Origin of the sequence: Streptomyces sp. NPDC060198 (assembly GCF_042728415.1) — a bacterium.
Classification (GTDB): Bacteria; Actinomycetota; Actinomycetes; order Streptomycetales; family Streptomycetaceae; genus Streptomyces.
This window is the reverse complement of the sequence record NZ_JBHWZJ010000020.1, coordinates 1-41,321: the sequence shown is the minus strand read 5'-3', so window position 1 is coordinate 41,321 and position 41,321 is coordinate 1. Positions and strand designations below refer to the sequence as shown.

The following is a 41,321-nucleotide window of genomic DNA, read 5'->3' as shown; positions in this document are numbered from 1 at the left end:
GGCGACCCCCCGCCCGCCAGCGCCCCCGCATACGCGCCGGGGTGCTTGACGTTCCACCACCGCACGCCGCCGACGTGGCTGTGCGCGCCGGGTCCGGCGCCCCACCAGTCGGCGCCGCGCCAGTACAGCTCGTTGTGCAGACAGCGGCCGCTCTCGGAGGTGGCCCTGTTGTACACCTCCACCGCTCTCCTCGTCGTCTGCCTTCTCTTCCTTGGCCGCCGCGGGCGTGGCGCCCGGCTGCGGCTCCGCGACGGCGACCCGCGCGGGGCGGATGGTGCGCTCGCCGAAGCGGTACCCCGGCTGCAGGATCGCCACGCAGGTCGTCTCCGTGACGTCCGGCGCGTAGCTGTGCATCAGGGCTTCGTGGATCGTCGGGTCGAAGGGCTCGCCCTCCTCGCCGAACTGCTGGAGACCCAGCTTGGTGACGATCGACTCCAGGGAGTCGGCCACCGACTTGAAGCCGCCGACGAGCTCGCCGTGCTCGCGGGCCCGGCCGACGTCGTCGAGGACGGGGAGGAGCTCGGTCAGGAGGTTCGCCGAGGCGATCTCCTTGACCGTGACCCGGTCCCGCTCGACGCGGCGACGGTAGTTCTGGTACTCGGCCTGCAGCCGCTGGAGGTCCGCGGTGCGCTCGGAGAGCGCCGTGCGTACCTGGTCCAGCTGTGCGGTCAGACCTGCGGTCTGGTCAGCGTCCCCGGCCGGGGCCGCCTCCTCGGAGGCGGCCTTCGGCTCGGCGTCGTCGGAGGTGGCGCCGGAAGGGACGTCGGGCTTCTCTTCGAAGTCCGGGGTCTCCTCCGTCACACCGCACCGCCCTTGCTGTCCTTCTCGTCGTCCACGATCTCGGCGTCGACGACGTCGTCGTCGGCCGGACGGGCCTGCTCGGCACCGGGCTCACCGGCGGCCGCACCATCGGCCTGGGCGTTGGCGTACATCGCCTGGCCCAGCTTCTGGGAGACGGCCGCGACCTTCTCGGTGGCCGTACGGATCTCGGCGGTGTCCTCGCCCTTGAGCTTCTCCTTCAGCTCGCCGAGCGCGGTCTCCACCTCCGTCTTGACGTCGCCGGGGACCTTGTCCTCGTTGTCCTTGAGGAACTTCTCCGTCTGGTAGACGAGCTGCTCGCCCTGATTGCGCGTCTCGGCGGCCTCACGGCGACGGTGGTCCTCGTCGGCGTACTGCTCGGCCTCTTCGCGCATCCGGTTGACCTCGTCCTTCGGCAGCGAGGAGCCACCGGTGACGGTCATCTTCTGCTCCTTGCCGGTGCCGAGGTCCTTGGCTCCGACGTGCATGATGCCGTTGGCGTCGATGTCGAAGGTGACCTCGATCTGCGGCACGCCGCGCGGGGCCGGCGGCAGGCCCGTCAGCTCGAACATCCCGAGCTTCTTGTTGTACGCCGCGATCTCGCGCTCGCCCTGGTACACCTGGATCTGCACGGAGGGCTGGTTGTCCTCGGCGGTGGTGAAGATCTCGGACCGCTTGGTCGGGATCGTCGTGTTCCGCTCGATGAGCTTGGTCATGATGCCGCCCTTGGTCTCGATACCGAGGGACAGCGGGGTGACGTCGAGGAGCAGGACGTCCTTGACCTCACCCTTCAGGACACCGGCCTGGAGCGAGGCGCCGATGGCGACGACCTCGTCCGGGTTCACGCCCTTGTTGGCGTCCTGGCCACCGGTCAGCTCCTTGACGAGCTCGGCGACGGCCGGCATACGGGTCGAGCCACCGACGAGAACGACGTGGTCGATCTCGGAGAGCGCGATGCCCGCGTCCTTGATGACGTTGTGGAACGGGCTCTTGCACCGGTCCAGCAGGTCGGCGGTCAGCTGCTGGAACTGGGAGCGCGTGAGCTTCTCGTCCAGGTGCAGCGGGCCCTCGGCGGACGCCGTGATGTAGGGCAGGTTGATCGTGGTCTCGGTCGAGGACGAGAGCTCGATCTTCGCCTTCTCCGCGGCCTCGCGGAGACGCTGGAGAGCCATCTTGTCCTTGGACAGGTCCACACCGTGGCCGTTGGCGAACTGCTTCACCAGGTGGTCGACGACGCGCTGGTCCCAGTCGTCACCACCGAGGTGGTTGTCACCGTTGGTGGCCTTCACCTCGACGACGCCGTCACCGATCTCCAGGAGCGACACGTCGAAGGTGCCGCCACCGAGGTCGAAGACGAGGATCGTCTGGTCGTCCTTGTCGAGGCCGTACGCCAGCGCGGCGGCGGTCGGCTCGTTGACGATGCGCAGGACGTTGAGGCCCGCGATCTCACCGGCCTCCTTCGTCGCCTGACGCTCGGAGTCGTTGAAGTACGCCGGGACGGTGATGACCGCGTCGGTCACCTTCTCGCCCAGGTACGCCTCGGCGTCGCGCTTCAGCTTCTGCAGGATGAAGGCGCTCATCTGCTGCGGGTTGAAGGACTTGCCGTCGAGGTCGATCTTCCAGTCAGTGCCCATGTGGCGCTTGACGGAGCGGATGGTCCTGTCGACGTTGGTGACGGCCTGACGCTTGGCCACCTCGCCGACGAGCACCTCGCCGTTCTTCGCGAAGGCGACGACGGACGGCGTGGTCCTGGCGCCTTCGGCGTTGGTGATGACGGTGGGCTCGCCGCCTTCGAGAACGCTGACGACGGAGTTAGTCGTGCCCAGGTCGATGCCGACCGCACGTGCCATTTCGATTCCTCCTGAAGAACTACTTGAGCGGATCTGACTCAAGGATGCACGACACCCGCCGAAGAGTCAACAGACCTGAGTCATGCAGGCTCAACTTAGGTGCCGATCCCAGGCGCCAGGTAATGAATGCGCAGCTCAGAGCGGTGTTCAGCATTCCGGGCCACCGGTCGACCACCTCGCACACCCCACCCGCCACACGGTCCCGCCCGCCCCCGACCCCGGGCGCGGCTCCGAGAAGCTCTGGCGCGGCGCCTGGCACACCCCGGGCGAGACACGCGGGAAACGGCGCGCGCCACTCCCCCCGTCCCACCATCGCACCGTGGGATCGTTCTGTCACAAAATGCCGAGAGCCGGTCAAAACGCACCGGCCCGGATCCCACCGAACTCCGAAACCCGGGCGGGCGCGATGCGGAACGCGAGGCAGCGGCGCTACAGACAGAGCGGCGGCGCATGGTGGCAGTCCCTCCAGGCGGCCCGGCCGGTCCGGCCCCTGAAACCCTCACCGCACGGAAGGCCCGTACCGCCGCCCGGCGGGGTACGGGCACCGGCGCGGCTCCCCGTACGACCACCGGCACCGCCCCTGCCCCTCGACGGCGGGGCCAAACGACTGCTGGACGTGACCCTCGGCTCGGCCCTGCTGCTGCTGGCGGCTCCCGTACTGCTGGCCGCCGCACTCGCCCTCGCCGTACGGCACGGCCCCGACGCCGTGGTCGACCGGAGCACCCGGGCCGGCCTCGGCGGGCGCACCTTCGTCCTGCGGTCGCTGCGTACCCGACGGCTCCGCCTCGACGTTCTCTCCCGGCTGGTGCACGTCGTCCGCGGGGAGCTGTCACTGGTCGGCCCGGCCCCGCTCGCGCCGGACGACCCCCGACTCCTGGACGGCGGGCCGCGCCACTGGCGGCTGGAGCTGCGCCCCGGGCTGACCGGGCTGGCGCAGGTGCGCGCCCGCTCCCGGATGCCCTGGAACGAGACGGCGCTGCTCGATCTGCACTACGCCCAGGCCCTGGCGCTGAGCCGGACCCAATCCCAGCGAATCGGGCTCGACCTGGCAATTCTGGCCGAATCCGTGCACACTCCTGTGCGCGCGACCCTCCGCGGAACGGCCCGGCGGGCCAAGGGCAGCCTGAGCGACACAGATCACCGGCTACCCGGCTACAGCCCGCTGGAATAAGTGGATAGGGTCAGCACAGACTGATTAAGTTACTGCTTAGTAGTGTCAAAATCCCACCCTCGCAGGCCCGAGGAGCCCTTACATGCAACTCGCCGCGATCATCGTGTCGCTGGTGCTGACCGTGGTCGGCGTTGCGCTCATTTCCCGAGCCGTCGCGCAGATCTACCGGTTCGTCCGCCTCGGACAGCCGGTCCCCGCGGGCAGCCGCACCGACGACCCCAAGAACCGCACGATCACTCTGGCCAAGGAGTTCGTCGGCCACACCCGGATGAACCGGTGGGGCATCGTCGGCGTCGCGCACTGGTTCGTCGCCGTCGGCTTCCTGACGCTGGGTCTGACCATCGTCACGGCCTACGGACAGCTGTTCAAGGCCGACTGGGTGCTCCCGGTCCTCGGCGGCTGGCTGCCGTACGAGGCGTACACGGAGTTCATCGCACTCGCGACGACGGTGGGCATCCTCGTCCTCATCGCGATCCGCCAGCTGAACCTGCCGACCCGTCCGGGCCGCAAGTCCCGGTTCGCGGGCTCCAAGATGGGCCAGGCGTACTTCGTCGAGGCGGTCATCCTCGTCATCGGCCTCGCGATCATGACCCTGCGCGGGCTGGAAGGCGCGCTGCACCACGTGGACGGCTACGAGGCCGCGTACTTCGCCTCGTACCCGCTGGTCGCCGCGTTCAAGGGCCTGAGCCTGGGCACGCTGCAGAACCTCGTCTACCTCACCGCGATGATCAAGCTCGGCGTCACCATGGGCTGGGCGATCACCGTCGGCCTGAACACCAACATGGGTGTCGCCTGGCACCGCTTCCTCGCCTTCCCGAACATCTGGTTCAAGCGGAACGCGGACGGAGCCGTCGCGCTCGGCGAGCTCAAGCCGATGACCAGCGGCGGCAAGGAGATCGACTTCGAGGACCCGGGCGAGGACGACGTCTTCGGCGTCTCCCAGGTCGAGCAGTTCTCCTGGAAGGGCATCCTCGACTTCTCCACCTGCACCGAGTGCGGCCGCTGCCAGTCGCAGTGCCCCGCCTGGAACACCGGCAAGCCGCTCTCCCCGAAGCTGCTGATCATGTCCCTGCGCGACCACGCGCACGCCAAGGCGCCGTACCTGCTGGCCGGCGGCGGCAAGGACATGGAAGGGAAGGCGACCGAGGAGCAGCTCAAGGACGTCCCGGCCGCCGCTCTCGCCGAGGCCGAGCGCCCGCTGATCGGCACCGCCGAGGAGAACGGCGTCATCGACCCGGACGTCCTCTGGTCCTGCACCACCTGCGGTGCCTGCGTCGAGCAGTGCCCGGTCGACATCGAGCACATCGACCACATCGTCGACATGCGCCGCTACCAGGTGATGATCGAGTCCGCGTTCCCGTCCGAGGCGGGCACGATGCTCAAGAACCTGGAGAAGAAGGGCAACCCCTGGGGGCTCGCCAAGAAGCAGCGCGTCGAGTGGACCAAGGAGGTCGACTTCGAGGTCCCGATCGTCGGCAAGGACGTCGAGGACCTCACCGAGGTCGACTACCTCTACTGGGTCGGCTGCGCCGGCGCCCTGGAGGACCGGGCGAAGAAGACCACCAAGGCCTTCGCCGAGCTGCTCCACATCGCGGGCGTCAAGTTCGCGATCATGGGCGGCGACGAGAAGTGCACCGGTGACTCCGCCCGCCGCCTGGGCAACGAGCCGCTCTTCCAGCAGCTCGGCCAGGAGAACGTCGCGATGCTGAACATGGCGTTCGGCGAGGACGACGACGACGACTCGACCAAGAAGGCGAAGGCGACGAAGAAGATCGTCGCCACCTGCCCGCACTGCTTCAACACCATCGCCAACGAGTACCCGCAGCTCGGCGGCGAGTACGAGGTCATCCACCACACCCAGCTGCTCCAGCACCTGGTGGACGAGGGCAAGCTCGTCCCGGTGACCCCGGTCGAGGGCCTGATCACCTACCACGACCCCTGCTACCTGGGCCGTCACAACAAGGTCTACACACCGCCGCGCGAGATCATCCGAAGCGTTCCGGGCCTGCGGAACGAGGAGATGCACCGCCACAAGGAGCGCGGCTTCTGCTGCGGCGCCGGCGGCGCGCGGATGTGGATGGAGGAGCGGATCGGCAAGCGCATCAACAACGAGCGTGTCGACGAGGCCCTCTCCCTCAACCCGGACATCGTCTCCACCGCCTGCCCGTTCTGCCTCGTCATGCTGACCGACTCGGTCAACGGCAAGAAGAACGACGGCAAGGCCAAGGAGTCGATCCAGGTCGTAGACGTCTCCCAGCTCCTGCTGGAGTCCGTGAAGAAGCCCGTCGAGCCGGAGCCCGAGCCCCAGCCGGAGCCCGAGCCGGAACCGGCCGCGTAACGCACCACCACCCGCACAGCGAGAAGCGGTCGGACCTGCCTCGGGGGCAGGACCGGCCGCTTCTCGCGTACCGCACGCACCTCAGGCACTTCCCACACCTCTGCCACCTCAGGTACTTCACACACCTCACGCACCGGCACCCGGAATTCACCCGTACGGGGACGGCCCGTATACCCGTACGGGATGTCACAGCTCAGCCGCAAAGCCGTCCCGGTCCCCCCGCTCCCGCACCCGGCGGCCCGGGGACCAGGTACGTTCGATCACGTGGCTGGATTCAGGATCGGACGCGGCCGGGACAACCGCACCCCGCAACAACCGCAGCAAGCGCGGCAACCGCAGCAGCGGCAGCCGTACGGAGGGCAGGCACCACAGCCCCCGTACGGCGCTCAGCAGTGGCCGCAGGCAGGCGGCACCCCCGCCCCGCCGCAGTACGGCACGCCCCGCGCGGACCCGTACGGCAACGGCGGCGGCTACACCAGAGCGCCCCGCGGCAACGAGGGACGCGGACCGCAGCAGCCGGGCGGGCAGCAGCAGCCCGGCGGGCACGGTGAGCCGGAGTACTTCGGCGACCCGTACCAGGAGGCGCCGCGCCACGACCCGTACGCGAACAACCCGGGGCACACGCAGGCATTCAGCGTCGGCGAGGACCCGTACACCGCCGGCGGCACCTACCAGGCGGGCGACGCCCCGGCCCAGCCGGCCGGACCGCGCCTGGGCTGGAAGGACCTGCTGTCGGGCATCGTGCTGCGGCCGGGCGCGACGTTCTGGCAGATGCGGGACTACCCCGTCTGGGGCCCCGCCCTGATCGTCACGTTCGTCTACGGGCTGCTGGCGCTGTTCGGCTTCGACCAGGCCCGCGAAGAGGCCATCAACGCCACCATCTCCACGGCCGTCCCGTACGTCCTCTTCACCGGACTCGGTTTCGTCGTCGGCGGCCTGGTCCTCGGCGCGGTGACCCACACTCTGGCCCGCCAGCTCGGCGGCGACGGAGCATGGCAGCCCACCGTGGGCCTCTCCATGCTGATCATGTCGATCACCGACGCCCCCCGGCTGCTCTTCGCCCTCTTCCTGGGCGGCGAGAACTCGTTCGTCCAGATCGTCGGCTGGATCACCCTGCTGGCCGCCGGAGCGCTCTTCACCTCGATGGTGAGCAAGTCCCACGACCTGCCGTGGCCCAAGGCCCTGGGCGCCTCGGCGATCCAGCTGATCGGCCTGCTCTCCATCCTCAAGCTCGGCACGATCTGAGCGGCCCGGCGCCGCGTACGACTTCGTACGACCTCGTACGACGAAGGGCCCGGACGGGGGGAAACGGTCCGGGCCCTTCGTCACGCGTGGCGGCTCTTCAGGAGTCGAGAACCTGCCCCGTGCGCCGCACGACGGGCTTCTCGACGCTCCACGGGAAGTTGATCCAGCGGTCGGTCTTCTTCCACACGTACTCGCACTTCACGAGTGACTGCGGCTTCTCGTAGATCACCGCGCTGCGGACCTCGGCGACGTGGTCCAGGCAGAAGTCGCGGACCAGCTTCAGCGTTTTGCCGGTGTCGGCGACGTCGTCGGCGATCAGGACCTTCTTGCGCGTGAAGTCCACGACGTTCGGGACCGGCGCCAGCATGACCGGCATCTCCAGGGTGGTGCCCACGCCGGTGTAGAACTCCACGTTCACCAGGTGGATGTTCTTGCAGTCCAGCGCGTACGCCAGACCACCGGCCACGAACACGCCGCCCCGCGCGATGCTCAGCACCACGTCGGGCTCGAACCCGTCGTCGGCGACCGCCTGGGCGAGCTCGCGCACGGCGAGCCCGAATCCCTCGTAGGTCAGGTTCTCCCGGTCCTCCGCGGCTGCCATGCCCGTCATCTCGGCGTCCTTCGTGTCAGACCTGTCAGACCTGTCAGACCTGGGTCCGGTGGAAGTTCAGGTACGAACGCGAGGCCGTCGGGCCCCGCTGCCCCTGGTAACGGGAGCCGTACCGCTCCGAACCGTAGGGGAACTCCGACGGCGAGGTCAGCCGGAACATGCACAACTGCCCGATCTTCATCCCCGGCCACAGCTTTATCGGCAGCGTCGCCAGGTTCGACAGCTCCAGCGTCACGTGCCCCGAGAACCCGGGGTCGATGAACCCGGCCGTGGAGTGCGTCACGAGCCCGAGCCGCCCGAGCGAGCTCTTGCCCTCCAGCCGCGAGGCCAGGTCGTCCGGCAGCGTGATGACCTCGTACGTCGACGCGAGCACGAACTCACCGGGGTGCAGGATGAACGGCTCGTCCCCCTCCGGCTCGACCGTCCGGGTCAGGTCGGGCTGCTCGACCGCGGGGTCGATGTGGGGGTAGCGGTGGTTCTCGAACACCCGGAAGTAGCGGTCCAGCCGCACATCGATGCTCGAAGGCTGAACCATCGACGGATCGAACGGGTCGATGACGACCCGCCCGCTGTCGATCTCGTTCCGGAGGTCTTTGTCAGAGAGAAGCACGATCCGAGGATACGCAGAACGCGCGAGCCCGCCCCAACCGGACCACACCCGCGCGCCTGCCCCCACCACCGACGACAGCCCCCGCCCGCCCCGGGTCTCTTCCCGGATCCCTTCCCGGGTACCCCCGGGTACCGCCTCACCGGCTACCGCTTTTGCCGGCTGGCGCTCCCGGGGACCGGTACGCCTTGCGGGCTACCGCTTCGCCGGCACCACCGGAACCGAGCTGCGCAGCCGCGCGCACCGCGGGCACCGGATCAGCCGCCCGGGACCGATCCGGTCCGACCCGAGCTGCTGCATCGGGAACGTCGACGTGGCGAACACGTGCCCCTCCGCGCAACGGACGACCGTGCGCTCCACCGACTCCGCAACCTTGAGCGACTCCACTGCCTTCAACGACTCCATCAAGTCCCTTCCCCAACCAGCTGGCCTCGAACGAGAAAGCCACACATTAGGGGATGAACAGGACCCACTCCACACGCCGCTCCGCTCCAACCTACGCCCCAACTCCCGCCCACCGCACACCCGTCAACCCCACGCCCCCGCCCCACCCACCCCACACCCCGACAAGCCCCCCGAAACACCGAAAGGACCCGCGACGGATTCGTCGGGGCCCTGCCATGAGGTACAGTGTGCGAGCATGCACAGCCGATCATCGGCGCGCATTGCGGGTGTAGTTTAATGGTAGAACATGAGCTTCCCAAGCTCAGAGCGCGAGTTCGATTCTCGTCACCCGCTCCACGAAGAAGGCCCAGGTCAATGACCGGGGCCTTTCTTGTTGTCTAGACCACTTGGTGGGTGACGTGCCCTCCGCGTGCCCCACCTTGCGCGGGTGCGCAGCCCAGAGGGCGCGCGACGCACTACGTGGGTCGACTCCCCACACTCCCATCCCAAAGCACGAGACGCACGCCGGGTGATCCGCGACACACATAAGCGTGGGGCGACAAGTTCACATCCACCAAGGACGGGTCGGGCTCACCTGTAGACCTACCGCCTGGGCAGCCCGCCAGTGGCGCAAATTAAACACTTACGGCAATCGTTGCGTGACGCATTGTCAGTGTCGAGTGTTTTCATGGGGCCGTCGTGCAAGGAGACATGGCTCAACTGGATGGGATACGGCCGTGCCCGTGATTGAGCAGTACGTGAAGCCGGACAGAACCCTGGTGAGGAGGCGTGCCCATCTTCCAGTCGGCGCCCGCCGGAAGACTCCCATCCTGGGAGCGGTCGCATCCGAGGTGTCCGTTCTTGGCGACGGCAGCACCGTCACTGCAGTCGCCGATACGCATTCGAGGCAGTTCCGGTTACCGCGGCAGCAATCACAGCAGCAACCGACGGGGGTCTACATGAGCAAGCCGCCCGAATGGGACAAGTCTGCCGTGCGGCCAACACCAACTGTCTCGTGTCCGATCGTCCTTCCCAGCCCAGGGAGTGGGCGATGATCCGCCGTCCGGTCCGGCGTCGCCGGAGCAGTCGCCCCCGCAAACAGAAGGGATCCGATCTTCATTTTCTGCTGATGATCGGCCTGGTCGGTGCGGTGACGTCCAGCCTCATCGCGTCGGTGGCGTCTTGGGTGGCCGAGCACCCATGGGTCTTCGCACTTCCGGTCATCGTGGCAGCGGGTATGGGTACCGTCGCTGTGTACCTGCATAGGAAAGAGGCCCGCCGAGATGCCATCCGAGCACAGGAGCTCCGATACTCGGCAGAGCATTTGGATGGCCTGCACTACACCCAGTTCGAATACGCCGTAAGAGACTTGATGTACCGAGATGGCTGTCGAGACGCACAGCAAGTTGGTAGGGGCGGCGACCAGGGAGCTGACGTAAAGGCCACCGATCCTCACGGCCGCCGCTGGGTGATCCAGTGCAAGCATCGCAAAGACGGCGTGCGGGGATCAGCGGTCGGCTCGCCCGACCTTTTCGCCCTCAACGGCACAGGCCGCCAAGTACACGGCGGTGACGTCGTGGTCATGCTCACCAACGGCCGCTTCTCCAAGCCTGCTCTGGAGTTCGCCGACTCCCAGGGCCTCCACCTCGTGGACTGCCATCTCCTCGCCCAGTGGGCCACCGGTTCTCGTCCGCTGTGGGAGCTACTCGGATCTGTACCGCCTCCCCGCAAGTCCCCCTTGCTCTCTTGGCGCCTGCGTACGAGGAACACCCGGAGCGTAGGCAGCGTCAGGGTTACGCGTACGGGCGCGCAGTAGATCACCAAGCGGGCCCGCCGGGTGAGCGGGGGAAGCTGGCCACTCTGCATTCGACAAGCCTGCCCGCAAGGCGGAACGTCGTCGAGCGGTGCTTCACTCGGCTGAGACGATTCTTAGACGTGAACCGCAACTGGCAGTACTCGGCGAAGCGCACTCCCCACGGCAGGGCCGGCCTCTGATACCTGCAGTAGGTCAGCGCTGCTCAGATAGCGGTAGCTCTGCGGCGGGTGAAAAGTTCCCGCCGCCCGCAGCGCGCTGAGCGGCACCGGATCGTCGAAGGAAACGGGGTCCTCCAAGGTCAGCCCACTCGCCTGGACGGCCCCGTCCATGTAGACGTCGTACTCGCGTCGGGTGATTCCCGTCTGGGCGCGATGCGCCGACCAGACCTCCTTGGGCGAGGCCACATGAATCGAAGAGATACGCGCCATGCCCACCAGGGCCATGGTGGGCGCGGTCGCGTAGAGCAGGACTGGCGTTCCGGGAGGCGCGGCAACGCGTTGGCGGCGGACCTCCACCGTCTTGCTGCCCGCCAGAATCGCGTTGGCGAAGCGCGGGTGGACGGACAGCAGCATCGCGCGTTCCGGATCGCTCACGTCGTTCGGTGCCCCTCTTGGTAAACAGCCTGGAACAGCTCGCCGCTGATCTTGGACAGCGAGATCAACGAGCCGGGCGACCACGGTATCCCTCGCCCCCTGGCCAGCGAGGTCAATCGTCGCAGCGTCACCGGCTTCGGGAAGATCTCGGTATCTGAGAACCGCAGCGCCATGGCGCGGCCGGAGGCGTCAGCAGCCTCTCGGACCTCCGCCTGACCATATACGCCCAGGTGTTCGAATTTCGAGAAGAGGGTGTCAGGTGTGTCGATCAGTACCTCGTCTAGTCGCGAACTGCCCACCACCATCTGGCCTTCGCTTGGCGAGCTGCCCTCGCTGACGTACCAGAGCAGCCGAGCGGGGACACTCTCCCCGCGGCGCCCCGAAGAGCGGTAGTACACATGCTCTCTGCTGATGCCGAGGCTCTCACTCCGCGGAATGAGCATGGCGGGGACGTTGAAGAGCTCGGTCGACCAGCGCGGCTTGATTGGGACCAGGAAGGACGGCAGCTCAGAGTCGATCACCTTCGCCGGCCACCACGCCCGCTCCACCACGGAGGCCAACTCGGCTGGGATGCCGGGCTGGAGTGTGGCGGTGTCCACACCCAGTTCGCGAGCAAGGCCGCCTGCCACCGTCCCTACCTCTGCGGCCGTGCCACAGACATCCACAACGAGAGCGGCGAGTTCACCTCTACGTTCAAAGAATCCATCGTCGCCAGCTGCGGACTTCGCTGCTTCCGACGGATGCGGATCACTGACGCGAACAATCTCGGCCCCGCTGTCTCGACCGAGACGCTTGAGCAGGAAGAGAAGCTGGCGGGCCAGTGTCTCCTCCAGCGGATGAGTGGCCGTGCGGAGTATGGGGACAACGAGGGTCCGTCCGTCCAACGCCCACGCGTACAGGGCTACAGGGTGTCCCTGGCCATCGCGGAGCAGCTCGCGACGCCATGCGACCGTGCCCTGGTCCAAGGCGCGCAGGCGCTCGGCAAAGGCAGAGCCGTCGTCGCCACCTGTCTGATTGAAGAAGGCGACCAGTTCCTCCTCCCCTCCTGGTGCCACCTCGCCGGAACGGAACTCGGTCCCCATCAGGTCGGCCGGACGGTACATCTGGGCCTGCCGCAGCTCGTCCACGTGCAGCGTCACAGTGGAAGGTGAGACGACACGGACGCGAGCAACCTCCCAGGCCACATCGGCCAGGCGGTTCAGCAAAGTGTCTCGGGTTGCGAGAACTTGCAGGCCAGCGCAGGAGGTTTCGGCCACATACCTCAGCCGAAGGCGAACCCCAGAGTCCACGGTCAGTTCGGGGACGGCCTGAGCTGCGGCTTGGAGCAACTCACGGCTTCGTGTATCTACAGCCGCCGATGCTGGAGAGAGCTTGCGAAGGCCGGACAGAGCCGCCTGCTGGTGTTGACGCTCCGCCGTGATCGTGAGGTCCCGGATCTGGTGGACCAGCTGAGGTGTGTAGGCAAGCTCTATGAGGTCCGCCATCCAGCCCGCTTCCAGTGCGCGGGACTCCTCTGCATCAGCTGAGTCCGTAAGACCACGCAGATCAGCGAATACGCCATGGTCAACCGTCACCACCAAGAGCGCGTCGCTCTCCATCTCCGTGAACAGGTCCGGATGGCCGAGGTCCAGCCACCAACCGTCCAAGATCTCGCCGTCACGGCCACGTCCTCGGACCTCGCCGTCCGGTACGAAGCCGAGACTCCGCCACATCCCACTCAGGTTGTAGTCACGTCGGCACTTGGCCTTGATCCCGAGCCGTTGCGGATACCTTCCCCTGATGCCTTCCACCAGCTGCCGGCCTATGCCTCGGCCGCGGTGCTCTTCCGCTACGCATAGGTGCGCGAGTCGAATTCGCGCGCTTCTCTTTGGCAGTCCGAACAGCGCGTAGCCGATGACCTCGACGCCTTCAACGGCGGCCAGAAGGCCGCCGTCCTCCGCCGCTTTGCGGTAGGCAGGGGGCTTGAGAAGCCCCAGTGTCCTGGTATAGCGATCACCCAGGGCAATCGCCCTTTTGATCAGCTCATCCTGCGCGGGCGAAACGGAAACCAACTTAATCGCCACTGCTCCCCCTCCGGCTGGGCCGGGCACGACCGACCGCAACTCCCCTGTCACAACATCCAAGGAAAGGTGATCTCAGCCAGCTCGTGTATTCAAGGGGGCACGAGGGGCGCACGGTGCTGTGGGACCTTCAGCACCCGCGTGGCGATCGACGTCGGCCTGATCAGGAAAGCCGCTGGATGGCCCGGATCCCTAGAAGCGAAAGCCAACGGCAGCCCACCTGCGCTGGTCGAGACCGCGCTCGGTGCGGAAATCCCCGATGGGCCCCGCCCTCCGGGGCGGCACAGGCATTGACCGCAAGTCAGTGGACTACTTCTTGGGACGCCCGCTGCGGGGCATGTAGCGGATGCCACACGCCCCGTCCGTGGCTTTAGGTTTCGCGCGCCCCCGGCTGGGCGACCGCCCTCTGGCGGGCAGCTCGCACCCTGGCGTCGATGCCACCAGCCACCTCCCGCTGCCGCTCCCCATCGGAGTGCTGGTAGATCAGCGCCGCCTTCTCCGAGGACTGTCCGGCGCGGACCATCGTGTCCTTGAGCGTGGCACCCGACTGGGTGGACAGGGTGTGGCCAGTGTGGCGGAGGTCGTAGAAGCGGAAGCCCTCCTCCAGGCCGACCAGGGCGCGGGCCCTGCGCCACTTGCGGCCGAAGGTGGACCGACGGAAAGGGGCGCCCTTCTCCCCGACGAAGAGGAGTCCGCCGGATTCCTTCTGGGCGTACCAGTCGAGGTGGCGCTTCACCTCGACGTACAGGAAGGCTGGAAGGAAGACGGTTCGCCTTCCGGCGGCCGACTTCGTGTCGCCTTCGACGCGGCGGCCGGTGGTCAGTTCGGGAGCGGCGTCACGGATCTTCACCGCGAGCGGTTCGAGGGTGACGTCGGACCGCCGAAGGGCGGCCTGCTCCTCCGGTCGCATCGGCCCGTAGGCACCGAAGTAGACCATCAGCCGCCACCTCGGCCCCATGGCGTCGGCGAGCGCGTCGACCTGTTCGACGGTGGCCGTAGGCCGTTCTCGGGCCCGCTCACTGCCAGCGCCCCTGATCCGGCACGGATTGCGGCGGATCAGCTCGTCGTCGGCCGCCGTCTCCATGATGGCCTTGAGGAGGCGGTAGGACTTGGCGACGGTTGTCGCGCCGGTCGCCTCCAGCCGCTCGGCCCGCCAGGTGCGCACGCGTGGCGGCGTGATGGCATCCAGGTTCACCGTGGCGAACTCGGGCAGCAGGTGCAGCCGCAGGAGCCTTCGGTACAACTCCTCCGTGGTGGCGGAGAGTCCACGCTCCTTGACCCACTTCATCGCGTACGTCTCGAAGTCGACCGCTCCGGCATCGGGGTCCACCCAGTGCTTGCGCTCGATGTCCGCCTGCGTGAGCGTGAGCCAGGTCTGGGCGTCGGTTCGCGTCTCGAAGGTCTCCGGCGCGGTGCGTCGACTCCCGTCCGGAGCCCAGTATCGCGCCTGCCAGCGCCCGGAGGGGAGTTGACGGACGGTGCCGAATTCACGCCGCCGCTGCGGCTTGCGGGCCGCCATCAGACAGCCTTCCCGAAGCGGGAGCGCGCGTTGCTGATGGTCGGAACGGTGCGTTCCTCGATGTACGCGGCGAGGGCGCTCTCGGGTATCCGTACGGGCTTGCCGAGTTTGACGTAGCGAATGCGGCGCTCCTGAATGAGGCGCCGGATGAAGCGCACGCCGGTGCCGAGGCGGTCGGCGGCCTGCTCCACGGTCAGGAGGGCGTCGGTGGTGGTCACCTCCCCCTGCGGTCGCGGGCGCTGAACGGGGGCGTGCGGTATCGCCGAAGGGCGCAAGTGAGTGCTCCGGTTCCGGCCGGCGGATGGGGCGGCAACCCCGCGCCTGGCCTCGTGTCGTTCAGGGATGGGATGGGCGGTACAGCCGCAGTGGGGGTTTGCGTTCCCACTGCGACGGGTGGAGCGGGCCATCTAGGCGTCGAAGGTGGGCCCGTACTCCTCGTTGGCTTTCGCCATCTCGACGGCGATGGCGTTGGAGACCATCACGTCGGCTTCGTTGCGGATGTCCGGGTGCGTGGCCAGGTAGGCGTCGAGTTGGTCCCGGGCCTTCCGGGCCTCGTGGTTGGCACGGTGGGAGGCTCTGTAGGCCGCGACGACGTTATCGATCAGCTCCATGGCCCGGCCCATGGTCGCCAGACTGGGCGGCCCGACGAAGTTGGTGAGCGGGACGCCGAACACTTCGGCGAACCCGATGGCCTCGTCGAGGTTGATGCGACGCTTGCGGTTCTCGATGCGCCAGACCGCGGACGGGTTCATGTCGAAGCCGGCCTCGTTCAAGCGTTCCGACAGTGTGGTCGTGCTCCAGCCGCGCTTCCCGCGTTCGAGCTTGACCCGCACGGCGGCGTTGTTCTCGCTGCTGAGGAGAACCCCCTCGGAGGGTTCCTCGTCATCCGCCATCGTCCCTCCTCCCGTTCACTGCGTGCGCCGCCGGTTGTGCGGCATGGAACAAGATTAGCATCCACTCTGCCGATCGCATAGTGCTATGCGATCGGCAGAGTCCGTGGTACCGTGGAACACCTCAGCGAACCGCACCGATCCGCTGAGGCATGCCTTCAACCAGCCCCAACGCACAAAAAGCCCCCCGGTGAACCAACACCGAGGGGCTCAAAGCGCAAACCTCACGCCGCCCATCCCTGAACGACTGACCTGCGAGGCCGGGATTGCCGTCCCATTGGCCCGCAAGCAGAGGAGCTTCATGTCCAGTATGGACGATCCCGCCTCGGGCACGCCATCCCTTCCGACCAACGCAGTCGCGTGGCCTCCAGTAGCCGTGCCCGGCCGCCCCACCACGCCCGCGCCGCCCGCAGCCGAGCCCGATCCCGCCCCGGCTTCCGAGGGCGAGGCGGTGCTGGTGGACCTGCGGGAGCAGATTCGCCGCTACGTCGTTCTGCCGAGCGAGGAAGCCTTCACGGCTGTGTCGCTGTGGGTCGCGGCGACGCATCTCCAGACCGCGTGGCAGCACGCTCCGCGCCTGGCTGTCGTGGGTCCGGCCAAGCGATGCGGCAAGTCGAGGCTGCTCGACGTGATCACCGAGAGCGTCCACAATCCGCTGATCACGGTGAACGCCTCGGCAGCCGCAGTGTTCCGGTCGATCACCGACACCCCGCCCACCCTGCTGGTCGACGAGGCCGACACGCTCTTCGGGTCCGCGAAGGTCGCGGAGAAGAACGAGGAGATGCGCGGCCTGCTCAACGCGGGGCACCAGCGCAACCGCCCGACCCTCCGGGTCTCCGGGCCCAATCACGAGGTCGCGAAGTTCCCGACCTTCGCCATGGCGGCCCTCGCGGGCATCGGCGACCTGCCCGACACGATCATGGACCGGTCGATCGTCATCCGGATGCGCCGCCGCAGGCCGGGCGAGAAGGTGGCGGAGTTCCGTACCTTCCGCGACACCCCGCCCCTCCACGAGGTACGCGACCGCCTCGCCGCCTGGCTGGCCCCGCTCCACGCGGACGCGATGGAGCTGACACCGGCCATGCCGGTCGAGGACCGCGCCGCCGACACCTGGCAGCCGCTGGTCTCCGTCGCCGACCTCGCGGGCGGCCGGTGGCCTCAGCTCGTCCGTACCGCATGCCAGATCATGGCGAAGCAGGAAGCCGAGCAGGACCAGGACCGCAGCAGCCTGAGCATCCGCCTCCTGGCCGACGTCCGCCGCGCCTTCGCCACCGAAGGCAACCCTCCGGCACTCCGTACCGGCCGTCTCCTCGATGTCCTCAACAGCGACGACGAGACACCCTGGCCGGAGTACACGGCCAACGGCCTGACCCCACGGGGTTTGCAGCTCCTTCTCAAGGAGTACGGCATCAGTTCGGCCACCCGCCGCTTCCACGGCAACGTCCAGGCAAAGGGCTTCGCCCGCCAGCAGTTCGCCGACTCCTGGGCGCGGTACTGCCCCGAGCCCGCGCCGGAAGCCACGGCCGGCGCCTGACCCGGCACGACCCGTCGCGACTCGTCCCCGGGCAGGTCAGCGCGGTGACGAGTCGCGGGCCGACGACGAGTCGACTCGACATCATCGCCCGACCCGTACCAGACCTGAACAGGCACGGGACGAGTTGCGACGGGTCTCCCACCCCCAGAGAGCCACCTCAGCCACACCTTGTACCTGGAGCACCACCTTGTCCTCCCCCACCGCTTCGGCAGCCTCGTCCGCGGCCCCGCCGCCGCTGGCCGCCGCGATCCGCACGGGCGTGGCACTGCTCGCCGTGGCAGCCTTCGCGCTCTCCTACGACGCCCTGCGCCAGATGGCCGCCGCGAGCCACATTCACCGCGCGCTCACCTACGCCTTTCCCCTCGTGATCGACGGGTTCATCGCCATCGGAATCGGCGCCCTGCTCGTCCTGCGGACAGCACCTCTGTCCGCCCGCCTGTACGTCTCCGCGCTGGTCGGTGTCGCCACCGCCACGAGCATCTGGGCCAACGTCCTGCACGCCGTCCGCCTCAACCAGCAGGACCGCACCGCCACGCTCGCCCTCGACGACGTCACCGTCGGGGTGATGTCCGCCATCGCTCCACTCGCCTTGGCCGGAGCCGTTCACTTCTATCTCCTCGTGGCCCGTCGTCCCGCCACCCCCGACCGCCACAACCCCGGCAACCGCCACAACTCCGCCGAGCACCAAGCTCCCAGCAACCCGGCACAGGCACCGACTGCCGAGGACACGCCGAAACCGGTCGCGGAGAAGGCAACAGAGGCCGCCACACCGCGCCCCGGGAAGCCACAAAACAACGGATCGAGCATCTCCCTGGAACAGGCCCTCGCAATCGGCCGCGCCGCTCCCCTCGGACGAGCCGACCGCGTCTCGCGCCGCAACGTTGAAAGGGAGATCCGGGACCAGAACTTCAGCATCTCCCGGAGCCGCCTCGACCAGGTCAAGGACCTCCTCCAGACCGAACGCGACGAGGCCACACCCAAGACCGGCTGAGCCCCGTCACTGCCCGCATCCACCAGCCCGGCCCGCCTCTCCCCTGCCCGCCTCGGGACAGGCGGGCCCCCTCACCAACCCCAGCAGGAGCCACGCATGCACATCCACGACCTCGACCACGAACCTTCGACATCTCAGCAGCAGATGCAGTCCACCCCGGCCACAGGCGCAGCAAGTTGTCGGGTAAGGAGTCCTTACCCGGCCTCCGCCCCAGGGGAGGCGGAGGCATCCGTCGCCGCGAAGGCGCCGGAGGCTGCCGGCCCGGGGGAGCCGACTCGGGAGGTGGCCGCACAGTCTCCGACACCCCGCCGCCGCCTTCGCGAACCCACGCAGCGCGAGAAGCGGACCCACCCCCGCTACAGCGATGACGAGTTCGCTCTCCTCGTGTCAGCCGCCCGCCTCAGCCGTATGGCAGTCGGCGGCTATGTCGCCGAGAGCTCACTCGCCGCTGCCCGCTCCGACGACCCGACCACCGCGGTCGCCGACTACCGCGCCATGGTCAAGGCGCTGATGGCAGCCAACGGGCAGCTTGCCAAGATCGGCAACAACCTCAACCAGCTCACCCGCCACCTCAACCAGGACGCCTCATGGCCCGACGCGGAAATGGTGTGGCGGCTGTTGCGCCACATCGAGGCGTCCATCGCCGACGTGGACATGGCGGTCGCCCAGGTGACCAACGGACGGTGAGCCCATGATCCCAAAGATCATCTTGGGTAAGGGCGACCGCGCCACACGGCGCCTCATCGGCTACCTCTACGGACCGGGCCGCGCCAACGAGCACACGGACCCTCACCTTGTGGCGTCCTGGAACGGCTTTGCCCCCGACCCCGGCCGTAGCCCCCACCGCACCCCGAAGACCGTCGAGGACCAGCTCGCCGCGCAGCTCGATCAGCCCGTGCACATGCTCGGCGACGGGGCGCCGACCACCACGGTGTGGCACTGCCCGGTCCGGGCAGCGCCCGAGGATCCGATCCTGAGCGACGACCAGTGGGCGGACATCGCCCGACGGATCGTGGCAGCTGCCGGCATCGCTCCCGAAGGTGACGAGGAAGCCTGCCGCTGGGTGGCTGTCCGCCACGCCGACGACCACATTCACATCGCCTCGACCCTCGTACGCCAAGACGGCCGCCGCCCCCGCCGCGACCACGACATCCGCGCCGTCCAACGCGAAGCCCGCAAGATCGAAGCCGACCTCGGCCTGCGCCGCCTCAACGCCGGCGACGGCACCGCCGCCAAACGCCCCACCAGCAGGGAACACTTCAAGGCCAAGCGCCAGGGCCAGGACACCACGACCCGCGAGATCCTGCGCATGCGCGTGCGGCAAGCGGTGTCCGCCGCCTCCAGCGAGGCGGAGTTCTTCGCCCTGTTGGACGTGACCGGGGTGAACGTGCGCCCCAAGACCGGGCCCTCCGGCGACATCCTCGGCTACAGCGTTTCCCTGCCCGGCGACCTCAACAAGCACGGCGAGCCGGTCTGGTTCTCCGGCTCCACCCTCGCAGGCGATCTCTCCCTGCCCAAGATCCGCCACCGCATCACCAACACCGGCCCCGAACTGGTCACCGCCCGGCCGGCCGACCACTGGCACCAGGCCGCCGCCGCCACCGAACGCATCCCTCACCACCTCACCCACAGCGGCGACGACACCGCGCAAGGCCAGCTCGTCGCCCTCGGCGGAGCCCTCGACCTGCTGCCACTCATCGCACCGGCCACGGTGAGGACCGAACTCGAACGGGCCGCCGCCCTCTTCGAGCGGGCCACCCGCTCCCGTATCGCTGCCGACCTGGACAGCGCCCGCGTCCTGCGCAACAGCATCCAGACGATCCTGCGCACTCCAGCCGCCGCACGAGATGGGGCAGGGCTGGTGATGCTGCTGGACGCCGCCCTGATCGCGGTGGCGTTCGCGAGGCACTGGCACCGCACGCACCAGCACAGCCAGCAGGAGGCAGCTGCCCAGCAGGCCCTCGTCCAGCTCCAGACCGCGTACGCCCGCGTCGCCGTCCCGGTTCTGGATGATCTTGCTCGCCGCGCCCCCAGCGACCAGACTCAACAGCGTTACGCCCGCCACCTCCGGCAGGTCGCCCCCGATCACGCCGAACTCATCCTCCAGGACCCCGCCTGGGACGCCCTCGCTACGGTGCTCGCCGACGCGGAAGCAGCTGGCCACAACCCGACCATCGTGCTCGACCGGGCCCTCGGCCAACGTGCCCTCGACGACTCCCGCAACCCCGCCCGCACCCTGACCTGGCGCGTTCACCGCCTCGGCCAACGCCACACACCTGGGCTCCGCGCCCAGGCAGCCATGGCCCGCAGCACCACCCGGGTCCCCACCGTCACGAGCCGTCCGGCCGCAGCCACACCGGCCGCCTCGCAGCAACAGCCGCCACACAAGCGACGGCGTTGATCAGCCAGCTTGTTCCGAGACGGAACAAGGCGCATCCCGTTCATTCAGTGAACGGCGGTCGTGTTCACTCGGAGAACGGTCGCTGGTTCACTGAGTGAACACAGCGACCTCCAGGGTTGAGGGACCCAGCCCTGCACCGCCAGCCCGGAAACCCAGCGGGTTAAGCGTGCGCAGCGCACTACGCGGAGAACTCCGGGGCCGACGACACTCCGGTCCATCCAAACACCCATCCCACCCGAGTTCATTTAGGTGAGACGGCACAACCACTGGTCTGTTCCCGGCACCATCTACTTATCCACACCGATGTAGGGGATGCCTTGAGCCTGGCCCGCACGACCGCCCAGCAGTTATTCCCGCGTGTTGCACAGACCCGGTTACGGCTTGAATCCTGGCGCCTCCGCGTCAACCAGCGCGTTATCGGCACCCGTCTCCGCAGCCTCGCCTCGTCACTCCAAGCACTGGAAGTGGCGGAGCGGAGGCTTCCACACACCCGACGGGCGCTGCGGGACACTCGGCCAACGCTCGAAACAGCCTCGTACGGTTCCATAGCCCTCACGCTCCTCGCCCTTTGGCTCGGCGTGAGGCTGATCAAGTTCTCCGCGGAAGTCGTCCACGACCTAGCCTCGGCACTCGGCATCGAGTCAATCTCACGGGCTGCGACGCACTTCCTATGGGTTCTGCGCCCCGAAGCTGCAAATCAGCCATCGCAGGGGTGGGACGCCCTGATCGTCATGATCACTATGTTGGCAGCACTGTTCCCCCCGCTCTGGTGGCTAATCAAGCGACGCCCAGCACGAGGCGCGGTCTTGCGGCACCGGGCGACCATCCAGGCCGTGGAAACGCTAAACCTCTGTGCCAAGGCATACAGACAGCAGCCCGGACAACGCGCGGCACAGCTTCGAGAGCTCGACCTTGGCCTCCGCGCGACCGAAGGCGCCATCCTGCGCGCCTATCGACACACCGGCACCATGCCCCGCCGTTCCGCCAGGAGGCCGGCAGCACGTACGCATGCATCGCAGGTCGCGGGCGCGCTCCGTGCTGAGTCTCTACGGATGGACGTCCAGCCAGAGATGGCGCTGCCCCGTCTGGGTGCCATGCTGGCGGAGATCGGCGAACGGTGTGCGGAGGGCCGCATTGGGTCCATGCTGCCAGCGGAGTCACTGGTGAACATCGAACCCGTTTCCGCTGCACGCACAACAGTCCGGGAGTCAATCCACGTGGCTGTGGCCCTCATTGCCGCCATGGCCTCTGCCGTGGCGGCCTCCGCTGCTCTGCCCAAGCTAGGAGTGAACGACGACCTGCGTCCGGCACTCATCCTGGGCTGCGCCGTGTTGGCTGCAATCCTTGTCGGCGGTTGGCATCGTGTGGGTCGGCTCCTGGAGTTGGTGCCGGGCAGGTGAGCTTCCTGCTTGCGAAGTCACCGCTCCAGACCGTCGGCGCGCGGGCCTCCTTGGACCTGGAGCCCACGCCGTCAACCTATGGCTTATTTGCTGTGCCGACAGCAGCGATCACTGCTTGGCAGCCACTGCAGGGGTGAGCAGGTCGAGTGCTTCCTCCCAGTTGAAGCGGTCCGCGCCGCCACCGGCCTTGGGCCGGTGGGGCTCGTAGGAGCCGATGAGGATGCCCATCGCGCGCAGCTTCCGCAGGCTCTCGGCGTACGCGGGGTGGGCGGCCTGGGCCGAGTTCACGTACGGCAGGGCAGCAGTCGGGGTACCGAGGCCGTACGACTCGCAGAGGATGCCGAGCGCCAGGGTGTCGGAGATGCCGGCCGCCCACTTGTTGATCGTGTTGAACGTCGCCGGGACGACGGCGATCGCGTCCGGGGCCGGGAGTGGCTGGGGAGCGCTGGGGGAGCGCCATGCCGAGCGAATCGGGTACCCGGTCTGCGCCTCGACCGCTTCCGCGTCGATGAAGCTCAGGCCCTGCGGGGTGGCGACGACGCCTACGCCCCAACCGGCTTCCTGGGCCGCACCGATCAGCCGGCCGACACCATCAGCGATGCCCGACCCGCACACGACAATGTAGAGAAAGGGCTTCTTGGCCTGCTGGTCGGGCTGCTCACTCACGCGGGTACTCCCAGTCGACGGCTGAACAAGTGCAGTTCGGGCAGCGTACGGCGACGGTCGCGGGCGGCCATGTCCGCGACCAGCTCCCGGATGGCCGGCCGGCGGACGTCCTGGGCCGCGCAGCTCTCGGCGATGCGAAGCGCCTGGTAGCCCTGGTCGAGCCGGCCCTGCTGGCTGTACGCGCGGGCCGTCTCGACCCAGAGAGCAGCCCGTCGCTCGGGGGCGGGAATGTGCCGTCGCATGAGCGGGCGCGCGGCCTCCAGAGCGAGCCCGGCGTCACCGAAGGCCACCGCGGCGCTCACCCCGTGGAGGCTGACGTTCGTCGGGCTGAAGTTGGCCCAGGCGTCGGAGTGGTCAAGGGTGACGAAACGAGAGACCTCCTTGGCCTCCGTGAGGAAGTCACGGGTGGCCGAGCGGTCGCCCGCGCTGCTCGCGGCGGTGACACCACGCAGCAGAAGCAGGCCGAGCGCGGCCAGGTAGCGCGGGGAGCGCTGGTCGTAGGCGCCGGTGAGTTGGTCGGCAGTGTGCCGGACCAGCGTGATGGCCTGGGACGTGTGCTTCTCGCGGGCGAGTAGGTGTGCGTGGACGCGAACGCTGGAAGCCAGGACGACCGGGTCACCGCTGCGTTCCGCCTCGGCCATAGCGCGGCCCACCGCCAGCCACGCGTTGCCCTGGTCGCCGAGTTTGAGCAGCAGGCTGGCGGAGGTCTGGTAGGCAGTGGCCAGCAGAGCCGTCGCCTCGTCCGAACCAGTCGCAGCGTGACGAAGATCCGCGATCAACGCGGGGAGGGTCCGCTCCAGGTCTGTGTAGTCGCAGGCGTAGAGAAGCCGACGCACGTCCGAGACGCGCTTCCCGAGGTGGGAAAGGTCTTGCTCCTCGTCCCCTGCCGGAGGGAACGGTCCGGGGAGGAGCGCGTGCACAAGGGCACCGTAGCCGTGGGACGGGGAAGGCGGCGACGCGAGCGTGGCCAAGCTGGTGGCAAGGAACGTACGGCGATGCATGTCATCTGTCTCGGCGTGGGAGTCGCTGGCATCGGGAACGTCGGCCAGGCCGACGGAGGATAAGGGGATACCCAACTCCCGTGCGATGGAACGCAATACCTGGGAGTCCTCGGTGCCCTTCCCCTGTTCAAGTCGGCTCACCTTCGACTGGTGATAGCCGAGCGCGGCAGCAACGTCCGTCTGGGACCGCTTGGCGAGCACGCGCGCTCGGCGGAGCACCTCGCCGAGCCGTCTCGCCTCGTCGTGCGCATCGGTCATCTGTGCCACGGCCCCTTTCGCCGCGCCCGATCCTGCCTTCTCAACCGAGCGTAAGTCACCGCGCACTTGGCGGTCATGCAGCTTCTGCATAAGCCATGCGGAGCGGGCAGCCGGGCAATCCCGCTCACCGCCCCGGACGGTTCTCTGGTCAGGCCGCACTCGACCGGGAGGCACTCCTGTGGAACCGCTTCGCTTCAGCTTTTCCGTAGCCGGCACGCCGTACGCCGTCACCGACTCCAGACACCGGGTCGTCGCAGGGGTTCGTGACTGGCGGCTGGATGGCGCCGACGAGGTGCTGGAAGACGTGGCGCTGGTGACCAGCGAGCTGCTGACCAACGCCGTGCGTCATGCCGGATACGGCCCCATCTCGGTGGCCGCGGAGCTGAACGACGGCCGGGTGCGCATCGAGGTCTGCGACTCCAGTCCCGTACTTCCGAAGGCCGGCCTGCCCGGTGCGGATGACGAGAACGGACGCGGCCTGCCCATCGTCGCGGCACTGGCCGCCCGCCACGACGTCGAGGCCACCGCTTCCGGGAAGCGGTGCTGGGCCGAGATCACGGTGCCCACACCGCCCGCATGTCCCGACACGGCCGTACACGCCCTGCTTCCAAGGAGATGACCATGCCCCTCACCCAGATCCCCGCCACCACGGCCGAGGTGATCGCGATCCGTCCCGGCCCGCCGCTCGCCGGGGCCGTGACCGTCGACGGCTCCAAGAACGCCGCTCTGCCGCTCCTCGCGGCGGCTGCGGCCCTGCGCCTGCCGGTACAGCTCAGCAACGTCCCCACCAGCGCCGACGTGCAGGCCATGCTCACGCTGGTGCAGCAGGCCGGGCACCGGCTGGCTCGCACGGTCGGCGACCCGAGCACGGTCCTGTTCATGGGCGGCGGCATCGGAACCATCGCCCCGGAGCTGTTCGAGACCGCAGGCCGCATCCGCGCCTCGTACTACCTGGTGCCCGCACTGCTCGCCACCCACGGAAGGGCCGTTCTGCCGTGGCCGGGCGGGTGCCGGATCGGGGACCGTGGGATGGAGCAGCACTTCCGGATGTACGAGGCGTTCGGCGACAGGTACGCGGTGGACGCCCGCGGCTACAGCGTGGTGGCCGGGAGCGCCCGTACCGACTCCGTCTCGGTGATGCTGCCCTTCCGCTCGCGCGGCGCGACGGTCGCCGCGATCCTGCGAGCCGTGGTCGCGGGCCGACCGTTACGGCTAGGTCTCCCGAACCTGTCTCCGGAGGTCACCAGCGTGCTGCGCGCCGTGCGATCTGCAGGGTGGGGCGCTCAGGCCACCGAGCGCCTGATCGCTCTCACGCCGCCGACTGCGGCCTCCGCGGAGGGCTCCATCACCTGGGCCGTTCCCGGCGACAAGATCGAGGCAGGCACACTCGCCTGCGCACTCGCGGCCACGGGCGGCCACGGCCGCATCGAAGGCGTACGCGGCGAGGACGTCGCGCCCGTCGTGGCCGCTCTGCGCTGGCTCGGCGTGCCGGTGGCCGTGCAGGAGAACGCCCTCACGGTTCACGCCCGGAACATGCAGCCGACCGGCCACTCCCTGCGCGCCGTCGCTTCCCTCTCCCCCGGCGGCCTGGACGCGGACTTCGAGCCCGCGCTCATGGCGCTGGCCCTGGGACTGCCCGGCACGCACCTCTTCGCGGACACGATCAACCCCGGCCGCCACGGCAACCTGGTCCCCCAACTCGCAGCGCTGGGCGCGGACATCGACCAAATCTCCGCCACCCAGTGCCGCCTTACCGGACCGCAGCGCCTGACCGGCGCGGGGGTGGAGTCCACCGACATCCGGACCGGCTCGGCCCTCCTCATCGCCGGCCTCACCGCGCGCGGCGTCACCACCCTCGGAGGGCTCCAGCAGCTCCGCCGGGGGCACGCCGACCTCCCCGCCAAGCTCCGTGTCCTCGGCGCCGACATCTGCGAGGTCACGCCGTGACCCGGACCTTGCAGCGCATCGTGGCCACGACCGATGTCCACTCCGCCTTCGACGGCGTCGCGCCTCTGCTGGCCCACGTGCACGCGGCCCGGTCCGAAGCGCTCGTCGTCGACAGCGGCGACTTCTTCGAGGGCAGCGGGTACTACCGGCTGGGCGGCGGACGGGTCGAGCGCGAGATCCTCACCACCCTGTACGACGCGATCGCCCCCGGGAACCACGGCTGGTCGCACTACTTCGAACCGAGCCTCCACCGGCTCACCGTCTGCGCGAACGTGGTGGACGACGCCAGCGGGAGCGCCCTGTTCCGGCGCATCCACCTGACCACGATCGGCGGCCGGCGGGTCGCGGTGACCGGCGTGATGGGCGTCCAGGCGTTCAACGCCGTCCCGTTCGCCGACCGGGCCGGTCACCGCGTCACCAACCCGGTTCGGGCGCTCAGGGAGTTGATGCTCGCCCACCACCACGAGGTGGACTCCTGGGTCCTGCTCAGCCACTCCGGATTCACCGAAGACCTGAAAGTCGCCGAAGCCTGCCCGTTCCTGGACGTGATCTTCGCGGGACACTGCCACAGCGACCAGTACGGTCCCGTCCGCGTGGGCGACACCCTGGTCCTCAAGGGCCATGAGCTGGCGGTCGGCTTCGCGCTCGCGAGCGTGGAAGAGGGCGGCTGGAGCGGCCGGTCGGTTCGCCTGCCGCCCGCAGCCGCAGCCTCCCCACCCGACTTGGAGCCGATTCTCGACGAGATCGAAAACCTGCGCCGGCGCTTGGCGGCACCCCTCGGTACGGTCGCTCGTGCCTACCGGCACCGCGTCCCCGACCGGGCCGAGCTGGTCGCGGAGATCGTCGAACGACTGCGTACGGGCCTGAGAGCGGAAGCGGTCGTCATCAACGAGACCGCGCTCCGCCCCGTCCCCCTCGGCACCACGCTCACCAGGGGCGACCTGCTCGCCACCGATCCGTTCGACAACCAACTCGTCCTGGTGACGCTGCCCGACGATCAGCACGAGGTCGATGCCCTGCTGGAGCGCCTGTCCACGCAGGCCGGTCCCCTAGCCACCGCACCGGCACCGCTGCCGCCCGGTACCAGGTCCCTCCTGACCACCGGCTACCTCGCCGACGCGTACTTCGGCGGACACCCCAGGCAGGCCGCCGTCCCCCTCGGACAAGCCGTCCAGCACGTCCTGACCGAAGGAGGAAGACCGTGATCCTGACCGGTCCCGAGATCACCACGGCCACGGTCGACGGGCGCTTACGCATCGCCCCGTTCGACCAGAACCAGGTCAACCCCAACAGCTACAACGTCCGGCTCGGCCCGACCCTCCTGACCTACACGACCCCGGTCATCGACAGCCACCGCCCCAATCCCACGGCGGAAGTGCTAATCGACGAGGGCGGCTACGTCCTCCAGCCCGGCGAGCTCTACCTCGGCCACACCCTCGAAGAAGTCGGCTCCGACTCCTTCGTACCACTGCTGTTCGGCCGCTCCTCGGTGGGCCGACTGGGACTGTTCGTCGAGATCACCGCGCCGATAGGCGACATCGGATTCCACGGGCAGTGGACGCTGATGCTGTCCGCCGTCCGTCCCTTGCGCGTGTACCCGGGCATGAAGATCGGGCAGATCATGTTCTTCGTCGCGGCCGGTCCCGTCGACCTCTACACCGGCAAGTACCAGGCCGCGACGGGCCCACAGCCCTCCGCGTACTGGCGCGACCTCCCGCCGGCCAGATCGGCGGAGTCGTGATCCTCACCGGCCCGGCCATCGCCGCGGCACGGGCCGACGGCACCCTCACCATCGAGCCCTACGATCCCGCGCACCTCTCTCCGAACGCCTACGACTGGCGACTCGGCGACACCCTGCGCATCTGCGACGGCGACCTCGACGCGGCCTCCCGCACCCTCAGCCGCGAGATCACCATCCCGCCGGTGGGCTACGTCCTGGTCCCCGGCGTCCTGTACCTCGGCGTCACCCACGAGAGGACCGGATCGGAGACGTACGCGCAGTTCCTCAACGGCAGCCGGAGCATCGGCGCCCTCGGGATATGGGTCCACGTCTCCGCCCCGCTCGGGCACCAGGGCCACGCCATCCGGTGGACCCTGGAGATCCGCGCGGCCCGTCCCGTACGGATCTACCCGCTCATGGTCTTCGGGAAAGTCACCTTCCACCAGACGTTCGGCGCCGCGGCGAGCTACCAGCAGCTCGGCCTCAAGTACCGCTCCAGCGCGGGGATCGAGACCTCCCGTCTCTACGAAGAGATGCAGGGAGGCCAGTCGTGAACCCCATGGTCGCCACAGCCCTCGACCTGCCTGCCGGTAGCCCCGGCGGAAGCGTCGAACTCTTCCTGGACCTCTATACCGGCAACCGCCCCGGCATCCCGGCCCAAGCGTTCATGCTCACCCCCGAAGGCGCCACTCCGCACCGCCGGCCCGGCCTGGAGCTGCTGTCCGTACGAGGAAAGTGCCTGGACGGCCCCGCCTTCGGCAGATACGTGGCCGAACTCCGTACGGCCCTCCGGCAGGCGATCGACCCGTCCAGGATCGACGTCCTGCACCTGCAGCACCTCGCCTTCGGAGCGACCCCAGCCCTGATGCGGGCCCTGCCGGCCCACGCGAGGATCGCCCTGGTCCACGGCACCGACCTGCTCTTCGCCGAAGGCCACCGCGACCAGCTCCGTGTCCTGCGCGAGACGGCGCGGGCATCCGACGCGATCGTGGTCCCCACCCACGCGATGGCCGACCGCCTCCTCGGGCTGGCCCCGAAGATCGACCGCCGGAAGATCGTCCACATCCCCTGGGGAATCCCCGACCACCTCATCACCAGCCCGCCCGCACGAACGACGTGCACCCCGACGAGCCACCTGCGCCTGCTGTACGCCGGTCGGCTCACGCCCGAAAAGGGCGGCGAAGCCCTCATCAAAAGCCTCGCCCCCGCGCAGGGGATCGAGCTGAGCATCGCCGCGCCGCAGAGCGAGTACCAGGCGCTGGCACCCTTGTTCCGGCGAGCCGGCATTCGAGCCCGCTACCTCGGCTGGCTCCGCCGACCGCAGCTGTGGAAAACCTTCGCGGACCACGACCTCCTCGTCATGCCGTCCACCACCCTGGAGGCCATGGGCCTGGTCGCCCTCGAAGCCCAGGCGTGCGGACTCCCCGTCCTCTACCAGCCCGTGCCCGGACTGAACGAGGCACTCGGCGCCTCCGCGGCACCCACCGACTTCGGCCGCCCCGGAGCCGTAGCCCGAGACATCCAGCGCATGCGCACCTCCAGCAACGTCCTCCCCGCACTGCGGGCAGCAGGTCTCGCCAACGCACGCCGGTACCCGCTCTCCGCCACCCAAGCCGCTCTCCACGCGCTCGGCCACCAAGTGCTCAGCTAGGACACCGCGTCGAACCATCGGCTGCTGCGGCGGCGTCCCTACCCTGGGCAACGGAGACCCCACGGCCACTGAAAAGGGAGACCATGATCGACCGCATTCAAGCCTTGCTGGACGAAGGCGTCCGCAACAAGGTCTACCCCGGTGCGGTCTGGGCCGTGGGGGACTCCACCGGCATCCGAGCCAGCGGCGCCACGGGCGTCCTCGACCCGGACGAACCGGAACAACGGATGCGCCTGGACACCGTCTTCGACGCCGCCAGCCTCACCAAGATCCTCGCCGTCTGGTCCTCGATCGGAGCACTGTGGGGGGACGGCCGACTCGACCTGGACGCCCGGCTGGGCTCGTACTGGCCCGACGTCGCGGAGTACGACCTCGGGCAGGTCACCGCACGGCAGTTGCTCACCCACACCGCCGGCGTCCCCCTCCGGGCCCAGCTGAAAAACCAGTACGGCACGAACCACGCCGACATCCGCAGAGGCGTGCTGCACGAGCCGCTGCACCGGCCACCAGGCGAAGCCGTCGAGTACACCGACCGCGCCGCCCTGATCCTCGGCTTCCTCGCCGAACACCTCTCGGGCATGTCCCTGGACCAGCTCGCCACCGAGCGGACCTGGCGCCCCCTGGGCATGAACACCACCCGCTTCGGCCCGCTGCCTGCCGAACTCGTCGCCCGCAGCGCCCCCACCGAACTTGAGCAGGAAACGGGCACGCATCTCAAAGGTCTAGCCCACGACTTCTCCGCCCGGCTCCTCGGGGGAGCATGCGGCATCGCAGGTGCCTTTACCGTCCTCGACGACCTCGCCGTCTTCCTCCGATACATGCTCGACCACACCACAGCCCCGGGCGAGGTGGGCTTCGGCGCCGACTGGAGCGCCAATTCCCTCACAGTGCAGACCGAGAGCTCTCAACCGGAACGCGGCCTGTTCTGGCACCCTGCCCCAGGCACCACGGACGGGCAGGACATCTGGATCCACTACGGCTTCACCGGCACTGGCATGTGGATCGCTCCCACGCAAGACCGGTGGGCAGGGATGCTGACCAACAAGCTCTACTACACCCGCGACCGTCAGCCGCTAACGGACGTGCGCAACACATTCCGCCGACTGGCCTTCGCCTGAGAATCTCGATCCCTGGCAGTCACGAGGCACGTCCGCGCGGGGCCCGCCGACCTGGGCGGCACGGGCAGCCATCCTCAGTGAGAGAACCCAGAGCCGTCACCGCAAGTCACCGGACCTGCATGCTCACCTTAAGTATCCGTTCGGGTGCCCATTGTCAGTGGCAGAGGATAGCGTCCCCCACGACATCGGCGATGGGATATCTGATGACACTTCTGGACTCCAGTGTCCAGCGAGGCAAGCGAACGAAGCAGCCCACATGGGTGTGGCTAATGGTTCTGACGGCACACGCAGGTGCTTGCACGTACTGCGCCGTAAACCGGGCGACCACTCTCGACCACGAGGCCCCCATTGGCGACAACGGCGCGGACGTGTGGTGGAACCTTCTTCCTGCCTGCAAACCGTGCAACGACTGGAAGGGTAAGCGGACAGCCTCAGGGTGGCTCATCGACCAGAAGCTTCACCGAAAGCAACCAGCAGTCGGGTTCGACACCCGTCGCATGCCCCTCAGAATGTTTCACGGCTTCGAGGAACGCATCGGTCGAACGTTGCGGGAACTACGCGAAGTGGGCCGCCGGGACTGGTTTCGGCACCACTATGGCCACGCACGCCACGGGAACAAGGCGGAGATGCAGGCGACCCTGAGCGTGTGCAGGAAGAGCTGGATCGCTACCCCCATCTACCCTGGCGAACCCCCAATGTGTACGAAGCGTCCATCGATCTCTGCACGAGGCACATGTGCTGTGGCCACTGGCATCCATCGGCCCGCACTCTGACCGCCGTAATCCTCACAGAGAGCCAGCACTTGGCGTTCGCCAAGGCTGCTTTCTCAGAAGGCTTGTCAGAAGGCGACCTCGCAGCCCGGCTGATCACCCGGTACCTGACCTCCCGGGACGATAGAACAGCGCCGCCCTTGACAGGCTCAGATGTAACGGTCCCCACCCAGCGTTAACCGCGCCTCGCGAAGGTCCCTCTACGACTCACGTCAGAACCGTGCAGCACGGCTTCCCACTCTCTAGGGTGCCCCGACTGCCCCCAGCGGAGCGGACGACAGCGGTCAGGTACGGCTTCCCCAAAGCACCTCGATTCACGTCACCCCGCATATGAGCGCAGGTTTAGAGCTCATCGCTGGCCCAGAAACCGCTGATTCCGGAGCGTATGGCGCGGATTCGATTCCCGTCATTTGCTCTTGCACGAAGCCCCAGGTCGGAGACCTGGGGCTTCGTCATTGTCGGGGCCTGCTCGCCACCTGCCGAGATTCTGTCGCCCGGTTCAGCCGCTGGCGACAGTGGAACGATGGGCCGTCCGCGGAACGATGGGCCGTCCGCCTCGTGGTCAGATCAACGCGCGGGCCCGGTGCTCCCAGTCCGCAACCTTGGTCATCACGCCGCTGACCTGCTTGATCGCGGCCGTGAGGTCCCGGCCCGGCACTCGCAGCTCTCGGCTCATCTTCACCAGCCACCGCATGCCGACCTCGACCTCGCCGAGCACTCCGACCACTTCGTGGGTGGACTCGGCAGTACTGATCATCTGCTGCAGGAAGTCGGTCGCCGAACCGGCGCGCTGCTCGGGCGGCATCGCCTCGATTACATCGAACGCCGCCTGGGCCGCCGCGTCCATCTCGACCATCTGCCCGGCGAAGCGGGTGCATGCCTCCCGGAGCCCGGAGGCCGGCTCAGCCATCGACCTGGCCAACTCGGTCATCGCCGGCAGCCACGCGCTCATCGGCGTCCCCGGCTGGGCGGCGCGCTCCATCACGGGCCCGATCTGCACGGTGGCTTCGGCGATCGCCGTCATAAACTCGCCGATCGCCTCCATGGTCTCGCCGATCGCCTCCGTCTGCGCCTCCACCCGGGCGAACCGGTCGATCAGTCCGGGGGCCTCCAGATCGTCCAGCTCCGCCTGTACCACAAGTTCCGGCGGCGACGCCGCTGGCAGTCCAAACAGAATCCGGGCCGGGGTCAGCGGCTCAAACCTGTTGTCCAGGGCACCCTTCAGGGCGGTCTCCAGGTCCCGCCGTGCCTTGACTAGACCGCTACGGCTACGCTTAAACATGATCGTCCGGATCAGCGAGAGGTCGAACGGCAGCTCCCCGTGCTCGCCGAGGTGGACGATCGGTTTGCCCGTCAGGTGCCGGATACCGAGCTCGTATGTGACGTTCGCGTTGCCCCCGGTAAGGTCGGCGATCACGATGTCGTCCTGCAGCACGTGGCGGCAGATCTGCTCGGTGATCTCACCCGTGTCGGCGATCCCGTCCGCCCTGACCGGGACGATGCCATGCCTGGCGCAGGCGGGCAGGATCACCTTTTCGAAGATCTCTAGGTTCTCCTCGTACGCCAGGAGTTCCGGGCTCCCGTCCGGTGCGTGCTCGTTGCCGATGGGCGCGATGACGAAGCAGGTCGTCATCGGCGGCTCCTCGGTCTTCGGCTCGGTGACGGCCACGATGCTCATGCGTAGTCCTCCGTTTCGAACTCCGTTGCGAAATCGCGTTGATCCTGGAAGTCGGCACCGGCGCGCAGGTCGACCGGGTAGACGGGGCGCTCCTCAATCCCGAGCGCCCGGAGCAGGTCGGCGGTGGGGATTCGGTACTGCCACCCGATGCGTAGGAACCGGCAGGGGAAACCGCCCTGGTGAATGAGCTTGTACGCGGTGGCGGGGCAGATTCCGAGCGCCTGGGCGGCGGTGCGCAGGTCAACGACCAGTGGCAGGTCGAACGCCTCGGCGAACGACAGCCAGGTCCTGGAACGCGGGGTCATAGTCGCCCTCCTGCCGGACGCAGCGACAGGGTGCCGATGCGGCTGCCCTCGCTCGGACGCCGCGCCCGGTGCACGATCTCTCCGAGACCCAAGTGACCAGCCAGCTCGCCCAGTCGGAAGCTCTCCAGCCGATCCGGTGCGACGCTGAACCGCACGGTCGCCGACAGGCCGTCGGGTCGGGCGGGCGGCGACACCCGCAGCTCCCAGCCGTCGTGCCAGTCGCCAGCCGGCGACTCCGCGGGGGACTCCACGGAAAGGTGAGCGGCGGCCAGCGCCTCGACGTCCGCCACCGGCCGCTCCCGGGTGCGGGCCCGGGCGAACGCCCAGACCAGGTTGATGGTGGGGCGCAGCATTGCGCGGTCCGCCTCCTGGGTTCGCGGGTCCACGTCCGCGAGTACTGTCAGGAGGGCGAGCAGTGACTCAGCTTCGAGCTCCCGCTGGTCGATCGGCCACCGGATCGCGATGTGGTGGATAGTGCGCCGCAGGGCGGGCAGGGCCAGCCAGAGCACCAGCAGCCGTTCGGATCCGGCCGCGCCGGTGTCGCGCCGCGCCGCCTCGAGGGCCCCGCGCCAGATCTCCTCGCGAAGCCGCAGATCCGACGGCCTGGCATACAGCGCCCGCCGGGCCGTCAGGGCGGAGAGCCGGGTCGGGCCCTCGGCCGTCAAAACCGGAAAGGGCAGTTCAGCGAGCCGGAATCGGTGCTCCAGCACATCGAACACCCGGTTGTAGGGGATCAGTCCCATGGTGAACCTCCCGAATCGTCACCCATGCTGTCCACGATGCGTGAGCAGGCCCGGGCGATCCGGTGCAACTCCTCGCGCAGCGTCTCGTAGGGGACCGGCGAGAAGCCGGCCGTGTACCGCCGCGTGCTCGCGGCGGAGCGGTGGTCACAGGCGGCCGCGTAGTAGTACACGTCGCCGGTCCGGCCCTGGACGGAGAGGCCCTGGGTGTCCTGCTGGTGGTTGCCGCCTGCAGCGTTCCTGCATGAGGCGCAGCCTCCTGCAGGCGGGTCGTAGTTCATCGGCCTGCCCCGCCAGGCACCACCCCGTGGACGACGGACCCGTGGATCACGCCCTGGACGGCAGTGCCGTGGACGCCCTGCTGGACGAAGCTCGGCCGTTCCACCTCCGCCGCTCGCGCCGGGGACCGCAGTCCGCCCTCCGGCGTGTCCGGCCAGGGCTCCCCCACGTCCTGCGGGTCCACACCCGGCAAACAGACCCAGCCGTACCCGGCGAACCCCTTCTGCTCGACGTGGATACGGCGGTACTGCTCCGGGTCGTGTCCGTGGAACCGCAAGCGCACCACGTCCTGGTAGAGCCGGTCGGAGATCACCACGGCCAGGCTCGCCGACCTGGCAGCCGCCAAGGCCCGCTTCACCTCAGGTGCGTTCAGGTAGCGGGCCACAGCGATCGGGGCGGGGCCGGAGAAGCCCAGGGCGGCGGTGGCGGCTACGCCGGTGTCGATGGCCAGCCGAAGCCGCATCCGCTTGGCGGGCCGACGGGTGGCGTTGTAGCCGCCGAGCTCAGCCGCGAGGTGGGTGACGTAGTCACCCAGCACCACCTGCTCGGAAGTGCCCGCCGGGAGGACCGCGAACTCCATGTCGCCCTGCGGCTGAACGGACCACGTGCCGTGGTCCAGCCCGCTGTGTTCGGCTGCCGCCCTCAGCACCCGGGCGAGCTGGGCCTGCGCGGTCCGCTGGCCCGGGGTGTCGAAGCGGCTGTACTGCTCGATGTCCGCTGCCAGGCAGAGGCGGCGGTTGTCATCCGGCCAGGGCTTGTACCCTGACCGGACATTCGGCTGCGACGTCATGTGAACCATCACCTACTTGATGAGTTGGGATAGTCGGTGGTGCTGGTCGCCAACTGTGCTGCCGACGCGTCGCGCTCTCCGGAGAGGCCGCAAAAATGCGGGATGCCGGTTCCTGTCAGCGGCCGATCGGCGGCAGGAGCCCCATCGCCCGAAGGCGGTCCGGCTTGAGCACCGCCATCTCGCGGTTCCTGATCCTCACGACCCCTGCGTCACGTAACCCTGCCAGCGCCCCCTGCACCGCCCTCTCTCGTGATCCGATGAGCGCGGCGAGTTCGGCCTGCGTGAGATCGACGCAGATCAGAGTGTGCGAGCCGATGATCTCCCCGTGGTTCTCGGCGAGTTCGGCGAGTACTCGAGCGAGCCGTACGCGAACCGGGAACTCACCGAACACCATGCGCCAGGAATTCGCGTTGTGCAGACGGCGGTTGCTGAGTCGCGTGATGTGAAGGACAGTTTCGGGATACTTGTTGAGGAACTTCTGCACCGCTCGGCGTTGGATGACGTGTGCGTCAATGTCCTCACCCGCCGTCACCGTGGCCGATCTGGGCACGCCGTCGATCACGGCCATCTCTCCGACCAGGTCTCCGCCGGCCCGGATGGCGATCAGGGCTTCATGCCCGTTCGCTCGCTTCCTGGTGATCTTGACGTAGCCGGTCTCCAGGAGCATCAGGCAATCGCCCGGTGTCCCTTCCACGAGGATCTTCGCGCCGGGCGGATATTGCCGCGGGAAACCGATACTCAGCAGTTCTTCCCTGGCCTCCGCGGACAGGCTGCCGAGGAAGCAGGGGGGCCGCTGCTCGCCGATGTCATACGTACCGCGCTGTGCAGTCCTCTGAGTCGCGCGCTCCATAACCCACCTCGTGGTCGAGTCCAAGTGCTCTCCCGATCAGGGAATCAGCCACGGATTCGAGCGAAAAGAGCGTGCGAGGAGCAACCGGTGTGGTGCGTGTGCACGGTGAGGCGCGTCGGCGCGAGGATCTCCGACGGTCTCCCTCGGTTTTTGTGCGGGGCAGCGACATGCGCTATGGCGTCCCGCCGGCAGCATGGAAGGAATACAGCCCGGTCCTCCCGCCTGGCCGGATCCCTTCGCCGTCACCGCACAAAACCGCCCCACAGGCTCAACGAACCTGGGGCCCCATCCACGAGGACTGGCAGCTGTTGTCGCCACTCTGCCATCTGGGCACATGACGCCTCGGCGAGGGAGGCCCCACTTCCCCCAGCACACAGGTCACAGAGACGTCCGCTCTCACTCGTCTACTGGCGGATCCGAGCGCCCTTACCCGCCAACGCAGTTCAAGGGCAAATCGCCGGTCCACGGCTCGGGAAACGCCGTGGACCGGCTAGCACCGGGAAGTATGGCCTCATGCGATCGCGTGCTCCTGCGAGAAACCCCAGATCGGTGGCCTGGGGTTTTCCGTTCCTCGGACCACAGGCTCCCGCGAGAGACCTCCTCCCCAAGCTGGCAGGCCGCTACCTGCGGGGTGCGAGAGCGCCGCGGCCATCTGGGACCGGCTGCTCTTGGACCTCAGCCCCGAACAGGACACAGGCCACTACCTACGTTGCCGCTGGACCCCCGCAGTGGATCGCCCGAGAAGCGAGTTCATCACCTCCAGGGCCGCCTTCTGACGCCGAACTTTCCTCGACCAGACCGCCGGACAAATCACCCCGAAGAAGAACAGCAACCCCAGAACGACACCCGGCACCGCCGAGACCATGGCCAAGGTCATGTCGCCTTGCAGCCCGACAGCAACCGGGCCGGCGCCCGTTACAGCAAGACCGGCCGAGGCGAACCAGCGGGAAGGTCGTCGGGGCAGCGCGCTAACCGCCACTGGAACAGTTTCTCCAGACACAGCGCTCGCCGTATCCTCAAGCATGTAGTTCTCCGATGCATTGAAGGGGACTACCAGCAATGACGGCTTCCTGTTGACGCAGGGAGCCGTCGCTCTTTGCAGAGCGACGAATCAGCCGCTTCTCGTAACGATCTCAGACCCCCACAGCGCAAGATCCCGCAGAAAACTCCGCGGGACTGATGTAATCTGGTGTTTTACCAGTTCAGAGGCCCTATGCAATCATCCATAGTGACTCACGTCACATGAAATAATCGGGAGTGTGTGATGCATGTCACGGTGTGGTCATGGTGCGACGGCTCCCACTGAGCGACAACGGCCCCTTGTCGTCCTTTGCCCGTGATCTGCGCGGCGTGAAAGACGGAACGCAGGGAACGGTCGAGATGGCGGTCCTCCGCGGCGCGTCTCGGACTGCTGTCTACGCGGCACTGAACGGCACTCGCTTGCCAAGCGTTCAAACCCTGGGCGCCATGATCGACGCCTGGATCGATGGTGGCGAGACAGGTCGGCAATGGTGGCTTGAGCGGCGTCGCCAGACCGAAGAGTCCATGGCGGAGGCTGCACGGCTCAGAGGCATCGCTACGGCACGTCGCACACCTGAAGAAGTCGACTTCACCGAGCAGTTGCGCCACTTGTGGCGGGAGTGCGGCAGCCCCTCGACCGAACAAGCGGCACTCCACTGCAGCTTGAGTGCACGCACACTCGATTCGTATCTCGGAGGGAGGACGCTCCCGACAGCCGAACGCCTCGGCGAACTTTTCGATGGACTGTCCGTCCTATGTGAGGCCGACAAGGCTTCGCTGGTGTCCTCCGCACACGAGTCACCGGTCGGCGAGGCGCTCTTGCGGGCACGGGCTGCCCGCAAGGAGGAACGTTCCAGGGTCAGGCAACTGGCAAAGGTACTTCCCGGAGGGCAACCGGTCCCCGCCGACACCAGGCACTCCAACGGGTTCGGCGTGGTGGCCGGAGTACTACAGGGCCAGAAGTTCGACAGCCGACAAGCACTGGCCCAGGCCGGTGTGCACCGACAGCTGATGGCCGGCATCGCTGGACGCCAAAGTCTCGGGGCAGAATCAGTCATCGTGTCCGATACCGGCAACGATGATTACGGCGATGTGATCGTGTACACCGGTGAGGGCGGGCTGAACCCCGAGACTGGCCGCCTAGCGCGTGATCAACAACTGACCCGAGGAAACGCGGCCCTCGCAACAAGCGCCGCCACCGGCGCTCCCGTCCGAGTGATCCGGCGGATCTCCACAGCCCCTCATTCTCGGCTCTACCAGTACATCGGCCTATTCAAGGTGGAGGACTACTGGTCGGAGCAAGGCTCGCACGGCTACAGGATCTGGCGATTCCGCCTGGTTCAGCTCTCAACGGCAGAGCAAAGCGAAAGTGGTTTGTCAACGCCTGCTCCGGCAGTGAGACAGGAGGCTCAGCACGACGTCTACCGCCCCCGTTCTGCCTCCTCGGTCCAGCGCATCGTACGCAGCACTGCAACCGCAAACCTGGTAAAGCAGATGTATGACTACACGTGCCAGGTGTGCGGAATCCGCATACAGGGTCGGACCGGCGCTTACGCAGAGTCGGCGCACATTCTCCCACTGGGGTCGCCACATGACGGTCCTGACGTGATCGGAAACGTGCTCTGCCTGTGCCCCAACCACCACGTGCTCTTCGATCAAGGAATGTTGATCATCAACGACGACCTGACAGTCGTGGCCCGTGCTGACAGCACGGTGCTCGGCCGCCTCCGCGAGATTCCGGATCATCGGCTTGACAGGCAGCACCTCGCGCGCCACCGAATTCTCCACGGGTTGCCTGAGTGAACCGCTCCAGGTCTTATGAACACATTGCGCCTCAAACTGAGCAGGCGTAGTCCCTAAAGGCTGTCCCTGGGGCATACGTGGACCTCCACGCGGCATCCGGGGGCTGTGGCCCCTGGATACCTCACGAGACGACAAGAGTCTTACTCGCATGCCGGTAGTAATGGCACCTACCGCGAAGACGGTCGCCGTGCCCCATCCGTGCCCTTCGGAGCGGACAACAGTGGTCAAGCTCTGCATCCTGAAACCACACGGGCCCAGCACGTCTCAAACAAACACGCAGGTCAGAGCCAATACCGTCGGCCGAAAACCGCTGATTCCCAAGCTCAGAGCGCGAGTTCGATTCTCGTCACCCGCTCCATGAAGAAGGCCCAGGTCATCGACCAGGGCCTTTCTTGTTGTCTAGACCAGTTGGTGGGTGGCGTGCCCTCCGCCTGCCTTCCTCTCGATCTCTGCGGCATTCCTACGGCAACTCGCCTCACGCGCATGCATCGTCCTGGGTACCTTTCTGATGACGAACTCTGCGCGGACGACCCGGTACCGAGCCAGGCGGTCCAGCAGCCTGGAGGTGTCCTGATGCTGGAGGAAGCCGAGGAGATCGGCCGGCGCGCTCGCAGAGCGCGACTGCGGTTGGGCATGCCGCAAGCCGATCTGGCGGCAGCCCTGGGGAAGTCGCAGGGCTGGGTGTCCAAGATGGAACGCGGCCTGATCGAGCTCGACCGGGTCGGGTTGCTCAACCAGGTCGCCGCCGAGCTGCACATCCATCCGAACGACCTGATCGGGCGCCCGTACAACAGCTCGCCCGACGACAACCAGTGGCAGATCGCCGCCTCCTCGATCCTGCGAGAGCTGCGCCGCTACGACCTCGCGCCCGTCTTCGACGGGACTCCCCGGCCGACATCGCAACTGTGGCGTGAGGTGACGCGGCTGCACCGGCTCCGGGACACCGCCTCCAACGTGGCGATCCTCCGCGTCCTGCCGGACCTGTTCCGCGAAGCACGGGCCCTGGCGGAAGAGTCGCATGGCCACGAGCGGGAGGAGGCGTACGCCGTCTACGCGGTGTGCTGCAAGTTCGCGCACACCGCCGCCCACGCCCTCGGGCACCCCGAACTGGTGGCCATGGCGTGCGAGCGGGCGGCGTGGTCGGCCAGGCTTTCCGGAGACCCCGTGTTGCCCGCCGTGGCCGACTGGATGCGGGTCTGGGACATGTGGGCCACGGCCGACTGGTCCGACGCCCTCTCGCTCTCGGACAAGGCGATCACCTCGGTGCAGCAGCCGTACGAAGTCGGTGATCCTCTGGCCGTGCGAGCCTGGGGCACGCTGCAGCTGCGGGCAGCGGTTTCCGCCGCTCGGGCCGGCCGTTCCTCGGAGGCCGAGGAACGGATCGGTCACGCGAAGGATGCCGCCGAGCGCATGGACGCGTACGTCGGCGCACCGGTGTACGACCGGCACTCGCTGACGTTCTCCGCGGGGAACGTTCAGATCCACGCGATCAGCGTGGCACTGGAGATGGGCAAGCAGAGCCAGGCGCTGGAGATAAACCGCCGCACCAGCCCAGTGCTGGTGGGGGCACTTCCCAACTCTCGTCAGGGACACCACCACATGGATGTCGCGCGAGCATGGCTGTGGGACGGGAACCGCGACAAGGCCCTGGCCGAGCTGGAGACAGCGGAGCGGATCGCGCCGCAGCTCGTACGGAACCATCCCATCGCCCGCTCCACGCTCCGCAGCATCGTCCACGCCGAACGGGCCGCCACCCGGGAGAAGTTGCGACGCATGTCCGACCGCTTCCACCTGGACGGATAGGAGTCGTATTCCTCCCGCTCATATTCGAGGGCTCGCACGCTCCTAACTTCGGGGCATGACTGGACGACGTTCTCCCCACCTACCGCCGCAGGGCGTCGAGTTGGGAATGGCAGCTCCGTTCGCTCCCCGACTCGGCGACCTCGCTACCGATATCTCCCGTGAGGGCCGTCTCGGAGTCGTGGTCGCCCTTCCCGGTGAGGGCTCCGCGACGACCTACCACCTGCGCCCGCCCGGCGGCGGAGCCGCGTGGTCCGCGCCCGCCGACGGGGCGACGCTCAGGCCCGTACCGGTGAAGGCCACCCACGCCACGCTGCTGCCCGGCCGGGACGCGGTCTACGACCCGCGTGCCCGCCAGGGCTCGGTACCCGTCATCCTCCACTGCGACGACGGCTCGACCCTCGACGGCGCGCTCATCCTCACCTCGGCGGAGCTGGAGCGGCTGTACGCACAGACCAACCGTCTTCTCGTCGCCCACGAGAACGCCCTCGGCGGGACCCCGTGACCGGAAGACACCGCGGTCATCCGCATCACGCCGCACCCGCCCTCGTACGGTCCGAGCTCGGCAATCGGCTCGCGCTCGGGTTCCTGACCGTCGTCGGCCTGGTCGGCCCGGCCTGTGCGCTACGTGAGCACGTGGGCCCGCTCCTCGAAGGCGCCGGCTATCGGCCCGCCGTCATCGCACCGGAAGCGAGCCTGCCGCACTCGGCGTCCGGAC

The 41,321-nt window shown here is 68.0% G+C and carries 38 protein-coding genes, 1 tRNA gene and 2 pseudogenes; 22 read left to right on the top strand and 19 right to left on the bottom strand.

Annotated features, from left to right (window positions below; all coding sequences use genetic code 11):
- From ACFWEP_RS05240 to dnaK, 3 genes and pseudogenes are all read right to left on the bottom strand, one after another.
- Positions 1-179 (bottom strand): annotated as a pseudogene (locus tag ACFWEP_RS05240) (coproporphyrinogen III oxidase); the annotation flags it as partial.
- Between the two features lie 45 nt (positions 180-224).
- Positions 225-801: pseudogene (gene grpE / locus ACFWEP_RS05235) on the bottom strand (nucleotide exchange factor GrpE); the annotation flags it as partial.
- Positions 798-2,648, bottom strand: coding sequence for a molecular chaperone DnaK (gene dnaK, locus ACFWEP_RS05230; protein WP_387365815.1), 1,851 nt, complete (start codon positions 2,646-2,648; stop codon positions 798-800). The pseudogene grpE and the gene dnaK, both read right to left, overlap by 4 nt.
- Before the next feature lie 616 nt (positions 2,649-3,264).
- On the opposite strand from dnaK, the gene ACFWEP_RS05225 reads away from it, so the two are divergent.
- From ACFWEP_RS05225 to ACFWEP_RS05215, 3 genes are all read left to right on the top strand, one after another.
- Positions 3,265-3,819, top strand: a complete 555-nt coding sequence (locus ACFWEP_RS05225; RefSeq protein ID WP_387365812.1) for a sugar transferase — start codon at positions 3,265-3,267, stop codon at positions 3,817-3,819.
- Between the two features lie 82 nt (positions 3,820-3,901).
- Positions 3,902-6,157, top strand: a complete 2,256-nt coding sequence (locus ACFWEP_RS05220) for a (Fe-S)-binding protein (RefSeq protein ID WP_387365809.1) — start codon at positions 3,902-3,904, stop codon at positions 6,155-6,157.
- Between the two features lie 264 nt (positions 6,158-6,421).
- A complete protein-coding gene (locus ACFWEP_RS05215) occupies positions 6,422-7,402 on the top strand; it encodes a Yip1 family protein (protein ID WP_387365806.1) in 981 nt (326 codons plus the stop codon).
- Between the two features lie 97 nt (positions 7,403-7,499).
- On the opposite strand, the gene ACFWEP_RS05210 is transcribed toward ACFWEP_RS05215, so the two are convergent.
- The 3 genes from ACFWEP_RS05210 to ACFWEP_RS05200 all read right to left on the bottom strand — a co-directional run bounded on the left by ACFWEP_RS05210 (position 7,500) and on the right by ACFWEP_RS05200 (position 9,024).
- The gene (locus tag ACFWEP_RS05210) at positions 7,500-8,003 is read right to left on the bottom strand and encodes a phosphoribosyltransferase (RefSeq protein WP_387365824.1); all 504 of its coding nucleotides are present in this window, start codon (positions 8,001-8,003) and stop codon (positions 7,500-7,502) included.
- Positions 8,004-8,046: 43 nt separating this feature from the next.
- Positions 8,047-8,622: a dCTP deaminase gene (gene dcd, locus ACFWEP_RS05205; RefSeq protein ID WP_386887743.1), complete on the bottom strand. Its 576-nt coding sequence runs from the start codon at positions 8,620-8,622 to the stop codon at positions 8,047-8,049.
- A 192-nt stretch (positions 8,623-8,814) separates the two neighbouring features.
- On the bottom strand, positions 8,815-9,024 hold the full coding sequence (locus tag ACFWEP_RS05200; RefSeq protein WP_387365803.1) for a hypothetical protein: 210 nt from the start codon (positions 9,022-9,024) through the stop codon (positions 8,815-8,817).
- Between the two features lie 262 nt (positions 9,025-9,286).
- On the opposite strand from ACFWEP_RS05200, the gene ACFWEP_RS05195 reads away from it, so the two are divergent.
- Positions 9,287-9,360 (top strand) — tRNA-Gly (locus tag ACFWEP_RS05195).
- Positions 9,361-9,979: 619 nt separating this feature from the next.
- Positions 9,980-10,819, top strand: coding sequence for a restriction endonuclease (locus ACFWEP_RS05190; RefSeq protein WP_387365800.1), 840 nt, complete (start codon positions 9,980-9,982; stop codon positions 10,817-10,819).
- A gap of 113 nt (positions 10,820-10,932) precedes the next feature.
- Here the strand turns inward: ACFWEP_RS05190 and ACFWEP_RS05185 are convergent, their stop codons facing one another.
- The 5 genes from ACFWEP_RS05185 to ACFWEP_RS05165 form a co-directional block, all read right to left on the bottom strand.
- The gene (locus ACFWEP_RS05185) at positions 10,933-11,412 is read right to left on the bottom strand and encodes an ASCH domain-containing protein (RefSeq protein ID WP_387365797.1); all 480 of its coding nucleotides are present in this window, start codon (positions 11,410-11,412) and stop codon (positions 10,933-10,935) included.
- A complete protein-coding gene (locus ACFWEP_RS05180; protein ID WP_387365794.1) occupies positions 11,409-13,475 on the bottom strand; it encodes a GNAT family N-acetyltransferase in 2,067 nt (688 codons plus the stop codon). Before ACFWEP_RS05180 ends, ACFWEP_RS05185 begins: the two co-directional genes overlap by 4 nt.
- 367 nt (positions 13,476-13,842) lie before the next feature.
- Positions 13,843-14,991, bottom strand: coding sequence for a tyrosine-type recombinase/integrase (locus ACFWEP_RS05175; protein ID WP_387365792.1), 1,149 nt, complete (start codon positions 14,989-14,991; stop codon positions 13,843-13,845).
- A complete protein-coding gene (locus ACFWEP_RS05170) occupies positions 14,991-15,209 on the bottom strand; it encodes a helix-turn-helix domain-containing protein (RefSeq protein WP_328720395.1) in 219 nt (72 codons plus the stop codon). The genes ACFWEP_RS05175 and ACFWEP_RS05170 overlap by 1 nt, the downstream gene beginning before the upstream one ends.
- A 189-nt stretch (positions 15,210-15,398) precedes the next feature.
- Positions 15,399-15,884 carry a helix-turn-helix domain-containing protein gene (locus ACFWEP_RS05165; RefSeq protein WP_387365788.1) on the bottom strand — a complete coding sequence of 162 codons (486 nt, stop codon included), beginning with the start codon at positions 15,882-15,884 and terminating at the stop codon, positions 15,399-15,401.
- Positions 15,885-16,191: 307 nt separating this feature from the next.
- Between ACFWEP_RS05165 and ACFWEP_RS05160 the strand changes: the two genes are divergently transcribed.
- The 5 genes from ACFWEP_RS05160 (at position 16,192) to ACFWEP_RS05140 (ending at position 22,207) form a co-directional block, all read left to right on the top strand.
- Entirely contained in the window at positions 16,192-17,415 is a 1,224-nt protein-coding gene (locus ACFWEP_RS05160; RefSeq protein WP_387365821.1) for a DUF3631 domain-containing protein, read from the top strand.
- A gap of 187 nt (positions 17,416-17,602) precedes the next feature.
- A complete protein-coding gene (locus ACFWEP_RS05155) occupies positions 17,603-18,406 on the top strand; it encodes a DUF2637 domain-containing protein (protein WP_387365785.1) in 804 nt (267 codons plus the stop codon).
- Positions 18,407-18,502: 96 nt separating this feature from the next.
- Entirely contained in the window at positions 18,503-19,093 is a 591-nt protein-coding gene (locus ACFWEP_RS05150) for a MobC family plasmid mobilization relaxosome protein (protein ID WP_387365782.1), read from the top strand.
- A 4-nt stretch (positions 19,094-19,097) separates the two neighbouring features.
- The gene (locus ACFWEP_RS05145; RefSeq protein WP_387365779.1) at positions 19,098-20,807 is read left to right on the top strand and encodes a mobilization protein; all 1,710 of its coding nucleotides are present in this window, start codon (positions 19,098-19,100) and stop codon (positions 20,805-20,807) included.
- Between the two features lie 317 nt (positions 20,808-21,124).
- Complete coding sequence (locus ACFWEP_RS05140) at positions 21,125-22,207, top strand: hypothetical protein (RefSeq protein ID WP_387365776.1); 1,083 nt, start codon at positions 21,125-21,127, stop codon at positions 22,205-22,207.
- 108 nt (positions 22,208-22,315) lie between these two features.
- On the opposite strand, the gene ACFWEP_RS05135 is transcribed toward ACFWEP_RS05140, so the two are convergent.
- A complete protein-coding gene (locus ACFWEP_RS05135; RefSeq protein ID WP_387365773.1) occupies positions 22,316-22,873 on the bottom strand; it encodes a flavoprotein in 558 nt (185 codons plus the stop codon).
- Positions 22,870-24,132: a helix-turn-helix domain-containing protein gene (locus tag ACFWEP_RS05130; protein WP_387365770.1), complete on the bottom strand. Its 1,263-nt coding sequence runs from the start codon at positions 24,130-24,132 to the stop codon at positions 22,870-22,872. The genes ACFWEP_RS05135 and ACFWEP_RS05130 overlap by 4 nt, the downstream gene beginning before the upstream one ends.
- A gap of 178 nt (positions 24,133-24,310) precedes the next feature.
- Between ACFWEP_RS05130 and ACFWEP_RS05125 the strand changes: the two genes are divergently transcribed.
- From ACFWEP_RS05125 to ACFWEP_RS05090, 8 genes are all read left to right on the top strand, one after another.
- Entirely contained in the window at positions 24,311-24,751 is a 441-nt protein-coding gene (locus ACFWEP_RS05125) for an ATP-binding protein (protein WP_387365767.1), read from the top strand.
- 2 nt (positions 24,752-24,753) lie between these two features.
- On the top strand, positions 24,754-26,079 hold the full coding sequence (locus tag ACFWEP_RS05120; RefSeq protein ID WP_387365764.1) for a UDP-N-acetylglucosamine 1-carboxyvinyltransferase: 1,326 nt from the start codon (positions 24,754-24,756) through the stop codon (positions 26,077-26,079).
- Positions 26,076-27,284 (top strand): metallophosphoesterase, encoded by a 1,209-nt coding sequence (locus ACFWEP_RS05115; protein WP_387365761.1) that lies wholly within the window; start codon positions 26,076-26,078, stop codon positions 27,282-27,284. Before ACFWEP_RS05120 ends, ACFWEP_RS05115 begins: the two co-directional genes overlap by 4 nt.
- On the top strand, positions 27,281-27,820 hold the full coding sequence (gene dcd, locus ACFWEP_RS05110) for a dCTP deaminase (protein ID WP_266706976.1): 540 nt from the start codon (positions 27,281-27,283) through the stop codon (positions 27,818-27,820). The genes ACFWEP_RS05115 and dcd (ACFWEP_RS05110) overlap by 4 nt, the downstream gene beginning before the upstream one ends.
- Complete coding sequence (locus ACFWEP_RS05105; RefSeq protein WP_387365758.1) at positions 27,817-28,353, top strand: deoxycytidine triphosphate deaminase; 537 nt, start codon at positions 27,817-27,819, stop codon at positions 28,351-28,353. Before dcd (ACFWEP_RS05110) ends, ACFWEP_RS05105 begins: the two co-directional genes overlap by 4 nt.
- 5 nt (positions 28,354-28,358) lie before the next feature.
- Positions 28,359-29,450, top strand: a complete 1,092-nt coding sequence (locus tag ACFWEP_RS05100; RefSeq protein ID WP_387365818.1) for a glycosyltransferase family 4 protein — start codon at positions 28,359-28,361, stop codon at positions 29,448-29,450.
- A gap of 83 nt (positions 29,451-29,533) precedes the next feature.
- Positions 29,534-30,568 (top strand): serine hydrolase domain-containing protein, encoded by a 1,035-nt coding sequence (locus ACFWEP_RS05095; protein ID WP_387365755.1) that lies wholly within the window; start codon positions 29,534-29,536, stop codon positions 30,566-30,568.
- A 119-nt stretch (positions 30,569-30,687) separates the two neighbouring features.
- Entirely contained in the window at positions 30,688-31,341 is a 654-nt protein-coding gene (locus tag ACFWEP_RS05090; protein ID WP_387365752.1) for an HNH endonuclease signature motif containing protein, read from the top strand.
- Between the two features lie 559 nt (positions 31,342-31,900).
- Here ACFWEP_RS05090 and ACFWEP_RS05085 read toward each other — a convergent pair.
- The 6 genes from ACFWEP_RS05085 to ACFWEP_RS05060 form a co-directional block, all read right to left on the bottom strand.
- A complete protein-coding gene (locus tag ACFWEP_RS05085) occupies positions 31,901-33,016 on the bottom strand; it encodes a hypothetical protein (RefSeq protein WP_387365749.1) in 1,116 nt (371 codons plus the stop codon).
- Positions 33,013-33,321, bottom strand: coding sequence for a helix-turn-helix domain-containing protein (locus tag ACFWEP_RS05080; protein WP_387365746.1), 309 nt, complete (start codon positions 33,319-33,321; stop codon positions 33,013-33,015). Before ACFWEP_RS05080 ends, ACFWEP_RS05085 begins: the two co-directional genes overlap by 4 nt.
- A complete protein-coding gene (locus tag ACFWEP_RS05075; RefSeq protein WP_387365743.1) occupies positions 33,318-34,064 on the bottom strand; it encodes a hypothetical protein in 747 nt (248 codons plus the stop codon). The genes ACFWEP_RS05080 and ACFWEP_RS05075 overlap by 4 nt, the downstream gene beginning before the upstream one ends.
- Complete coding sequence (locus tag ACFWEP_RS05070) at positions 34,055-34,342, bottom strand: hypothetical protein (RefSeq protein ID WP_387365740.1); 288 nt, start codon at positions 34,340-34,342, stop codon at positions 34,055-34,057. Before ACFWEP_RS05070 ends, ACFWEP_RS05075 begins: the two co-directional genes overlap by 10 nt.
- Positions 34,339-35,130: a hypothetical protein gene (locus ACFWEP_RS05065; RefSeq protein ID WP_387365737.1), complete on the bottom strand. Its 792-nt coding sequence runs from the start codon at positions 35,128-35,130 to the stop codon at positions 34,339-34,341. The genes ACFWEP_RS05070 and ACFWEP_RS05065 overlap by 4 nt, the downstream gene beginning before the upstream one ends.
- Positions 35,131-35,245: 115 nt before the next feature.
- Positions 35,246-35,980, bottom strand: coding sequence for a Crp/Fnr family transcriptional regulator (locus ACFWEP_RS05060; protein WP_387365734.1), 735 nt, complete (start codon positions 35,978-35,980; stop codon positions 35,246-35,248).
- A gap of 1,284 nt (positions 35,981-37,264) precedes the next feature.
- Between ACFWEP_RS05060 and ACFWEP_RS05055 the strand changes: the two genes are divergently transcribed.
- The 4 genes from ACFWEP_RS05055 to ACFWEP_RS05040 all read left to right on the top strand — a co-directional run.
- Positions 37,265-38,803: a YDG/SRA domain-containing protein gene (locus ACFWEP_RS05055; protein WP_387365731.1), complete on the top strand. Its 1,539-nt coding sequence runs from the start codon at positions 37,265-37,267 to the stop codon at positions 38,801-38,803.
- Between the two features lie 573 nt (positions 38,804-39,376).
- Positions 39,377-40,606, top strand: coding sequence for a helix-turn-helix domain-containing protein (locus tag ACFWEP_RS05050; RefSeq protein ID WP_387365728.1), 1,230 nt, complete (start codon positions 39,377-39,379; stop codon positions 40,604-40,606).
- Positions 40,607-40,661: 55 nt separating this feature from the next.
- Positions 40,662-41,108 (top strand): hypothetical protein, encoded by a 447-nt coding sequence (locus tag ACFWEP_RS05045; protein WP_387365725.1) that lies wholly within the window; start codon positions 40,662-40,664, stop codon positions 41,106-41,108.
- Positions 41,105-41,321 (top strand): hypothetical protein (locus ACFWEP_RS05040; RefSeq protein ID WP_387365722.1); only part of this gene is annotated, 217 nt, incomplete at its 3' end. The genes ACFWEP_RS05045 and ACFWEP_RS05040, both read left to right, overlap by 4 nt.

What these genes read in the sequence shown, in the direction of transcription:
- ACFWEP_RS05150 (WP_387365782.1), top strand. Translation starts at nt 18,503, where the DNA reads ATGCACATCCACGACCTCGACCACGAACCTTCGACATCTCAGCAGCAG.
- dnaK (WP_387365815.1), bottom strand. Translation starts at nt 2,648, where the DNA reads ATGGCACGTGCGGTCGGCATCGACCTGGGCACGACTAACTCCGTCGTC.
- ACFWEP_RS05080 (WP_387365746.1), bottom strand. Translation starts at nt 33,321, where the DNA reads ATGACCCCGCGTTCCAGGACCTGGCTGTCGTTCGCCGAGGCGTTCGAC.
- ACFWEP_RS05145 (WP_387365779.1), top strand. Translation starts at nt 19,098, where the DNA reads ATGATCCCAAAGATCATCTTGGGTAAGGGCGACCGCGCCACACGGCGC.
- ACFWEP_RS05095 (WP_387365755.1), top strand. Translation starts at nt 29,534, where the DNA reads ATGATCGACCGCATTCAAGCCTTGCTGGACGAAGGCGTCCGCAACAAG.
- ACFWEP_RS05130 (WP_387365770.1), bottom strand. Translation starts at nt 24,132, where the DNA reads ATGACCGATGCGCACGACGAGGCGAGACGGCTCGGCGAGGTGCTCCGC.
- ACFWEP_RS05120 (WP_387365764.1), top strand. Translation starts at nt 24,754, where the DNA reads ATGCCCCTCACCCAGATCCCCGCCACCACGGCCGAGGTGATCGCGATC.
- ACFWEP_RS05085 (WP_387365749.1), bottom strand. Translation starts at nt 33,016, where the DNA reads ATGAGCATCGTGGCCGTCACCGAGCCGAAGACCGAGGAGCCGCCGATG.
- ACFWEP_RS05210 (WP_387365824.1), bottom strand. Translation starts at nt 8,003, where the DNA reads ATGGCAGCCGCGGAGGACCGGGAGAACCTGACCTACGAGGGATTCGGG.
- ACFWEP_RS05065 (WP_387365737.1), bottom strand. Translation starts at nt 35,130, where the DNA reads ATGACGTCGCAGCCGAATGTCCGGTCAGGGTACAAGCCCTGGCCGGAT.
- ACFWEP_RS05055 (WP_387365731.1), top strand. Translation starts at nt 37,265, where the DNA reads ATGGTGCGACGGCTCCCACTGAGCGACAACGGCCCCTTGTCGTCCTTT.
- ACFWEP_RS05045 (WP_387365725.1), top strand. Translation starts at nt 40,662, where the DNA reads ATGACTGGACGACGTTCTCCCCACCTACCGCCGCAGGGCGTCGAGTTG.
- ACFWEP_RS05190 (WP_387365800.1), top strand. Translation starts at nt 9,980, where the DNA reads ATGGGACAAGTCTGCCGTGCGGCCAACACCAACTGTCTCGTGTCCGAT.
- ACFWEP_RS05050 (WP_387365728.1), top strand. Translation starts at nt 39,377, where the DNA reads ATGCTGGAGGAAGCCGAGGAGATCGGCCGGCGCGCTCGCAGAGCGCGA.
- ACFWEP_RS05090 (WP_387365752.1), top strand. Translation starts at nt 30,688, where the DNA reads ATGCTCACCTTAAGTATCCGTTCGGGTGCCCATTGTCAGTGGCAGAGG.
- ACFWEP_RS05165 (WP_387365788.1), bottom strand. Translation starts at nt 15,884, where the DNA reads ATGGCGGATGACGAGGAACCCTCCGAGGGGGTTCTCCTCAGCAGCGAG.
- ACFWEP_RS05220 (WP_387365809.1), top strand. Translation starts at nt 3,902, where the DNA reads ATGCAACTCGCCGCGATCATCGTGTCGCTGGTGCTGACCGTGGTCGGC.
- ACFWEP_RS05100 (WP_387365818.1), top strand. Translation starts at nt 28,359, where the DNA reads ATGGTCGCCACAGCCCTCGACCTGCCTGCCGGTAGCCCCGGCGGAAGC.
- ACFWEP_RS05160 (WP_387365821.1), top strand. Translation starts at nt 16,192, where the DNA reads ATGGACGATCCCGCCTCGGGCACGCCATCCCTTCCGACCAACGCAGTC.
- ACFWEP_RS05200 (WP_387365803.1), bottom strand. Translation starts at nt 9,024, where the DNA reads ATGGAGTCGTTGAAGGCAGTGGAGTCGCTCAAGGTTGCGGAGTCGGTG.
- ACFWEP_RS05075 (WP_387365743.1), bottom strand. Translation starts at nt 34,064, where the DNA reads ATGGGACTGATCCCCTACAACCGGGTGTTCGATGTGCTGGAGCACCGA.
- ACFWEP_RS05175 (WP_387365792.1), bottom strand. Translation starts at nt 14,991, where the DNA reads ATGGCGGCCCGCAAGCCGCAGCGGCGGCGTGAATTCGGCACCGTCCGT.
- ACFWEP_RS05060 (WP_387365734.1), bottom strand. Translation starts at nt 35,980, where the DNA reads ATGGAGCGCGCGACTCAGAGGACTGCACAGCGCGGTACGTATGACATC.
- ACFWEP_RS05070 (WP_387365740.1), bottom strand. Translation starts at nt 34,342, where the DNA reads ATGAACTACGACCCGCCTGCAGGAGGCTGCGCCTCATGCAGGAACGCT.